A 57,671-nucleotide genomic window follows, 5' to 3' on the forward strand; every position below is an offset into this window, starting at 1 on the left:
CGACGGGTTCGGGCATGTTGCCGATTTTGATCCACTGGCCGTCCTTGAGTTTGTAGATGTCGGAGTAGAAGATTTTTTCACCGCGTTCTTCCGGGGTTTTGGCTCCGGGGGTGGCTTGCGGGAAGTTGGCGCCGCCAAGGGCATAGACGACGGGCGTTTGGTCCGCATCTTCCATGACTCCGGCAGCCATGCCGGCCCGGCCGAGGGAGTCGGGGATGTCGCACACGGCAATGTGCCGCTCATCCTTGTTTTCGGTGTCGATTTGCAGGGAAGCATGGGCGGGAGCCGCGAGGAGGGCCGCTGCGGCGCCCATCAGGAGAAGTGAACGGGAAGCGAGTTTTTTGAGGAGGGAATACATGGTGGAGTTGTGGAGGGGAAAAAGGATGTCAGAGGGATGCAGCCCAGATTTGGTTGGAGCGTTTGCCGGGTTTTTGTTCGCCGTTGACGATGGCGGCCATGCCGTGCCATTCGACGCAGGGGAGGACGGCCCGCGCCGCGCCGATGCTGCCGCCCGGTTGCCATGTGTCGGTGGCGGGATCGTAAACGAGGCTCTGGTTGTGGAAGCCGGGATGGTTTTGCGGGGTGTATCCGGTGACTGTGGCATCATCGCCGCCGAGGAGATGGATGCGGCCCGCGAAGACGGGCGCCGGAGTAGGAGCCGCCGCGACGGTGTAAGGAAGGGGGGCGAGGTTTTTCCAGCCTTCCTGCGGGTTGTAGGACCATGCTTCCGTGAGCATGTCGCGCACCATTTTGCCGTCGCCCTGTTTCAGGCCGATGCCGCCGAGGATGTAGATTCTGCCATTGCAGGAGGCCATCTGGTGGAGGAATCTGCCGCGGCCGGGGATAGCCGGGGCTTCCTGCCAGCCGGAGGAGGGGGAGGCGGAGTCGAGTACCCACATGCGGGCTTCCGCATCCTGTTCGCCGGGGTTGAGGCTGCCGCCCATGACGTACACTTTGCCATCCAGTACGGCTGCTGCATGTCCCGTCAGGGTGACGGGCAGGGAAGGCCATGTTTCGATTTCCGCGCCTGAGCCGTTCCATTTCAGCAGGAGGACGTCGGAGACGGAGCCTTCGGCATTGCTGCCGCCGATGCAGAGGACGCCTTGAGGCAGGCTGGCCGTTGCGCCGTAGCCGAGCGGTTTGGGGAGTATGGCAGGTTCCAGCCAGTCCGCCCCGGGTGCGGGGAGGACGAAGATGCGGTTCGTCCAGCGTTTGGGGCCGCCTTCCCACAGGGGTTTTTCAGGGAAATTGGCTCCTCCGGCGACGAGGAGAGCGCCCTGGTGGGTGCCGGCATAGGAGCCGGCAAAGCCTTCGGCATCCGGGAGGTCCGGCAACTGCCGCCATGCGAGAGAGGGGGAATCCGTATTCATCATTTCCCTTCCAGCATAGCAGAAAGGTACGGTAATGCAATCAAAAACGGGAGGTCCCGTTCTGGTCTTATTGCATGATAAAATGTTGGAATATGCTGTGAGGCCGGGTTATAGAACCTGGCTCCACTGGGGGGCGGGCTGAGGCCGGTTCAGGCCGATGATGCGTTCGATCATGCAGTCCCAGTGTTCACGTCCTTCAAGGATGTCGATTTCGATGCGGAGGAAGTAGATGGGTACGTCCATTTCCCCGGGTTTGAGGAAGCGGACGGCATCTTTTTCCGTGGTGACGATGAGGTCCATCGCACGGTCGGCGCAGCGTTCGACAAAGGCTTCGAGATCGTTCTGGTCGAACCAATAGTGGTCCGGGTAACGGCGGCGGATTTCCACCTTGCCGCCGAGCTGTTCGACGGCGTTTTCGAAGTTTTCCGGGCGGGCGATGCCGCTCATGCAGGCGACCCATTTGTCATGGACGAAGTCGAGGGGCTTGCGTTCTCCGGTGAAGACGTTTTCAAAGTATTTCGGGCCGTGGTTGGTGACGATGATGTCCGCGCTTTTGTTGTAGCGGCGGATGCGCCGGATGAGTTCGTCTTGGGGGGCTCCGTCGCTTTTCGTGAGGATGATGTAGTCGGCGCGTTTGAGGCTGCTGCGCGGTTCGCGCATGGTGCCCCGGGGGAGGAGGGCTCCGGTGCCGAAGGGTGCGCCGCAGTCCACTAGGACGATGTCGAGCTCGTGGGCGAGTTTCAGGTATTGCATGCCGTCGTCGAGGATCAGGGTGTCGGCCCCGAGTTGTTCGATGGCGAAGATGCCGGATTTGACGCGGTCCTTGTCCACGAGGACGGAGACACCATCGAGGTTGCGGGCGAGCATGAAGGGTTCGTCTCCGGCATGAAGGGGGCCGAGGTAGCGGGTGGTGCCGTCGCTGGCGATTTTGGGAAGGTTGTCGACAGGGTGGCCGTTGGCGTCTTTCCACATCTGTGGAGTGTCGAGTTCGGCGCTTTTATAGCCGCGCGTGAGGATGGAGACGGTGCGGCCCCGTTGCGCGAGGGTACGGGAGAGGAGTTCGACGACGGGGGTTTTCCCGGTGCCTCCGGCGGTGATGTTGCCGACGCTGATGACGAGGGTGCCGAGGTTGCGTACGGTTTTGATGCGCCTGCGGAAGAGGAAGAGGCGTACCTTGACGAGGACGAAGAAGAGGAGTGAGGCGAAGCGCAGGAGGCACCGCATCATGAAGGCGCGGAAGCCGTGGGCCCGGCCGAAGACGACTTCGGTGCCCCAGTCCGCGAATTCGTCCATGCGTGTCTGCGTCGGCATTGTCGGGGAGGGGATGCGGGGTCAGCGGAGGATGCGGCCGCAGTTCGGACAGCGTTCGACTTCGAGTTTGATGAGGACTTTGCCACGTACGTCTTCGGTGACCTGCATGTTGCAGCCGGGGCATACGCCATCGTCCGGCAGTTCGATGACGACGGGGAGTCCCCGGCTTTTGCCGATGCTTTCGTAGGTGGCGAGCAGTTCCGGTTCTACTTTGGCGCGGAGTGCTTTGCGTTCTTCAAGGAGCTGTTTGACGAGGGCGCCGTCCCGTTCGCTGGCGGCGTCGAACTTGGCGAGTTGTTCCTTGAGGGAGGTGCGGGCGGCTTCAAAGCGCTGGCGGGCGGCCTGTTCTGCTTCCTGCAGGGCGGGTTGCCGTTCCATGAGTTCGAGCTGCTGCGTTTCGAGGTCGCCGATGAGAGATGCCGTGGTGTCGATCTGGCTGGCAAAGGCAAGGTATTCGTCGTTTTTGCGCGTTTCCATCTGCTGTATCTTGAGCTTGGCGAGGAGGGCTTCCTTGCTTTTGACTTCCAGTTCGATTTGCTTGATGGAGAGTTCGTGTTCCTGTGCGGCTTTTCTGGCGGCGAGGAGGGCTTTTTCGCGATCCTTGGCCCGCTGCATGAGCTGGGTGCGCTGTTCGGGGATGGCTTTCAGGCTGCGCTGGAGCTTGACGATTTGCATGTCCCTTTCCTGCAGGATGAGCAGGTCTGTCAGGTCGCGATGTTCCATGCCGCCTATCATGCCAAGGCTTGCCGTTCAATGCAAGCGTGAAATGGTTGCGAGGCGAAACGGAAGCGGGCCGCTCCGGCTGTGCGGAGCGGCCCGGCGGGGTGGGATGAGGATGCCGGATCAGACGAGTTTGGCGATCCATGCTTCGCGGTCGTCGCCCGGGAGGTAGTCGATGGGGGCGATTTCCGGCATGGTGTAGCAGCCGGGCTGGAGGCGCGTAGCGGCGCGGGCCGAGGAGACCATGACCTGAGCGGTGAGCGCAGGGTTGTTGATGCGCATTTCGAATTTGAACAGCTGGTTTTGCGTGCTGCCCGATACGCCCTTGCGTTCCATGAGGACGCCGTGGCCCATGTCGCGGAGGCTGTCGATGTCGGAGACTTGCAGGACGTGGGTGTCGTCGTGGCAGAAGTAGGAGTCCGATTTGATGGCTTTTTCGACATCGGCATAGGCGGCACCTTCTTCGAGGACGACGTAGACCATGCGGCGGTGGACGCCGGAGCCGGTGGGGATGGTGAGCGAGAGTGCATCCTTGACTCCGGCCTTGGAGCGGGCGACGACGCTGTGGCCCATGCTCATGCCGGGGCCGAAGTTGGTGTAGGTGATGCCCTTGGGAGCCATGGCGAGCATGAGGGTGCGGAGGACGGAGTCGGTACCGGGATCCCAGCCTGCAGAGATGACGGCGACTGCGTTGTGCTTGCGGGCCTGTTCGCCGAGGGAGCGGCGGAGGGCGACGATGCCGTCGTGAATGTCGAAGCTGTCTACCGTATGGATGCCCTGGGCGAGGAGGGGAAGCGCAGTTTCTTCGACGCTGCGGGTGGGTGTGCAGAGCAGGGCGACGTCGACCTTGCCGAGTTCGGCGATGTCGCTCACGGTTTTGATGCCATGGACGGGTTCGCTTCCGGCGCGGCGCACGATGCCCGCCAATTCCATATCGGGAGCAGCCTTGACGGCCTCAACCGAATATTTACCGATGTTTCCGTAACCAACAATAGCGACTCTAATCATGGATGTAATATAATTCAAATGCGGTTTGTTCGCCTCGCAATGAGGGCGCTTTATTTAAGCCGAAATGCGGGCGTCTGGCAAGAGTCGAGCGCGGTATGGGGCTTTGTATGTCTGAAATTGCAATAATCATGGTGTTTTGCGCATGTGGCCGGGCCGATGCGGCAACACGAATAGAGCGATGTATTTTTCAGGAACGTATCATTTGATGCGATTGTCGTTCGTGTGTGACGTTTTTGTCGCAAATGGCAGTTGCTGTTTTTTCGTTCTCCGTGTTATGATGTGCACGGCGGACATTGGGTACAGCATGTTTGCCTGTGTCATTATGTCTTATAAAAACAAATCATGGAATGAACGTTCCCGCCGGCTGATCACCTTGGTATTCGGCCTGTTTCTCGGTTTTGTGCTCATTTTCGGTGAGAGCCGTTGGGAAACGTCGCCGCTGATCGAGGAGAGCCTGATGCTGCTGGGATGTATCGGGGCGAGTATCGGCGCTTTCGGGCGCATCTGGTGTTCGTTGTATATTGCCGGGTACAAGAATGCAAGGCTGGTGATGGACGGCCCTTACGGCATGTGCCGCAATCCGTTGTATTTTTTCAGTTTTATCGGAGGAGTCGGAGTGGCCTGCGCGACGGAGACGATGACGATTCCTTTGATCGTGCTTGTCGCTTTTGCCGTTTATTATCCTCTGATCATCAAAAGAGAGCAGAAGAGGTTGACGGAGTTGTTCGGGGAGGAGTACAGCCGCTATTGCGACGAGGTACCCGCCTTTTTCCCCCGGTGGAGGCGCGTGTCGCAGCCTGAGACCTATACGGTGAATCCCAAGGTTTTTACGCATAATTTTATTGATGCGCTCTGGTTTATCTGGCTGATCGGGATTTTCGAATTCGTCAGCGGGTTGCATGATTCGGGCGTGCTGCCCGTATGGTTCCGGCTTCCCTGAGGCGGAGATGCCATTTCCGCGCAACGAAAAACAGCCGATGGAGTATCGGCTGTTGTGTGTTTTGTGCGGCTGGGTACTTTATGTTGCTGGAACAAGCATCGGCGTGATGTCGAATCGAACCTGAATGATCGATTCTGCCAGTTTATTCAGCGAGTGTTCGGCGATTTTTTTGCGTTCCTGCATGCTCATTGTTTCCAATTGAGACTGTGGAATGGTTTCTTCCGATTTTCTCAATAGTTTTTTGAAGTGCCGGGCGATGTTGCCGTAGGAAGTCAGGCCGTATTTTGCCAACAGTTCATCCTCTTTGATTCCTGCGGCGTCCATGTCGTATGTACGTGCCGTGTTGTACCAATTGGCGAGCATTTCTTTGTAGAATTTGCGGAAATCGTCGGGACAACCATTCAGGATGGTTTCTTCGGCCAGTTTTTTCTCGCAATCGGCTCGTGGAAGGTTCATGACGGTGTGATATTTGACATTTAAAGTCAGAGAATGCAGGATGGCTCTTGCAATGGCCTGCTGCTGCGTGATTTCTTCTGCGGGAGCAGGCGCGACAGTTTGCGGCGTCTGTGCCATGGACGGAACGGTCACGAGAGTGCAGGCCAGCAAGGTGATTGTGCCCAGAGTATGGATGGGTTTCATGGTGTTTTGTCGGTTTGAGGCAGTGTGTAGGCTCCGCTGACGACGGCGACGGGTGCCGGGGCATGGTACCGTTCGGTGTACTGCCATGCGGGGGCGAGCTGTTTCCAGAAGCCGATGTGAGGGGATTCCCGGTGCCGTTGGAGGTTCTCTTCCGTGATCGGGAAGGGGTAGATCTGGATGGGGACGCGGGTTTGACCCTGCTGCAGGGCGGCAGAGACGAGGGTGTAGATTTCTTCAATACCGGGGTCGGTCATGGCAAAGCAGCCGATGGAGACGTCTTTGCCGTGCAGCATGATGAAGCTGCCCGTGTAGCCCTGCGCTGCGTCGTAGGCGTTGGGGTAGCCTATGTTGAAGGAGAGGTGGTAGTTGCTGCGCGGGTTGAGGAGGCCGGAAGCGGTGGCATAGAAGCCTTCGGGGGCCTGCATGTCTCCCTCTTTCTTTTTTGGGCCGAGTTTGCCGGACATTCCGGCGACGTCGTAGGTTTTGAAGAGGGTGTAGCGGTCGTTTTCCTTGGTTTTGATCCAGAGTTCGCAGAGGCGCGGTTCCTTGACGATGCGGATGAAGACGGGATCGCCGATGGCGGCCCCGTGAGGTTTCAGGGCTTCGGTCAAGGTGGGGGTGACACGCCGTGCGGCGGCCTGTGCGCGGTCTTCGCCGGAGGGCGGTGCTGGAACTGCTGCGGCCATGGCGACGAGAGATGCAAGGCTGGCAATCGGCGGCTGAATCATGGGTAGAGGGGCCCGATGGGACGCGTTATTTGGTGCGAAGGTAGATGTGGGTGCGCGTTTTGTTGCCTTCTGCCGTGATGGTGCCGTAGAGTCCGTCGATCTGGGAGGCGATGAAGGAGTACATGGCAGACAGCATTCCGGCGAATTCCTTGTTGTTGCCCATCAAGTAGGCATCGTTGCGGACGATCATGTCCTTGATGGGTTCGGTGCGCAGGGCAAAGGCCGCTCCCTTGAGGCCTGATGGCGGCGTGGCTGCAGCAAGGGCGATATCCTTCACGTAGGTTTCCGGAGTGCCGATGACACAGGCTCGGTCGGTGAGGGCAATGCTGAGATCACGGAAGATTTGCCCGGATGGTCCGAACAGGGTTGTGGATGAACGGCGGGGAGCCGGCCAACCGGAGAGTCGGTAGATGTCGATTCCGTCCCCGGCAGATTTTTCCGTTTGTACGGGTATGGAATACCCTTTTGCCATGGTTCCGATGGATGCCCATACGCTGTCCCATGCGGCTGAGGTTTGTCGGCGATTGTCCACCCCCTTGTATAGCGCGATGCGCGGCATGGCGATGTTGAAGGCTGCAAGTTCCTTGTCCGGATAATCGGCAGGCAGCGTGCCCTTGTTGTCGATCAGGACGGCTGTTTTACCATTCATGCCGGAAAAGGCGGTTTTAGCATTGTTCCATATGTCTGCGGCTTCCTTCGGCAAGCGGATTGGCGAGGTGGATTCCGTGATGGCTTTCACGTCGTCGTCGAGCATTGTGCCAAGCAGCGAAGCGACGAGCGGCGTGGTGGTGCATTCTCCGTACAGCATGGTTTCCGGCCGGTCGGCGTGCGGCAGGAGTTGAAGGGGGCTGTTTAGATCAAGTGCCGGGACGGTTCCCTGCGTGATTTCGAGATGGATACCTTTATCCGCCCATATCGTGCCTTCGATGTTTCCTGCTGAGATGCTTCGGTAAAGTTTTGAAAGGCAATCCATCTGGATGGGGAGAGACTGCATGTGGGCATCGGCATCGAGCTGTCCGGCGAGGGAGGCGATGCCTGCGGCTACGCCTTTGTTCACGCTTTGGTCGATGAGGAACAGGAAGTCGGGGTTGTTGTTCAGGCGTGTATCGGCAAAGGCGATTTTATCCGTAGCAAGGATGGATTCTTTCGGCGAGGCGGCGATCTTGATGTTTTTGGCGGGGTCCGAGCAGATGGTGAAGAAGGCTTTGCCATCCCGTACGGCTACCAGATAGTGGAGTTTGACCAGAGCGAGGGCTTCGAGTCCCTTCCGTTCGTTGGCATCGGGTTCGATGCGGTTGTTTTTGTATTCGTTTTCAAGAAAGAGAGAGAATGCTTTTCCATCGAAGGTGACGCCCTGCCAGTCATAGCCGGAATAGGTCCCTTCATGCCAGCTCAGGGAGTGGTCGGGATATTGGGTGATTTCTTCCTTGAAGCTGTTCAGGGATTGCTTGAGGAGAGAGCCGGTGGAGGGGTGAAGTTCGGCGATGGCCGTGAGGGAGATGTTTTGCATGGAGGGAACCATGCCGGAGAGTAGGGGGGAGGATGAGCGAAGCAGGTTTCGGTTGATTTCGAGCATGCCCTGCCGAAGGCGTGTTTCACGCTGCCGGGCCGCTTCTTCTTTCTGGTTGCCGTCCAGAGTATCCGATCCGTTCAGTTCTTCATACTGCAGGTTGTAGTCGAGAAGGTATTTTTGCGTGTTGTAGGTGTCGAATATGTTGAACAGGGCTGCAATGGGAATGAGGTTGTTGCCCAGAAATTCCGAGGTGCCGGGTCCGGCAGCTATGGCGGCGGAGGTGACCATGCCTGCGGGTCCGAAAAGATTTTGCATCTTGTATGCCGGAACGATTCGCAGGATGCGCTGGGAGAGCAGGTTGCGAACGCTTTGGGCTGCGTGGGGGATGGCGATGAAGCTTTCCGCATCGGCCGGGATGAGGGCGAGGACGCCGAGTGCGGCGGTGCGCTGTTCGAGCGTGGCTGTGGCAGGTTGGGCCGGGGCGGAGATGTTTTGCAGGATGGCGGTGACGGTTTCGGGTGTTTCCGGCTGTGCGTGCAGTGCGGATGTAGCGGATAAGGCTGCCGCAAGGAGGGTGAGGGTGTGGTTGGTTGTCATGTGGGGAACGGGTGGTTCAATGAACGGTTGTCGGTATCGTACAGGCCGGGAAACGGCTTGTCAAGGAGCGAGGTGGTTGTCCATGCGCCGCAGGGAAAAGAAAGATCCCCCGCCCGGCGGTGCGGGCAGGGGATGAGGGATGCGATGGCGCGGCAGGTTATTTTGTGCGCAGGTAGAGGTGGGAGCGCGTTTTGTTGCCTTCGGCGGTGGTGGTGCCGTAGATGCCGTCGATTTGCGAGGCGATGAGGGCTGTGATCGTTTGCACCTGTTCGATGGCGCCGGGCATCATGCCTTTCATCAGAGGTGCGTTTTTATCGACCATGTCTTTGATGGGGGCAAGGCGGAAGGCAAAGGCGGCGCCTTTGAGTTCCGATGTGCCGGTGGCTGCGGCGCGGGCGATGTCATACGTGTAGCCGGACGAGCTACCGATGACCCATGCCTTGTCCGAGATGCTGATGCGGGTGTCGAGCAGGACTACAGGCGTGCCGATGAGGATGCCGTGTTGTTCTGCTGCGGCGGGGAGTTTCGGCATGACGAATCCGTAGGTGGAGATGCCGTTCTTTTCCGCCTGTTTGAGTTCGGGCATGCCTCCGGCCTGTGCATAGAGTTCCTTAGCGGAGGCGTACATTTTGTCCCATGCCATGGAGATGCGCAGGCGGTTGGCGACGCCCTTGTACAGCGCGATGCGCGGTATGGCGATGTTTTTCATGGCAGGGTCGCCGACGGGAGGTGTGACGAGGATTTCGGGCAGTTTGCCTTTGTTGTCTACCAGCAGGGCCGTTTTGCCGTCCATGCCGGAGAGGGCCGTTTTGACGTTCTGCCACATGGAGAGGAGCTGGGGCGGGACGGGCTGGGGCTGTGACGGCTGGTCGCCCATAGAAGTCGAGTGTATCATGTTGTACATGGTATGGGTGGCGGAGGCCGCATTTTCCACCATTTGGACCATGAGTGCGCTGAAGCGGGATGTGTAGTTGCATTCGCCGTACAGGATGGTTTCCGGGCGGTCGGCGTATTTGAGCAGCTGGAGGGGGCTGTTCAGGTCGAGGGCTGCGGTGGCTCCCTGCGTGGTTTCGAAGTGGATGCCTTTGTCTGCCCACAGGAGGCCCGTCATGGCGTCGGGTGTGGAGAGTTTGGCGATGTCCGAGACGCTTTTGAGGAGGGCCGTGATCTGAGGTGTGCGCGCCGGAGCGGGGATGACGCTGCCAAGGCCGAGAAGGCCGCTGGATGCGCCTTCGGCAAAGGCTTTGTCCAAGGAGTACAGGAGGTCGGGGTTTTTGTCGAGGCGCGCATCGGCGAAGGCGACTTTGCTCGTGGAGAGGATGGATTCTTTCGGCGAGGCGGCGATTTTGATGTCTTTGGCGGGGTCCGAGCAGAAGGAGATGATGAGTTTGTTGTCCTGTACCGTGCAGAGGTAGTAGAATTTGGTCGCGGCAAGGGCATTGATTACTTTTTGTTCGGCGGCATCCGGCGTGACGTTGTATTTTTTGTAATCGGGGAGGATGATGTTCTGTACGAGGTTTTTTCCATCGAAGATGCAGCCTTTCCACGGGCGCCCGGCATAGGTGCCTTCATGCCAGGTCATGACTTGATCGGAATTGCTGATGCCTTGTTTTGCCTGCATGAGGAACGGATCGATGGAAGCGATGGCGGAGGGATCCAGTTCGGCGACGGCGAGGGTGGAGCAGTTGTTTGTCGCCTGAAGAAGGGCCGGCATGATGTCCGCAGCTCGGCGCATGCTGTTGCGGCTGGATTCGAAACTGGATTTTTGCATCCGTTCCATCCGGTTTTTCTCTGCTTCTTCCTGTTTTTCGTCGTCGATGTCGCTGTCGTCGTTTTCATCGTCCATGTCGGTGGCCTGTACTTCCATCAGAGGTGAATTCAGAGCGGCCATTGATGGCATGAGGGCGAGCATTCTGCCCATGGCTTCCGAGGAACCGGGGCCTGTGGCGATGGCGATGGATTTGACCATGCCGGTGATTTTGAGGATGTCCTGCTGTTTGCCCTGTGCGGCCATTTGCAGGAGCGGGGCGGACATGAGGTTGGCGATGCTGTCCGCAAAGTGGGGGACGGCGACGAAGCTTTCCGCATCGGAAGGGATGAGGGCGAGGACGCCGAGTTTGGCGGCGCGCTGTTCGGGGGTGAGGGCGGAAGCCTTGGGGGTGGCTGCCAGTTGCTGCAGGACGGCGGACATGGAGTCCGGGGCTGCGGTTTGGGCGTGCAGTCCGGTGGTCGTCGCGAGAGATGCCGCAAGCAGCATCAGGGTATGTTTCGTTTTCATGTTGTCGTATGATGGGTTGAAGGGAGCCATTCCGGCGGAAAACGCGTTACGATAGGCTCGATTCGGCCTTACTGTAACGGATTATCAATCCCTTCTTCTCAATCGTACAAGGTAATAACAAGTGTGTCAAGTCGGCGCGTTGTCTGTTAGTCATCTGTTGTGGCTTTCTTTTTTGGGCTTCCGGGTTTGCTTTGTTGTGTGGCTGTCTGAATGTAAATAATGTTTGACGTTTTTGTTGACACCGGATTGATAATCCGCTTTCTATATTTCGAGGTCGTTTTTTGTTCGGCTATGGGGCGGATTCGGCGTTTTGCCAAGGGGTTGCGCGTTTTCCGGAAAAGGTTTCCCCCTGTCCGGCAGGCCGGGCAGGGGGATGAGTGTCGGTATTCCGCGTGTTGTTACTTCGTTTTGAAGTAGTAGTGGGTGCGGATGGTGTCGCCCTGCCTGTTCATGGTGGCGTAGAGTCCGTCCACCTGCGAGAAGATGAAGGACATGATGCCCTGAGCCTTCAGGGTGTTGATGCCCATCTGCTGGAGGATGGGGAGGTCTTTGTTGAGCATTTCCTGAATGGGTGCAAACCGGAGGGCGAAGACGGAGCCGTTCAGACCGCTGCTGATCGGGTTGTCCGCTGTGGCGACGACTGACGAGGTGTAGTCGGGTGAGCCGCCGATGGCCCATGATTTGTCCGAGATGCTGACGAAGACGTTGGCGAGTCCGGCCGCAAGCGAGTTGATGCCGTCTTCCGCCACGTTTCCTGCTTCGTTCTTGAAGCTGTAGTTGGTGATGCCGCCCGCCTGTTGGACGGTTTGAGCGGGCCACGCGAGGTTCGGTCTGTTGCTTTGGGCGAGGAGCTGTTTGCCTGCCGTTTCGATGGTGGTCCATGCGTTGCCGATGGCGGCGCGATCGGATACTCCCGCATAGAGGGCGAGGCGGGGGAGGGCGAATCCGTCCAAATACGGGCCGTATGCGGGGTGCAGTTTGGCGGCATCGGGCATGGTTCCCTTGTTGTCCATGAGGAGGGCATAGCGGCCGTTCATGCCGGAGATGGCCTGGAGACATCCCTTGACCATCTCAAGGACCTGTTGAGGAGGAGTGAGGTCGATGGTGATGGTGTTGGGATCGGCTGGAGCTTTCTTTTTGCTGGCGTTGACAAGGAGGTCGATGCCAGAGATGGATTGTGCTGCAAGCATTTGCTGCATGGGCGTGGAGAGGGCACCTTCGGTGTACAGGATGGTTTCCGGCTTGTCGGCGAGGCCGATGAGGCGGAGCGGGCTGTCGAGGTCGATGGCGGTGGAGTTGCCGTTGATGGCTTCGAAGTGGACGCCCTTGTCAGCCCAGACGATCATGGAGGAGGCTGCCGGAGTGGCCATTTTTGCGCTTTGCATCATGAAGGCCTGCTGCTGCGGCGTGAGGGCTGCGAGGGTTCCGCTTGAGACGGCATCCAGAATGTTTTTCGTGAAGGCGGCGTCGATGTAGCCGAGCATGTCGGGGTTTTTGTCCATGCGCGCATCGGCGAAGGCGACTTTGTTCGTAGCCAGAATGGATTCTGCCGGAGTGGCTGCGATTTTGATGTCTTTTTCCGGGTTTTCCGTGAAGGAGAGGATGACTTTGTTGTCCTTGACGGTGGCGAGGAGGTAGAAGTCGCGCGTGGCGAGTTTGTCGGCGATGCCGTTGAGCATGGCTGCGTGGGCGTCACCTTGCGCTTTTTCGCGGAGGTTGGCGGCGAGTTCTTTGCCGATGAGTTTGGCTCCCTGCCAGTTGAGGCCGGCGTAGGTGCCTTCATGCCACTGGGCGGTGGGGTCGGAGCTGGCTGCTGCCTTTTGTTTCATTTGCTCGAAGAACATCGGAGCCATGGCAGCCATTTGAGGGTCGATTCCGGCGATGACCGTGACGGACGGCAGGTGGGAGGAGACGAGGCTCTGGACGGAGGAGTCGAGAGTTTCGAGGCTGACTGTTTCCGGCATGTGGGTTTTACTCATGCTGTTGCAGAGGTGCGGCAATGCCTGGAGGAGGGTGATGTAGCTTTTGGCAAGGAGAGCCGAGCTGCCGGGGCCCGTGGCGACGGTGAAGGAGGTGACGGGCAAGGAGTTGAGCTGGATGCCTTTCTGCTGCATGAGCATCATGAGAGGCGCCATGAGCGGGGAGGTCTGGAGGTTGGCGACGGTCTGGTCGATGTGCGGCAGGGAGAGGTACATTTCCGTGTCTGCCGGGAGGAGTGCCATGTCTCCGAGTTTGGCGGCGCGCTGGTCGGCCGTGAGGGCGGGCGACTTCGGTACGGCGGCCAGTTCCTTGAGGATGGGTGTGAGAGGGGCGGTGTCTGCCGTTTGAGCATGCAGAGCCGGGGTGGTGAGGGATGCTGCGAGGAGCATCAGGGTGTGTCTTGTTTTCATGGTTTGATGATGTGTGTTGTGGAGGGGAAAGTGTTATTTTGTTTTGAAGTAGATGTGGGTGTATGTCGTGCCGGGTTGCCGGGTGACGGTGGCATAGAGGCCGTCGATTTGCGCGAAGATGAGGTTGAAGGCTCCCTGTGCCTTCATGGTGTCGGTGCCCCGGGCGCGGAGGACGGCAAAGTTGCGGTTCATGAGTTGTTTGACCGCTTCCATGCGGAAGGCGAAGGCTGCTCCTTTGATGTTGCCGGAGGAGGTTTCGGCGGTGCGGACGATTTCTTCGGTGTATGCCGGAGAAGTGCCGATGGCGAGGGATGTGCCGGTGCGGGAGACGGCTATGTTGTTGAGGACAAATTCCTGAGGGGAGATTTGCGTTTTGCCGGTGACTTTGAAGCCGGCCGGGCGAACGGTGGGCGTGAAGGTGCAGGTGGAGATGCCATTGCGGGTGCTGTGCCGGAGGGAGGGCCACCCCAGAGGGGAGAATTTCGTGGTTGTGAGGCCTTGTTTCAGTACGGGTTCCAGCGTGGCCCATCCTTGTTCGAGGAGGGGGGCGTCTGCGATGGTTTTGTAGAGGGCGGGGCTGGGGAGGTCGAGATCTTTGACCTCGGGGTAGCCGAGAGGTTCGGAGGCGAGGATGTCCGGCATGCGGCCCCGGTTGTTGACGAGGATGGCGGTTCTGCCTCCGAGGCTGGAGAGGATTTGATGCAGGCCGTTCCCTGCGGCGAGAGCTTCCGGAGGGATGGGGAGTTTGCCGGAGAGGCTGTGGCCCAGCGATGCAAGGCAGGAGTAGAAGCCGTTGACGGCGGTTTGCGCCTGGGGCGAGAGTGCGCCTTCGGCATAGAGGATGGTTTCCGGGAGGTTCGCCATGGAGGCGAGTTTCAGCGGGGTGTCGAAGTCGAGGAGTGTGGCGGTGCCGGAGCTGCGTTCCGAGAGTTCGAGGTGGGCGCCGCGGTCTCCCCAGATGATGCCGGAGAGTCCGCAGATTTCTGCAGCCGTTGTGTTGGGCTGGCTGCCGAGGTGGAAGAGGAGGTCAGGCGGTGTGGCGGGGGTGAGTTTGCCGTCGGCGATGTCTACCTTTTGGGTGGCGAGGACGGATTGTGCCGGGGTGGCGGCTAGCCGGATGTCTTTTTCCGGGTTTTCGCAGAGGACGATGAGGAGTTTGCCATCTTTGACGGCGGTGAGGAGGTAGAGTGTTTGGTCTTCGATGCGTTGGGCGAAGGATTGCAGGGTCTGTTGCTCTTGATCCGTTGATTCCGGCGTGCTGAAAAGGCGGTCGAAGTTGTTGTGCAAGTTGGTGTTAGGCAGGATGCGAAGGCCCTGCCATGAGAGGCCCGCATACCGGCCTTCGTGCCATGATGCACCGTTCTCACTGCTGTTCATGAGGGTTTTGATCCTGGAGAGGGATTGCTGCACGGAACGATGCCCTTCGGGGGTAAGTGCGGCGATGCAGGTGATGGTGGGGGGCTGCCGGGTGATGATGTCTGCGATGGTGATGTTCCAGAGGCTGGCGATGCGGTTGAACGTTTGCTGGCCTGCTTCCGGTGAGGTCGTTTCGACGGCGAGGCTGATGGTTTGGGAGAGGGCGGTTTGCAATAGTTCGGCGGTGCGGCCGAGGGCGGCGGCGGTGCCGGGACCGGTGGCGATGGTGAGGGAGCGGAAGGGCGGTGCGGAGAAGGAGATGCCTTCTTCCTGCAGTTCATCGAGGATGAAGGCGACGGGGAGGAAGGTGGTGAGGCGGTTGATGCTTGCCGGGATGTCGGGGATGGTGAGGAATGCTTCCGCATCGGCCGGGATGAGGGCGAGGTCGGGGAAGTATTCGGCTCTCATGTTTGCCACCGTAGCGATGTCGGAGGCAGTGTGTGTTTGCGTGAGAGGGCGTTCCGCCATTTGCCGGAGGAGGTCGGTGGTGGCGGTGTTTTCCTCAGCCGACAGGGGCAGGGCGAGGGTTCCGGCGAGTGCTAGGCAGAGGAGTCCGGCATGCATGGGGGCTGTTTCGGTTGATGGGTGATGGGACAGAAGGGATGAAATAGACCTGCGCGAAAGGGTTAGACCTTCGCTTGCATGTATGATAGCCGCCTTTTTCAGCTGCCGTCAAGCTTTTTGTGCGTTGCCGGGAGGTTGCTGCAAGCGTGCTTCGTAGTCGGTTTTCTGGTCTTCTCCGATGGGGCCTACGCTGAAGTAGGTGCCCTGCGGGTGGGCGAAGACGAGGGCGCAGACGGCGGAGACGGGTTGCATCATGAAGGTGTCGGTGAGTTGCATGCCTGCGTGTTCGGTGGCTCGGAGGAGGTCGAAGATGATGCCTTTTTCGCGGTGGTCGGGCTGGCTGGGGTATCCGGCGGCAGGGCGGACGGTTTCGCTGGCGGAGATGCCCCATACTTCCCCCATGCGGCGGTGGGTGGCTTCGGCGAAGGCTTCGACGAGCATGTCCGCCAGAGAGGCGACGAGGATGGCGCGGTAGGGGTCGTTTTTCTTTTCCCATTCGTCCGCCCATTCCTTGACGCCGTGGATGGAGATGGCGAAGGCTCCGATATGGTCGCGGTGCGGGGCGGGGGCGACGTAGTCCGCGAGGGCGAGGCGAGGTTTGTCGAGTTTGGCCTGCTGGCGCATGGTGTGGAGGACGGCGCCGTTTTCGAGGCGGATGTCGTCGCCTTCGGAGTTGGCCGGGAAGATGCCCATGACTCCCCGGGCCTGGTAGCGGGATTCTTTGATGGCCTGGGCGAGGAGGGTTTTCGCATCCTGATAGAGGGATTGCGCGGCGGCGAGTTTGGCGGGGTCTGCGTTGTCGCGGAAGGTTTTTTTCTTTTCGCTCCAGACGCCGCCGAGTTCCCATGCGTGGAAGAGCATGGACCAGTCTGCAAGGTCGACGAGTTCGTGGAGGTCGATGCCGAAGAGGCGGTTTTCCTGCGGGGAGCAGCAGGAGCAGCGGGAGGTGTCCGAAGAGAGGGTGAAGGTGCCGGTGAGTTTGGGCTGGAGGATGGAGGCGTGTTCCCAGTCTGTTTGGAGGGCGCGGGCGCGGGCTTCGGCGAGGGTGTAGAGTTCGGCGGGGTTTTTGGCGAAGTATTTGTCGCGGATGTGTTCCTGCCGGGTGAAGTGGTCGGAGATGTAGGTTTCCTTTTGCGAGCCGACGAGGGCTGCGGCTGCGGGGACGATCTGGGAGGCGTCGAAGGTGTGGACGACGGGGCCTTCGTAGTTGGGCGCGATTTTGAGGGCGGTGTGGAGGGGGGAGGTGGTGGCTCCGCCGACCATGAGGGGGATGCGGAAGCCCTGCCGCTGCATTTCGGCGGCGACGTGGGCCATTTCGTCGAGGGAGGGGGTGATGAGGCCGGAGAGGGCGACGATGTCCGCGTTTTCTTCGCGGGCGGCGGCGAGGATGTCGTCGCAACTGACCATGACGCCGAGGTCGCGGATGCGGAAGCCGTTGCAGGCGAGGACGACGCCGACGATGTTTTTGCCGATGTCGTGGACGTCTCCCTTGACGGTGGCGATGATGATGTGGCCGGCTTCGGCGGCGTCGGAGGTGGCTTTGGCGGCTTCGAGTTCGGGGGTGAGGACGGCGACGGCCTGTTTCATGACGCGGGCGCTTTTGACGACCTGTGGGAGGAACATTTTGCCGTCTCCGAAGAGTTGGCCTACGGTTTTCATGCCGTCCATGAGGGGGCCTTCGATGACGGCGAGGGGGGAGCCGTATTGTTCGCGGGCTTCGCGGGTGTCTGCCTCGATGTAGTCGGTGATGCCTTTGACGAGGGCGTGGGAGAGGCGTTCGGCAACGGTGCCGCCGCGCCATTCAAGGGCGGGTTTTTTCGCGGCTTCGGGGTCGGCGTTTTTTTCGGCGGCGAGTTTTTCGGCGCAGGCGGTGAGGCGTTCGGTGGCGTCGGGTCTGCGGTTGAGGAGGACGTCTTCGATGAGTTCGAGGCGGTCGGCGGGGATTTCATCGTAAACTTCGAGCATGCCGGCGTTGACGATGCAGACGTCGAGCCCGGCCTTGCCTGCATGGTAGAGGAAGGCGGCGTGCATGGCTTCGCGGATGGGGTTGTTGCCCCGGTAGGCGAAGGAGACGTTGGAGATGCCGCCGGAGATGTGGGAGAGGGGGTGGCGTTCGTGGATGACGGCGGCGGCTTTGAAGAAGTCCAGCGCGTAGTCGGCATGTTCGGCGATGCCAGTGCCGACGGTGAGGACGTTGGGGTCGAAGATGATGTCTTCGGGCGGGAAGCCGACGCGGTTGACTAGGATGTCGTAGGCGCGGTCGGCGATGCGGATGCGGTCGGTGTCGTTGGCTGCCTGTCCTTTTTCATCGAAACCCATGACGACGACGGCGGCTCCGTAACGGCGGATGAGGCGTGCACGGCGGATGAATTCTTCTTCACCTTCCTTGAGGGAGATGGAGTTGACGATGCCTTTGCCCTGGAGGCAGCGGAGCCCGGCTTCGAGGACTTCCCATTTGGAGGAGTCGACCATGAAGGGGACGCGTGCTATGTCCGGTTCGACGCTGACGAGGTTGAGGAAGCGGGTCATGGCTTTCGGGGCGTCGATGAGGCCGTCGTCGAAGCAGAAGTCGAGGACGACGGCTCCGTTTTCGACCTGCTGGCGGGCGATGGCGACGGCTTCTTCGTATTTGCCTTCGCGGATGAGGCGGGCGAATTTGGGGGAGCCGGCGACGTTGCAGCGTTCGCCGATGAACATGGTGTTCATGGCATGGCTGTGGTTGTAGGCTTCGTAGCCGGAGAGGCGCATGGCGGGCATTGCCGCAGGAGGTGCGGGGCGGCGCGGGGCGATGCCCCGGACGGCTTCGGCGATGGCTCCGATGTGTTCGGGGGTGGTGCCGCAGCAGCCGCCGACGATGTTGAGGAGGCCGTTCTGCGCGTAGGAGCGCATGTGGGCGGCCATGTCTTCGGGAGTCTGGTCGTAGCCTGTGGGGCTGAGTGGATTGGGCAGTCCGGCGTTGGAGTAGATGGAGAGGTGGCAGTCGGCGAGCCGGGAGAGTTCTTCGGCGAAGGGGCGCATGAGGTCCGGCCCGAGGGCGCAGTTGATGCCGACGCTGTACGGGGCGGCATGCCGGATGGAGTTCCAGAAGGCTTCGATGGTTTGCCCGGAGAGGGTGCGGCCCGCGCGGTCCGTGATGGTGACGGAGATCATGACGGGGATGCGGCGTTCGGGCTGTTCGTCGAAGATTTCTTCGATGGCGAAGAGGGCGGCTTTGGCGTTGAGGGTGTCGAAGATGGTTTCGACGAGGAGGGTGTCTACGCTGCCGTCGAGGAGGGCGAGGATCTGGTCGCGGTAGGCGATGCGGAGCTGTTCGAAGGTGACGGCGCGGAAGCCGGGGTCGTTGACGTCCGGTGAGAGGGAGCAGGTGACGGGCATGGGGCCGATGGAGCCCGCGACGAGGCGGGGGCGGTCGTCGATGGCTTCGGCGGCGTCGCATGCTTCACGGGCGATGCGGCAGGCGGCGAGGTTGATTTCGCGGACGAGGGTGCGGAGCGGTTCGTTGGTGACTACTTCCTGAAAGTAGGCCTGGTCGTGTTTTTCGCGGCCGGAGGTGTGGAAGAAGTCGTGCTGGCCGATGGTGGTGGCGCTGAAGGTGCAGGTTTCGATGATGTCGGCCTGCCCGGTGGAGAGGAAGCGGTCGTGGACGTCGCGGATGATTTCGGGCCGGGTGAGGGTGAGGACGTCGTTGTTGTTTTTGAGGTCTTTGGGGTAGGCGCTTGTGTCGGCAAAGCGTTCGCCTCGGTAGTCTTTTTCCTGCAGTCCGAAGCGCTGGATGTTGGTGCCCATGGCACCGTCGAGGATGAGGATGCGCCGGGCGGGTTCGTCGCGGAGGAAGGTTTGCCGTGCAAGCGGTGTCGTCATGCGGCGGATTGTAGCGGGAAGGGCTTGTGGAATCAAGGCATGAATGCGTCCGCAGGTGGGCGTTCGCTCAGACGGGGGCCGGTGTGTTTTTGTGGAGGATGCAGGCGCCGATGAGGAAGGTGATGCCGATGTAGCTGCTTACATGAAAATCTTCTGAGGGGAAGTCTTCAAGTGTGCGCGGGATGAGGTTCAGCAGGCCGCTGTGTATACCCAGCAGGAGTATTCCCGTGCTCCAGATGTATTTCCATGGGGTTTGCCGGCCGAGCCATGCACTGCCTTGTGCCAGTGCGTATGCGAGGAGGACGAGGGCAGTGTAGTAGTATTCGCCAACGATGAGTGCAGGCAGGTAGGCCATCAGATACCAGCATAGGGGGAGGAGAGAGCGTTTGGTCATGATGTTGTGTTTCCTAGGGGGCGGGGCGTGGAGGTTAGAATTCCGGGGCGTGTTTGAGGAAGAATTCGTGGAAGAGTCGGACGTTTTTGAGTTCCGTCCATTTTTTTGCCGCGAAGGGCGGGTCGTCCATGTCGTATACTTTGGCTCCTTTGATGGACAGGAGGAAGGGGGAGTGCGTGGAGATGATGAATTGGCAGTTGTAGAATCTGCAGGAGTCTTCGAGGAATTGGGCCAGTTTTTGCTGGTTTTCCGCCGAGAGGCTGTTTTCGGGTTCATCCAGCAGGTAGAGGGCATCCTGCGTGATCATGCCGGTGAAGTAGCGGAGGGCGTTTTCTCCGTTCGATTGTGTGCGGATGTTGTCGTGGTTGTTGCGGCGGATGTATTGGGATTTGCTGATTTTTTTGCAGAGGTTGATGTCTTTCAGCTGTTCGTAGTCTTCCATGGAGTTGAGCCGGAAGCGTGTGGTTCTGTTGTCTTCGTATCGTCGGAAGAGTTTTTCCCGGGCGGAGTCGATTTCGCTGTTGGTTTGCCGGATTCTGAGGATGTGGTCGAAGACGTCGTCGCTGGTGATGATGCGGCTGCCGCCGGGTGGGGGCGTTTTGGTTTCGGCCTGGCAATGTTGCAGATAGGGTTCCAGAAAGTCGGTTTTGTTGAATGGCGATTCGCGCCGGAGGCGGAGTTTTTCGGCGATGATGTTCAGGATGGTTGTTTTGCCGCAGCCGTTGCCGCCGTAGAGGATGGTGAAGGGGGAGAAGCTGATGTGTTCGATGGTTTTTCTGCTGATGGTTTGGAAGGGGTAGCAGGTGTCGTAGCAGGTGAGTTGGAGGCCATGAAGGTAGGTTTCTTCCTGTTCCTGAGTCGGGAATGAGAATGAGGAGAGGTAGAGCATGCCGGGGTGTCGAATGTTCGGGTAAGGGGGCTGTAAGCAACGCGCGGGCGAGGTCACGACGGAGTCAGGGCCATGAGGAGCATGCTGGAAGGTTGATTCTGATCATGAAGGAGTTGTTGGCAAATTAGCCGCAGGCTCAGACGATGATTTCCCCCATGCAGTCGCCCTGGCGGGCGTAGAGTTCGGTGCAGCGGGAGGTTTGTTCGAGGAGGTCGGGGGCGAGGCGGATGCGGCCCGGCTCGAAGAAGGTGATGATGGTGGAGCCTCCGAAGGCGAAGTAGCCTTGTTCATCGCCTTTGGCGACGGGCTGGCCCGGGGTGTATGTCTGGTGGATGGCTCCGACTCCGGTGGCTCCGACGGCGAGGATGGCGACGGTGCCGCAGTCCGGGGTGTCGAGGAGGGTGAGTTCGCGTTTGTTGGTCCAGAGCCATGCGAGTTTTTTGCGGAGGCAGTAGGGGGAGACGCTGGCAAGAGGACCGGGGATGAGGAGGGCTGGGGAGGGGGTGCCGGAGGCGGCGAAGTGGTAGCGGTGGTAGTCCGTGGGGCAGAGGCGGGAGAGGACGATGCTGCCCCGTGCGTAGCGTTCGCCGAGTTCGGCGCTGCCGAGGAGGGCGGGGAGGTCGAATTGCTGGCCTTTGACGAAGACGCTTTCCATGGCCGAGGCATCCTGCCAGCCGCTGTGGCGGGCGTCTGCCGGGAAGGCGACGGTGGTTCCCGTGCAGACGGGGCGTGCGCCGGGTTTGAGGCGGCGGTAGAAGAATTGGTTGAAGGTGGCGTAGTTTTCGGCGGGGAGGAGGGCTTCGTCCATGTCGATGCCGTATTCCCGGATGAAGTCGGCGATGGCCTTTTTGCTGGAGGGGGCATCCATGCGGCGGCCGAGGATGCGGGAGAAGAAGGCGCGTTTGACGAGGGTGTGGAGGGCGAGTTTGCCGAGGGGGTTGCCGTAGATGAAGCGGAGGTAGCCTTCGCCGAGTACTTGTTCGGTGGCGATGGTTTTCCGGTAGCGGTCGTAGTATTGGATGCCCTTCATGGGTGTGGGGTCAGCGCGAGGCGGTGAGTTGCTGGTGGAAGGAGGCCGTTTGTTCGGCGTCGGGCAGGATTTCGGCGAGGACGAGGGTGTCTTCGGGGAGGTCGTCGAGCTGGTCGAAGTCGTCCGCTGTGCGGATGGTGATGTGGCGTGCGCCCCAGAGTTCGGCGAGGGCGTGGAGGGAGATGTCGTGCGGCTGGACGAGGAGGCGTTCCATTTCCGCGGTGAGTTCGCTGCCGTGCGGGAGCTGTCGGAAGATGCCGCCGCCCTGGTTGTTCATGATGGCGACGAGGCGCTGCCCCTGCGGGAGCTGCGGGAGCATGGCGGGTGCGTTGGCATCGTAGAGGGCGGAGAGGTCGCCCATGAAGCACCACGATTGTTCGCTACCGACGGTGTTGCCGAGGTAGGTGGCGGCGAGTCCGTCGATGCCGTTGGCTCCACGGTTGGCACGGACGTAGGTGGTGGGGACGTGCCATTGGGCATAGGCGTTCCAGAGGCGGACGGGGGAGGAGTTGCCGAGAAAGACGGTGTCGCCGAGGCAGGCGCGGAGGGAGAGTGTGCGGGTGAGCGCCGCTTCGCTTTCCGGGTAGGTGAGGAGGAGTTCTTCGATGAGGGCTTCGCGTTTGCGGGAGTGTTTGCGGAGGTTGTTGACGTCTCCTACATGGGGGAGGTCGCCCAGGGCGGGCATGATGTTTTCCATGTGCCCGGTGATGGTGCAGGATTCGCGGGCGAGGCCGGAGAAGCCGGTGCGGGTGATGGAGTATACTTTGCACTGGGGCAGGTCTTCGAGGTCTCTCCAGAAGCGGCCGACGGGTACGTCGCCGACGCGGAGGACGTAGGGGGGCGGGTTTTGGCGGAGGATGGAGTCGCCGTCGTGCAGGGCGTAGTCTTCGAGTTCTTCGCGGAGGCCGGATGTGGCATCGGCGATGACGGGTACCCGGAGGGTTTGTGCAAGCCAGAGGACGGGTTCCTGTTCATCGGGGTCGAGTCCGCCGATGAGGAGGACGAGGCCGTTGTATGCATGGAAGCGGATCATGCGGCAGAGGTCGGCGGTGTTGCCCCGGAAGGGTGGAGGTTCGGGCGGGTCGGCCGGGGTGCAGTCGAAGCCGGGAGGCGCGGCTTTGAGGTCCGGCTCGGGGAGGCGGACGTTGAGGTGGACGGGGAAGCCTTTGGCGAGCATGGCGGCGATGTCGGGCATGTCCGGAAGGCTGAGGGGGGCCGCCAGTTCGATGGTGGGGGCGTAGGTGCCGTAGAGGTTGGTTTGTTCGATGCTTTGCGGGGCTCCGGTGCCGCAGTAGGCGGCGGGTCGGTCTGCGGTGACGATGAGGAGCGGTCTGCGCTGGTAGTAGGCTTCGATGACGGCGGGGAGGAGTTCCGCCGCAGCTGTGCCCGAGGTGGTGGTGACGGCGACGGGGCACCCGGAGGCCTGGATGCGGCCGAGGGCGAAGAAGGCAGCGGAACGTTCATCGAAGTGCGTCCACGTTTTGAGTTCGGTGCATTGGGAGAGGGTTTGCAGGATGGCGGCGTTGCGCGCGCCGGGGCAGCAGACCCATTCGCGGATGCCTGCAAGGCAGCAAGTAGTGATGAGTGGACGCATGGTTTCGACAGTTACAGGTCGATGGTAGCAGGATGCCCGGAGCGGGGCAAGGATAATTCCTGTTGCGGCGATTCACCCGTTTCGAGTAGCCGGCCGGGCGGGAGTCGCTTCGGCCGGCTGTATGCGGAGAGGGGGAATCAGGGGTGTTTTTCCTTGTTTTTGCGTTTGGATTGAATGTATTTGACCAATGAGATGATTTCGGAACGGCGGTAGAAGCAGCGGTTTCTGAGGCCACGTTGCGTCATGATGCGTACGACGGTGACTTGAAGGCGTCCGCTGTGAGTGTAGCGGTAGAGCGCGCTGCGGGCCAGTCCGAGGAGGGCGATGGCTTCTTCGGTGTTGAGCAGTTTGCGCGGCTGGGTTTTGACGATGGGTGCGCTGTTTCGGGCAATGTCTTCGACATGTTTGCGGTTCCAGTATATTTCCGGCGGCCCGTCCGGGCGGCGTACGCGGTGGAATTTGACTTTGCTTGCGCCCAGTTTCCGCCGGACGGCGGGTGCGCTGCAGTGCAGGAGCCGCATGGCTTCTCTGGTGGTGATACCCCATGAAGGTGCTTTGGCATACGCCTTGCCGGTTCGTTTGTCGATGCCCGGAGAGATGTTGAGTATCGATTCCGGGTAAATGACTCCCGGCAGGTTGATGAGTTTGATTCCTCCTTTGCCGATGAGTGTTCTCGGGATGTGGTGCGGGTGTGGCATGATTTTTGTGTCGTGGTTCGGGGTTGAGGCTCCCTGCGTAAAATACAGGAAGCCGTTTTCGTGGTCTTGTTTGATCGGTAGTATCAAACAATGAGTGTTTTATGATGTGCATGAGGTGGATTCGATGCAACAAGAAAAATAGAGTTTTTTGTAATGAATTGATGGAGAGAGTTCTGTATGGAAAAATATGCCTGATATTTTCATGTTAATCATTAATCTAACATAACGGTTAGGTTGTATGTTATTCAATTTTCTAACATGTTATATATTGTTTTCAGTCCTGTTCATGTCCTCTTTGTCTCTTGACATACATGGGTGGGTGTGGCAGATAGAGAAGCAATATGAATAATCAACATATTTCCGCAAGGATGACTCTTGCCCTGTTGTGCCTGAGTCTAGCCCATTATGCCCAGGCCGGGCAGGTTCAGCAGGCTCCTCTTTCACCCGCCAAGGCGGCGGCGTCTGTGCCCGTCCGCGATACGTTGCAGCAGGATCCTTCTCTTGTGGTCGGCAAGCTGGATAACGGTTTGACCTATTACATCCGCCCGACGGCGGAACCCAAGGGTCGTGCCAGTGTGCGGTTGTATGTGAAGACCGGCTCGCTGAATGAAGACGAGTCGAACAAGGGGATTTCCCATTTTATCGAACATCTTGAGTTCAACGGCAGCCGTAATTTCAAGCGTGGAGAGCTGATTCCCAATATGCAGCGCCTCGGTCTCGGCTTCGGCGGAGATGCGAATGCCTATACGGGGTTCCTACAGACGGTTTACATGCTGGATCTTCCGAAGCTTGATGAGGAGACGGTCGATTTTGCCATGAAGGTGATGCGTGATTTCGCGGACGGTGCGACGCTTGAAGCGGATGCCATCGACAAGGAGCGCGGTATTATCATGAGCGAACTGAAGGTGCGGGATTCGACTTCCTACCGCGTGCTCAAGCAGCAGATGGATTTCCTGTTGAACGGTTCCAAGGTGGCTCAGTATATGCCGATCGGGGAAGAGGAGTTCATCATGAACGGCCAGCGCGATAAGTTCCTCGATTATTACGGCAAGCATTATATCCCCGGGCGCATGAGTGTGGTGATTTCCGGCGATATTACCCCGGAGCAGGGCAAGCAGTGGGTCGAGAAGTATTTCGGCTCCATGGAAGCGAAGGAAGACAATTTCAAGCAGGAGCTTGGCGCATTGAAGGATATGGGGCTTGCCGCCCGCGTGTTCAAGGATCCTGAGGGTTCGAATGCCAGCGTGTCCATCCAGATGATATCGCCGTTTGCGGAAAAACCCGATACGGTTGAACAGCGGCTGGAGGATATGCCTCTCGAAATGGCGTTTTCGATGCTGAACAGACGTCTTGAGCGCATGCTTGAGAAAGCGGAATGCCCTTACATCAAAGCCGGTGCAGGGAAGGGCGATATGCTGCGTGTGGCGGATATGGTTTCCATCAGTTCGGCGACGAACCCCGACAAGTGGAAGCCGACGCTTGAAGCGATCGAGCAGGAGATGCGCCGCGCATGCGAATACGGTTTCCAGCCTGAAGAGTTGGAGGAGGCCAAGGCATCGATGCTGAACGGTCTCAATGATGCGGTTCGTTCATGGCCCACCGTGACGTCGTCCCGGATTGCCAAGGGCATCGTGTCCACTCTGGATGACAATACCGTTTTTACGGCTCCGGAAGAAGATTTGCGCGTAGTGAACAAGGGTTTTGCCACATTGACTCCCGAGCTGTGCCATGCCGCTCTCAAGAAGGCATGGGATGCGGACAAGGCCCGTATCGTCGTATCCGGCAAGCTGGGCGATGATGCGACGGATGAAGCAGTGATGAAGGCGTACAAGGATTCTCAGCAGGTTCCCGTTCAGGCATACAAGTCGGAAGGTTCCAAGGCATTTGCCTACGATGATTGCGGAACGCCCGGCAAGGTGGCGGCCCGCCAGGAGATTGCCGATCTGGGCATTACCCAGCTGACGTTGAGCAATGGCGTGAAGGTGAACCTGAAGCCCACGGATTTCTCGAAGAACAGCATTTCCGTGAAGGCCCAGATCGACGGCGGCGTGAAGTCGATGCCGAAGGATAGGGCCGGCCTGTGGGTTCTGGCTCCGGTCATCATGGGTGGCGGCGGTCTGGAGAAACATTCCTCCAACGACTTGCAGCGCCTGCTGGCAGGCCGCACGGTCGGCGTAGGGTTCGATCTGGACGACAAGCATTTCTCTCTGGGCGGTTCGACCAAGATGAACGACCTTGAGCTGCAATTGAAGCTGCTTGTGGCTAATATTCTTCACCCCGGATACCGTCCCGAAGCCGAGGTGCAGTTCCGCCGCATGATCGACCTGCTGTATGCCCAGCTGGCGCATGATCCGGATGGCGTGTTCCAGCAGAAGGTGCCTGCCTATCTGTACCGGAACGATGTGCGTCTCTCCTTCCCGGAAAAGGAACAGTTGAGCGCTCGCACGAGCGACCAGGTGCGCGAGTGGCTGACGCCCTATCTGCAGAATGCCCCGATGGAAGTGACGCTGACAGGCGATTTCAAGGTGGACGATGTGATTCCCCTTCTGGAAAAGACGATCGGCGCGATGCCGCAGCGCAAGACGGAGTTCGCCAAATATTCCGGTGCCGATGTGACGCTGGATATGGCTCCATGGGGCGAAACGAAGACGTTCGAATACCCGTCGTCGATCGACCGTACGATCGTGGCGCAGGTTCGCCCCTGCGGCGACGGCATGGACAAGAAGCGCAACCGCCGCTTGAATGTGCTGAAATCCGTGTTGCGTGAACGTTTGTTCGACGGTATCCGCGCCAAGCTCGGCGAGGCCTATTCGCCGTCCGTCGATCTCGATCTGAATCCGACCTACAAGGATGCCGCCCGCATGATCATCAACTGCCCCGGCGTGAAGCGCAACCATGACAAGGTACGTGCCGCGATCAATATCATCTCGACGGAACTCGGCCGCGGACAGATCACGGAAAAAGAATTCGAATGCGCCATCCGCCCGATCATCACGGCTGCCGAAAAGGCCTTGCGGACGAACGGCTACTGGATGGGAGTCGCGGCGGATTCCCAGTCGGAACCCGAGAATATCGAACTTGCCCGCAATCTGATTAATGACCTTAAGTCCATTACTCTGGATGAACTGAATGTTCTGGCCAAGGAAGTGTTCGGCAACGACAAGGCGACCGGCATCAGCATCATGCCCGATATGGGCGGCACGAAGGAGGTCGCCCCGAAGGCGGGGGAGTCCGGTAAGCCGCAGGCAGCGGACGCAGATACTGCCGCGCCTGCCGCAATGGTTCCCGTAGCCTATTGCAGCATGTCGAAGGCGGATGCCGACTATGTGGTTGCCATCTCCGGGAAAACGGCTCAGGATCCCGCATGGAAGCATGTGGCCGATACGCTGGTCACGAAGCATGGCGGCACTCTCGTCGTGCTGGACGGCGATGTGACATCCGGCTCCGATAAGCTGAAGAAGATGGCTCCCCGCTATCTTGCCATCGTCGGCAAGCCGGAAGAGCTTTCTCGTCCTGTCGTGACCCACTATCACAGGCTGACCCGCGAATTCGATGCCGATCCCTTCGGCGACTGCATCTGGGGCATGGTGACGGGCTATACCGCTGCCGATGCCCAGCGCATTGCCGATGCGAAGGAGCCTCTCATCATCAAGCGCGGTGGCGGTACGACGAATATCGATGCCTCCCGCTTTGAAAAGAGCATGTGCATCACGGACTGGAAGCCGTTCCACGTTCTGGAGCAGGAAGGGTACAAGGAACCGACCGATATCCAGTACGGCGAAAAAGGCCGGCTGGGCGTGCAATCCGACAAGGTGCTTGTCGATACTCCCGAAGGCAGGAAGCTGGTCAAGGAAGGAATGGTTCACAAATTTGTGGAATTTATGGAGAAGGACAAGCCTCAATTGCTGGTGACATCCTCCCATGCGACCCAGTACAATCTGGAAATGCCGTTTGAAGTCGGCTTGATCGTTTCTTCCGATAACAAATTCCATATCCTGAAAAGACAGGATCGCAGTGCTTACGCGAGCCTGCTTTCCGGCGTTCTCTTTGGAGCGGACGAGACGAAGCTGAAGCAATTCCTCGACACCAAGCACTTCGAAACGATCAAACCGGATCAGGAACCGAAGGTTTGGCTTGCCGCCGGAAACTGCCTCTTCGGCGATGTGAAGAATACGAAGAATTCCATGGCTGTGACGGCTCTGAGCGGCTACGGCTGCAATCAGGCGACGGGCTATACCGTCCCGTCGTGGTACGGCAAAAGCGGCTGGGGTACTTTGGGGCTGTTTTTCAACAACCACGATGCCAGCAATCTGGCCGAAGCTTGGTATTTGAACAACCAGTTCATCCTCGACCGTACGATACGCGAATTCCCGAAGCTGATGAATGTGCAGTTCAACGGTGTCGATATCAACACTTCCCTGCGTCAGGATCAGGAATTCATCAAGGGTATTGTCCAAGCAGGCTATGGCATGGGGCAGGATCCATTGGGACTGGTGCATGACCGCGATGTCATGGCGTTCTACGGTGATCCGAAATGGGTCGCTCGCTTGGATGAATCGCATGCCAAATCTCCATGGCATGTGACATGGCAGAAGAACGGGCTCACCGTGACGGCCAACCGCGACCAGAAGGGTGAATTTGCCGTGTGGCTGCCCGCTCGTACCGACTACAAGAGTGCGACGGTGACGGTCAACGGCCAGGAAAAACCCATCGGAGAAATCGGCGTTTTGACGAACGATTTCATCCTGCTTCGTGAGCTTGATCTCAAGAAGGGTGAGAAAGCCGAAATCAGGATGAAAAAGTAGGGATTATCTGCCACGATATCTTTCAACCGCTTCCTCGATGGGGAAGCGGTTTTTTCGTGCCGCATGGAAACGGAATGGAAAATGGCAGCCGTGGCAGCTCTCCCTGAAATAAAAGAAGGCAGCCGGAGGGTTGCCTTGTATGGTGTGTGCTGTGTGTTTGCGTCACCGCTTGCAGGCTTCGTCGAGTACGCGGAGAATGGATTGAGGTGAGGAATAGGGAGCATCCATCGTCAACTCCCAGGTGAACACGCCGCCGTAGCCGTTCTTCTTGGCGAAATCGACTTTCGAACGGATCAGGGGTTGGCCGCTATAATAGTAGGTGGCTCCGTTCTCCGGATTGACCCATGTGTTTTCATTCGGTTTGGCTCCCTTGGAGATCATGAAATTGTAGCCGAGGGCGGTAGGTTTGGCATTCCTGTTTTTCTGCATGTCCACCATGCCGTAGACGGGCAGGCCGATCATCAGTTTACGGCGGGGAACCCCCGCTTTTTCAAAACGGTCGAGCACCTGCTTGGTCTCATTGACCGACATGGCATTGCGCGTGCTGTAATAGAACTGGATATTGATGTGATCCAAATAGGGCTGTACAGCAGCGGATTTGGCAATGTAATGGGGGCCTGTACCTACGGAATTGGCAATGGCGAGCTTGGCCTTCCTGCAAGCGGCGGAAAGAGACTTCAGGACATCGGCATAAACATTGGCCGGAATATCGTCATTGCCTTCCCAGTCGATATCAACGCCAGTGAAACCGTATTTTTTGCAGAGATTCACTGTTTCCTTCGCGAGGGTGTCGGTAGCCTGTTTGTTTTTGGAGACGGCTCTCAGGTCGCCGAGGCCCAGCCAGATTTGGCTTTTCGGCGATTTGGCCTTTTTCAATTTCGCCAGGGCTTCTTCAAACTTCCGATCGACGGTCAATTTACCCTTGGCATCCGGAACGAGAGGAGAGAAAAAAATGAGAACTTCGATATTCTGGATTTGCTCGGCATTGGGGCCACCCTGTTTTTCAAAGCGGTTCCAGACATAGTAATCGCTTCTCAGGAAAGAAGAATGATCTTTTTGTGGAGAAGCCGGTTCCTGTTTCGCCGGAAGGGGTGTCGTCAACGCACAAAACAGGGATGTTGCAAGAGTCAGGCGAAAGATATTGTTCATATGATGGATATGGAAAGAGTCAGAAACGGAATGGCCGGGGTGTATGGATACCATTGCCTGCACAGTGGGATATAATGAAAAAGATCCGGCAAGTCGAGAGAAAACTTCATGGAGGATTGGCCGTTGCTGGAAGGGTGTGCGGCTTGTTGGTTCAAAGCATGCCCTGTTGCGGATACCGAATGGAAAGAATGGGAGGAAACATGAAGAATTGAAAGAAAATTGAAAAATATGGTTGACATTATCGAGAAAACCGATATACTCCCCTCACCGCGAAAGCGGTCGCCGAATCGGTGAAAGCGCCCGTAGCTCAATTGGATAGAGCGTCTGACTACGGATCAGAAGGTTTGGGGTTCGAATCCCTACGGGCGTGCCATCTCCGACAGTGCGTGAGAAAAAAATCTGACCCGCTTTGAACAAAAGTGGGTTCTTTTGTCTCTAAACTATACAAGTGGGGGCGCCTTGGTTTCGACTGGATGCTTGAGGTGCTGGCTGCATGTGATGGTTGATCGGCTGGCCATCTAAAAAGCCGTTCAAAACAATAAATGCAAACTATTCTGAAGAAGAATACGCATTGGCTGCTTAATTAGCCGGCCACGTCAGACACCCGACGCCTACTAGGGTGAAAGACGCCAACTTAGTAGGCTGGTGCGATGCGGGGAGACCGCGCTGACCACGAGACAACCACAGGTCCCTAGCGAGTTGCAAAGCTGTCGTATGGCGAAGCAAACGCAAATGCAGCTACATACGTCTGAACATGGAGATGCCGGCAGTGACGGCGTTCAGGACAGGGGTTCGACTCCCCTCGCCTCCACCACTCAATTTCAATCGCAAGTGCTTCACAGTAAGCGCTTGCGATTTTTGTTTGCCCAAAAGTGTATCATTTTTTGTATCAGTTGTCTTTCAAAGTTGCGTCGCATTCTGATGGATTTGAATGACGCCAATACCCCCTTCCGACAGGGCAAACAGCCTCTAAACACTCTCCATCCGGGCACAAAAGCGCCCTTTCCCGCCTGCAACAGGAAAGGACCGGATACACCCCGGAACACATCGCCGGTCCGAAGGCGGAAGCCCGACGAACCGGTTGTACTCCGCATTCACCTTGCGCTGCCGGGAGTCCTTGTTCGTTCGGCGGAGTTTGGGCTTGATTCCGGCAGGGCGCTTTGCTAGCATGCTGGTGTTATGCGTTTTTCCGTGCCGCTTGCCGCTTTGTTGTCGGCAGTGATGTTTTCTTCCTGTTCGACGGTGCAACCGTCGGCGGATGTTCCGGTTGCCGAGGAGTCGGTGTCGGGTTTCGTGCGTACGCGCTATTGCGCGAAAGCAGGAGAGGATGTACGCAAGGAGGCTGAGAAGGCGAAGGCGGATGCTGCCGTTGCCGATGGAGGCGCATCCGACGGTTCTGAGGCTTTGGCAGGGGGTGCCCCTGATTCGATGGTGCCCGCACCGGAGTTGAGTCCGGCTGCCGTGGCTCCTGCTGAAAGTTCTGCAGCGCCGCCTGCGTCGATGGTGATGCAGAACGACGGGACGGCTTCTTCTTCTTCGATGAGAGCTCCCCGCGATGCGTCGCTTGAGGCGCTGTTGTCCGAGCCGAAGGCCAGTGCTCCCGTGCTGCAGGCTCCACCGCCTCCGGCTGCGGAGTTGAGGGGGCTGCGTTCGCCCCAGTTGCCGACGGGGCTGCCGATGTCTCTCGACGGTAAGATTCTTCAACAACAAGGCGAGTAAAGATGGTTCAGGTTCCCAAGAATTTTGTGTCCGATCCGTTTCCGTATCATCATGTGCTGGAACTGGAGATTGATAATTTGTCCAATATGGGGTACGGGGTCGGCCGTGTGGATGGCTGGGTGGTGTTCGTGCCGTATGCTTTGCCGGGCGAGCTGGTGAAGGCGCGAGTGTACCGCAATGAGAAGAATTGTTCGATGGCGGATCTGGTGGAGGTGCTGAGGCCTTCCGCAGAGCGTGTGGCGCCGCAGTGCCCGATTTTCGGTTTTTGCGGCGGTTGCCAGTACCAGCATGTGGCGTACGGGGCGCAGCTTGAGTGGAAGACGGGGCAGGTGGCGGAGCTGCTGCGCCTGCAGGCCGGGCTTGAGGTTCCGGTGTCGCCGGCGGTGCCTTCGCCGCAGGTGTATCATTACCGTTCCAAGATTACGCCTCATTTCCATAAGCCGAAGGGCGAGAAGGTGGGCAATATCGGTTTTTTGAAGGTGGGTTCCCGCACGGAGGTGGTGGATGTGAAGCAGTGCTGTATTGCGATGGAGGAGATCAATGTGGCTCTTCCGATGGTGCGGCAGATGGTGCATCAGGCCGCCGCGCAGTATAAGCGTGGCGCGACGTTGCTGATGCGCGTGTCCGAGGGTTCCGTGGTGACGAATAATAATGCGGTGGCGACGGAGCATGTGGGCGATTTGACGTTCAATTTCCTCGCGGGGGATTTTTTCCAGAATAATCCGTATATTCTGCCTTTGTTTACGGATTATGTGGCGGAGCAGGCCTGTGCCGGCGGTGCCCGGTTCCTGGTGGACGCCTATTGCGGTTCCGGTTTGTTTGCCCTTTCTCTGGCAAGGCGTTTTGAGCGGGTGCTGGGCGTGGAGGTGAGCGAGAGTTCTGCCGATTGGGCGCGTAGCAATGCCCGGATGAACGGGATTGAGCATGCGGAGTTCATGGCGGCGAGCGCAGAGGCGATTTTCGCTTCGGTGGATTTTCCGGCGCAGGAGACGGCAGTGGTGATCGATCCGCCGCGCAAGGGGTGCGATTTGGCATTTCTGAATCAGTTGTTCGCTTTCGGGCCGCAGCGTGTGGTGTATGTGTCGTGCAATCCCTCGACGCAGATTCGAGATTTGGCCGAGTTCGATAAGGCCGGTTACCGTGTGGAGAGGGTGCAGCCGTTCGATTTGTTTCCGCAGACGAAGCATCTCGAGTGCGTGGTGACTCTGGTGCGCGGGCAGGACTGATGCCGATGGATGTTTGCTGCGAGATTCGGTCGGTGGAGGAGGGGAAGCTGCGGTTTCTGCCGTTGCTGTTGCTGGCGGATCCCTGCGAGCGGATGGTGTCGCGGTATCTGGATGCCGGAGAGGTGTTCGTGATGGAGTGCGGAGGCGAGGCGGTCTGCGTGGCCGTGGTGGTGCGTGGTGAGGACGGGGAGTGCGAGCTGAAGAATCTGGCGGTGGCAGAGCCTTGGCAAGGGCGGGGTTGCGGGTCGCGGATGGTGCGGTTTTTGCTGGATCGGTTTGCTCCTGTGGCGAAGGCGATGCTGGTGGGTACGGCGGATTCCGGAGTGCCGTTTTACGAGAGGTTCGGGTTTGAGTATGCGTTCCGCGTGCCCGGCTTTTTTACGGAGAATTATCCGGAGCCGGTTGTGGAGGAGGATGGCCGCCTCTGCGTGGATATGCTGTATTGCCGGAAGGTGTTCGGCAGTGGGGTCCCGGTTGTTTGAAACGTTTTTTTATTTTTTTATGTCCCAGCCAGTACTTTCCAAGAGCAGTGAAGATTATCTCGAGGCGATCGGCCATTTGGTGCGGTTGCATGGGACGGCGCAGATCAGCGATATTGCGGCGTTTTTGAAGGTGAAGAAGCCGTCGGTGACGTCGGCGGTGCGTTTGCTGGCGGAGCTGAAGCTGGTGGAGTATACGCAGTATGCCCCAGTGCGGTTGACGGCGAAGGGGAAGAAGATGGCCGATCGTATTATTCACGCGCATGAGACGCTGCAGAAGTTTTTGCACGATGTGGCGGGGCTTTCTCTGGAGCGGTCGGATGCTGCCGCGTGTCTGATCGAGCATGTGCTGACGCCCGAGGAGATCGAGCGGATCGGCCGCGTGACTCGATGTCTGGAGGCGCATCCCTGTATGAAGGGCGAGCTGCAGGGGGAAGAGTGAGGAGAGTCGGAGGTCGCGAGGTCAGGCCGGTTTCGGTACGTTGGGGTTGAAGTAGATGCTGATGTCGGCCTGTTTTGTGCCGATGAGCTGCTGGGCGCGGATGAGGGCGTGCCGAGTGGAGAGGTTGGGGTTGTTCGGGGTGTAGAGGTAGATGTTGCGTTCTCCGCGTTTGCAGCCTTCCTGCAGGGTTTCCAGAACTCCTGATTTTTTGAGGACGCGGTAGACGGATTTGCTGGCTCCGGAGATGATGATGTGGCGGTGGTGTTCGCGGGTGAAGCGGATGAGGTCTTCCAGCGCCCAGACGGAGGTGGCATCGAGGTTGCGGGCGTTTTTGAGGCGGAGGATGATGACGGCGAGGGTGGGGTCGTCCGCGATGCGCTGGACCTGGTTGCGGAATAGTTCGGCGGCTCCGAAGAAGAGGTCTCCTTCGACATGGACGATGGAGATTTGCGGGACCCGGTCGGCTTTGCTGCGGATTTCGGTGAGGGCGCCCTGTTCATCCATGGTGTATTCGACGAGTTCGGGTTTGGAGGCTTTGCGCAGGAAGAGGGAGACGGAGAGTGCGACGCCGATGAAGATGGCGGTGTGCAGGGGCATGATGAGGGCGGAGAGGCAGGTGACGATGAGGACGGCACCGTCTCCCGGAGTGGAACGGAAGCAGATGCGAAGCGCTCTTTTGTCGAAGAGGGTGAAGGCATTGGCGAGGACGAGGGCTGCGAGGACGCTGCGCGGTATGCTGGAGATGAGTGGCGCATTCGCCAGGATGAGGATGATGCCGAGGCAGAGGATGCCGCAGTACATGCCCGAGAAGCGGGAGGAGGCTCCGGAGTTGTAGTTGAGCATGGAGCGCGTGAGGGAGGCGGAGCAGGGGAGGGAGGTGGTGAAGGAGGAGGCGATGTTCGCCATTCCGACGGCGAATGTGTCCTGATTGAGGTTGAGGCGTTCTCCGGTTTTCGCGGAGATGGTTTTGCTCATGACGGTTTGTTCGAGCGTGGAGAGGAAGGCGATGCCGAGGATGATAGGGAAGAGGAGGTAGAGCTGGTCGAAGATGGCGTCGGTGAAGATGACCGGGGGCTGGCAGGTGAGGTCGCTCATGTTGAAGTCTCGCAGCCGGGAGACGTCGGAGAAGAGGCGCCCGCACCATTCCATGTCCAGCAGGCTGTTCAGGGTGCTCATGACGATGAGGATGATGGCGAGTGCCGGGAGGGCTCGGCATTTTTTCTTCATGAGGAAGAAGAGGGCGAGAGTGGCGGCTCCCAGTGAGAGAGGTTTCCATGATGCCGAATCGAGGTGCGAGAAGATGCCGTCGCACATGGTGAAGAAGGTGCGGCCTCCCGGTGCGTCGATGCCCATGATGTCGCGCATTTGCGAGGCGATGATGAGGGTGGCGGCTCCGGTGATGTAGCCGACGAGGACGCTGCGGCTGACGTATTGCAGGAGTTCGGTGGCTTTCATGAAGGCTCCGGTGACGCAGAGCAATCCGGCAAAGAAGACGATGATGGGGACGAGGATGGTTTTCTGCTCCGGAGGGATGTCGGGGTGTGCCAGAAAGAAGCTGGCGAGCATGAAGGCGGTGGCGTTCGAGGGTCCGCTGACGGTGAGGCGGCATTTGGTGAAGAGCGGGGCAATGAAGGTGCCGACGGTGGCTGCCATGAGGCCGAAGACGGGGGCGAGGCCCGCCATGGCGGCGAAGGCCATGCCCTGGGGCAGGCCGACGAGGGCGACGTCGAAGGCGGCGCGCATGTCTTTTCCGGCGCGATGGAGGTTGTAGCGCGGGATGGTGTGCCGCGCCGGAAGAGGGTCTATTTTTCCCTGCCGGAAGAAGTGGCGGATGTTTTTGGCGATGAGCGGCAGGAATCTGGATATCTTTCTCATGTCTGTCGATATGCCGAAACGTTCGGGAGGGGGCCCGGAGTGTGGTGTGATGGGAAATGGGGCATGGTGAGAGTTTGCTCCATGATGTTCGATACTATCATGGTTTGACGCGCTGCCACAAGAGAAATCGGCTGTTGAAGAGGGGCTTTGTGCGTGCAGTCAATAATTGTTAGCGGAGTGTGCGAACGAAGCATGCCTGCAGGCGTGTCTCTACCTGCAGGATGAAACGAATGATTTTATTAAGGCACGGGCAGAGCGCGTGGAACCGCGAGAATCGTTTTACGGGCTGGACGGATGTTCCCTTGACGGCTCAGGGGCGGCAGGAAGCGGTGACGGCGGGTGAGCTGCTGATGGAAGGCGGTTTCAAGTTTCGCCGCGCATTTACGTCCTATTTGAGGCGCGCGATCGATACGCTGAATTTCGTGTTGGAGGAGACGGGGCGGGAGTGGATTCCCGTCGATAAGTCATGGCGTTTGAATGAGAAGCACTACGGGATTCTGCAAGGATGGAATAAGGCGGAGACGGTGAAGAAGTACGGCGAGGAGCAGGTGCATATCTGGCGGCGCAGTTATGATGTGGCTCCGCCTGCTCTTTCGGCGGATGATCCCCGGAATCCGCGTTTTGAAAGCAAGTACGACGGGATTCCGACGGAGGAGCTGCCGCTGACGGAGTCGCTGGCCGATACTTTGCGAAGGCTGCTGCCTTATTGGGAGGGTGTTATTTTACCCGCGCTGGTGGAAGAGGGGGAGGTGATTGTGGCGGCGCACGGCAATAGTCTGCGTGGTATTGTGAAGAATATCAAGGGGATGTCCAATGATGAGATTCTCGATTTCAATATTCCGACGGGTGTTCCGTATGTGTTCGAGTTCGACGATTCCATGCATTATCTCCGGGATTATTTTCTCGGAGATCAGGAGGAGCTGAAGCGAAAGATGGTTGCTACGGCGAAGGTTTAGTTCTCCGGAGTGGTGGTTTGCCGTTCGTTTTTTCGGTAAGGCGTTTCATACGCTTTGTCGAGAATGGCGCGTTTCGTTTCGTATTTGTCGCATGGTTTGGTGGGGCACCAGCGCAGGAGTTCTTGTTCGGATTGCCCGGCTCCGGTGTAGAAGATGTATGGAACGACGGAAGGTTTTGCAGGCGGCAGGCTTTGTGTAATGGCTGAGCCGGGGTGATGCAGGTGCCCCTGCAAGGGGTCCTTGATGTTGGTTTGCCGATGTGAGCAGGTGAAGGTTGGGAGGTGGTGGAGGCAGGTGAAGCCGTAGGAGATGGCGATTTTGGCGAAGAGGGCGAGGAGTAAAACGGTTTCGATGAGGGTGCGCTTTTGCTGCCGCAGCTGTGGCATGGTGCGAGTCCATGCGAGGCTGAGGATGAGGAAGGCAGGAAGGATGGCCTTGAAGAGGAGTTCGTTGAATTGGTCTCCTATATAAAAGAGCGGGAGGATGGCAAAGACGGCGAGTGCTATTTTCAAGGGAGTCCAGAATCGTAGATGCCGAAGGGGGATGTAAAACAGGAATACGATGACGAATGCCGTGAGCAGGAGTATGGAGAGGGCCTCGCTCCATGATACCGCCATGAAGAGTGTGATGCCGGTGTCGAGGTTGCTTTCCGCCCGGGTGTAGTACAGGGCGGCGATGAAGAGAAGAGCGCATGATATCCAGAATGGCGAGGAGCGCAGCAGGAATAGGGTTTGCCGTTTGAGGTCGGATCTGTTGGGAAAGACGGCGTAACACAGGAATGGGAAAAGGCCTATTGCGCCCAAGGGCGATAGGAGGGTAAGCAGGGCTCCGGAGAATGTGTAGTGCCATGCGGCGCGTTTGGGGACGAGAATGAGGGCTGTGGCGAGCAGGGTGGCGGGTGCGTGGTTGATTGTGGAAAGCAGCTGGGTAGCCGGGCCGATGAATCTCGGCATGAGGCTGGTGGGATAGATGTAGGAGACGATGGGCGTGAGTGGGCCCAGGATCATGTTATGAAAGGTGCTGTCCAGAGCAAAGAGGAAGAAGACGAAGAGGAGGCTGATGCGGTTCAGGATGCAGTAGGCGACGAGTATCGTCAGGATGACGGCGGCCGTGTTCCACAAGTAAAGAAAGAGGCCGGGCAGGTCGTGGAGCGGAGAGGTGGAATAGCCGCATAGCGCGGCTATTTTGCTGAGAAGGGCGGGTGGCAGCCATGAGGCGATGTAGTAGGTCAGTTCGCGCCCGTCGGGTAGGATGACCGGCCATGCATAATCGACGAGGTTGCCGTAGAAGGCGTTCCTCTGCCAGAAGTCTCCGTGCTGTGTGAAATTCCCCGTATAGCCTGCAAGGAGTTGTTGTGCGCAGGCGATCAGAATGGCCGCGGCGAGTTTCAGGCAATCGTTGCGGGTGAGTGGAAGGGTGTCTTTCGACCGTTTGTTGAAGAGGATGATCAGGGTGTAGATGATGCCGATCGTCAGAGGCAGGGATATCCACATTTCACACCAGCCAATCAGGAAAAGGATGTTGGGCAGGGCCAGGTAGGCGAGAGCCAGCCAGATGACGATGTCCTTGCGGAGTGCGCCGCAGATGCACCGGCCGGGTTCCGGCTGCAATAAGGGTGTGGTTGCCATGTTTGCGCGAGGGGCGGTGGGGGAGAGTGCGGGTGATATGCTATCGAATCGGTAGCATATCGTCAAGAGGATTGCCTTGGCGTTTGTCGGCGCGGATGCCGCATGCGGGTATCCATGGTGCGTGTTTGATGTTGTCTTTTTTGAGTAATTCCAAAATGCCGCCGTTTGAGCTTGCGGTGGATGCGGTTTGCAAGTAATATCCGATGTCACACGCCATGAGACCTTCGTTTGAGAATATCGATTTGAATGAACGCCCGTTTCTTGTTTTTTGGGAGGTGACGCGGGCGTGTGCTCTGGCCTGCAAGCATTGCCGTGCGACGGCCCAGCCGCATGCCGATCCTCAGGAGCTTTCCACGGAGGAGGCGTTGAAGCTGATTGATGCGATTGCCGTTTTGCGGCCTCCGATGCTGGTGCTGACCGGGGGAGATCCGATGATGCGGCGCGATATTTTCGATTTGATTCGCCATGCCGCCGGCAAGGGGTTGCGCGTTGCGCTGAGTCCTGCCGCGACGGCTCGCCTGATTCATACGGACTTCATGAAGCTGAAGGAGGCTGGCGTGCAGAGCATGTCGTTGAGCCTCGACGGTGCGACGCAGGAGACGCACGATGCCTTCCGCGGGGTGCCGGATACGTATGTCCGCACCTTGCAGGCCGCCCGGATGGCGCAGGAGGCGGGGATGCATTTGCAGATCAATACGACGATTACCCGCAGTACGCTCGGGGAGGTGGATGCGTTCCTTGAGCTGATGAAGGAGCTGAAGCCTTCGATGTGGAGCGTGTTTTTGCTGGTGCCGACGGGGCGCGCCTCGCTCGACGAGCTGCCTTCCGCCGAGGAGGTGGAGGCGGTGTGGCACAGGCTTGAGGAGCTGAGCGTGGATGTGGAGTTCGGCGTGAAGACGACGGAGGGGCATCATTATCGCCGCGTGGCTTTGCAGGAAGCGAAGCGCAAGGGGGCGAAGCCCGCCCGCCATGCCGTGCCGACGCGCGACGGGAAGGGGATCGTGTTCATTTCCCATACGGGCGAGATTCAGCCTTCCGGATTCCTCCCGATGACGGCAGGCAATGTGCGGCAGGACGAGTTGGCCGAGGTTTACCGTTCGCATCCTCTGTTCGTGAAGTTGCGTGACGACGATGCGCTGGAAGGCAAGTGCGGCCGTTGCGAGTACCGTCGCATTTGCGGAGGTTCCCGCGCCCGCGCCTACGGGATGACGGGCAATGCGTTCGCCTCTGATCCTCTGTGCTCTTACCAGCCGCGCTGAGTTTTCTTTTTTCTTATTGCTTATGATCAATATCACCAGACTTTGGACAGGTGCGTCGCAACCGGCGGACCATATTCGCTACGGCCACGGCAGCGGCCACGGTTCTGCCAGTACGGCTTCCTGCATGCCGGTTTCTTCGCGCGTGCGCAAGCCGATCGTCGTCTGGAATATTACGCGTACCTGCAATTTGCGCTGCGTGCATTGTTATGCCGATTCCCATGCCGAGAAGTATCCCGGCGAGTTGACGTGGGAGCAGTGCTGCGAGGTGATTGACGATCTGGCTGAATATAAGGTGAATGCTCTGCTGCTGTCCGGCGGAGAGCCTCTGGTGCACCCGCGATTGCTCGATATTCTGGAGCGGGCGACGGGCAAGGGGCTGAAGGTGACGATTTCGACGAACGGTACGCGTATTACGCCGGAGCTGGCGGCGCGTTTCAAGGAGCTGGGTGTGGCCTATGTCGGCATTTCGCTGGACGGTATCGGGGCTGTGCATGACAAGTTCCGAGGCGTGGAGGGTTCGTTCGAGCAGGCTGTGCGCGGGTTCCGCCTGTGCGAGGAGGTGGGGCAGAAGACCGGCCTGCGCCTGACGCTGACGCGCAATAATGTGCAGTGCATGGAGCAGATTCTGGATTTCATCGAGCGGGAGAATATTCAGCGTGTGTGTTTCTACCATCTCGTGCCGACCGGGCGCGGTGTGGATGTGCAGACGCTTCTTCCGGAAGAAGCCCGCGGGGCGATGGATATGCTGATTGCCCGCGTGGAGCGGTGGAAGGCAGCCGGGAGCGCGCGCGAGCTGTTGACGGTGACTCAGCCTGCCGACGGCATTTACCTGCTGCTGCGCCAGCTGCGCGAGGGTAGCCCGCTGGCTGCCGAGACTTTGAAGCTGCTGCAGTGGAACGGCGGCGGGGCGAACAGTTCCGGCCGCGGTATTGCGAATATCGATACGCAGGGCAATATTCATCCCGACCAGTTCTGGCAGTCCGTGACGCTGGGCAATGTGAAGAAGGAACGTTTTTCCGATGTGTGGGAGGCGAAGGCCGGTGCGGCGGTGGATCTGCTGCCCGAGCTGCGCGCCAGCGACGATCCGCTGGAGAGGCAGGCCAATTTGCGGGGGCGTTGCGCCTCGTGCCGCCATTTCGCCCTGTGCGGCGGCGGTTTCAGGACGCGGGCCGCATTTGCCAACGGCGATTGGTACGGTTCCGATCCCGGTTGCTACCTGTCGGATGAGGAAATCGGGACATCGCTTTAATGCCTGTTTCGCCCCTGTTCCGGTTCCGGTGCAGGGGGCTTGCTGAAAGCCGCCATTTTTTTGAAAGAATGTCGATTTTTCGCTTGCGGAACGAATGGGGTTGTGTTAAAAAAAATCTACCATGAAGCGCGCAGTTCTTTCAGCTCTTGTTCTCTTTGGCCTCGCCGGCACCTGCTATGCCGACATCCAGGCTCCGCCCGCCTCCGAGTATACCGCCACTCGCAAGCTTGGTCGCGCCCTCTCCAATCTTATTTACGCCGTAGAAGAAGTTCCGACCTCGATTCTTCGCTGGCAGGATATGGACGGCAACTATGCCGGCTGGTCCGTCGGCGTTGTGGACGGTTTCGCCCGCACGTTCGAACGTATGGGCTACGGTTTCTATGAATTGGTGACTTTCTGGGCTCCGACCTACAAGTGCACGTATCGTCCTCCCTATCAAGGCAGCTGCGGCCGCAACGGTCTCAAGGAATACAATCCCTGGTCGGGCTTCACCGAATTTCCGCAGGAACTCGGCTTCCAAAGCTACTACAACTATTCCCGCCAGCAGCAGTACTGAAGCAGCGGGTACGTTCCCTTTTCCAACCGCGGATGTCTTCGGATATTCGCGGTTTTTTTTGTGCCGTATGGCTGCCTTGTGCAGGATGCGGCAGGATTGGCTGCTGGAGAGGATGCCGGTGCACTTTTCATGGAGAAGTTGCCGTTGCGTGTAAGCGTTTCCGGGCGAGGGCCGTATGCCGTCCGGGAGTTCAGTGCAAACCGACCTGTACCTGACGGTTATTTGCCTGGTCCTGTACCAAGAACCGGAAAAGGCGTTACCGGGTGGGCTGGTCAGGGGAGGGTGCGGGGTCGAGCGGCTCGCGGGAAATGATGGGTGTATCCGGCGGTGCTGGAATGGGGGTGCGCTCGATGAGCCGCCATTGCCCGTCGATCAGGGAGAAGGTGCAGGCCATGTGCTCGCCGTTCGGAGGATTGAGCTGGAGGAGAACGGTGGCCTGTGTGTCCGAATCGTGCCGGATGGAGAGGACGATATATTTCCTGTTTTTGAGTGCGTCATCCCGTTGGAGCAGGAACTGGATTTCCATCTCGCCCGGAGGCCGGGATGCGGCCCATGCCGAGAGGGTCATGCAGGCGCAGGCGAATGTTGTCAGGATGCGCTTCATGGGGGTATCCTGCTTCCATGCCGCGCCCTTGTCAATGATCTTTTGTCTCTATGGCATGGTTCTGTGTTTTCCTGCGTTTGGAGTTGTGGTATCATCTGCACATGAGTAGTACGCCCACCATTGCCATCGTCGGCCGTCCGAATGTCGGCAAGTCCGCCATTTTCAATCGGATGGTCGGTCGCCGCATCGCCATTGTGCACGACCAGCCGGGCGTGACGCGCGATCGTTTGAGTGCGCCGTGCCGTTTGACTGATTATGCCTGCCATGTGATGGATACGGGCGGTATCGGTTCCGATCTGGAGGACGGCTTTACGGAGCAGGTGGCCCGCGAGGCCGATATGGCTCTGGCGAGTGCGGATCTGATCATGTTTGTGGTCGATAGCCGGGATCATCTGACCCCGGTGGATATCAGCATTGCCGAGCGGTTGCGCCGGGCCGAGGTGCCCGTGCTGCTGGTGCTGAACAAGGCGGATCACGAGAAGCAGGATCTGAATCTCGGCGAGTTCGCCGGTCTCGGTTTCAAGGACGAGATTTTCCTTTCCGCCGCCCATGGGCGCGGTTTCCATGATCTGACGCAATATCTGAACGGGTACCTGAAGAAGCTGGGTGCAGCTCCCGTGGACGCCGAGGAGGTGATGGACGCCGACGAGATGCAGGAGGAGGAGGCTCGCGAGGAGGTGAATGCCGATTCTCCTGTGCGCGTGGCCATCGTCGGCAGGCCGAATGCGGGCAAGTCGTCTCTGGTGAATGCCATTCTGCGCGACGACCGCACGATCGTTTCGGATGTGGCGGGTACGACGCGCGATGCCATTGATATTCCCCATGAAGTGAACGGCAAGGAGTATGTATTCATCGATACGGCGGGCATGCGCCCCCGTTCGCGCCGCGACACGTCCGTCGAAGTGTTTTCCGCGATGCGCAGCGAGCGGGCCATCCGCCGTGCGGATATCTGCCTGCTGGTGGTCGATATTGCGGCTGGGGTGACTGCGCAGGATCGCCGCATCGGCAGCCTGATCGCCAAGGAGGGCAAGCCCTGCTTGATCGTAGTGAACAAGTTCGACCTGTTTCACCCGTCTGCGGAATACAAGGATCGCATGGAGGAGGTGAAGGAGCAGATACGTTCCGAGCTGTTTTTCCTGGATTATGCGCCTTTCGTCGCCGTATCGGCGAAGGAAGGGAAGGGGATTGCGGGTATTTTCACGCAGATCGAGGCGATCCGCAAAGGTTCGCTGGATTATCCGTCCACGGGCCAGCTGAACCGCATCATGCAGCGCGCGCTGGAGGCCAATCCTCCCGGCATGCACCGCCAGTTGAGGAAGAGGCTCAAGCTGTTTTATGCGACGTGCGCGGTGAACGAGAAGTATTCGACCATTCCCGTGCCGACCTATGTGCTGTTCGTGAACGACAAGCGGCTGATGCTCGACAGCTATGCGCAGTATCTCCGCAATGCGATCCGGCAGGAAGTGAAGGGTGTGGGTATTCCCATCCTGTTGTCGCCGCGTTCGCGCGTGCGGCAGGATTGATGCATGCGGCATGAACGAGCGTCCTCTGCTTTCCGTCGAACACCTTTCGGTGCGTTTCCATACGCGCGCCGGAGTGGTGCATGCGGTGGAGGATGTGAGTTTCCAGCTGAATGCCGGGGAAACGCTCGGCATTGTCGGCGAGTCCGGCTCCGGCAAGTCGGTGACGTGCTACGCGCTGATGGGGCTGGTGCCGATGCCGCCCGGCCGCCTTGCGCCGGAGAGCCGCGCCCTGCTCGGCGGGGAGGATGTGCTGGCATGCAGCGAGAGGGAATGGAGCCGGATGCGGGGGAAGCGCATTTCGATGATTTTTCAGGATCCGATGACGTCGCTGAATCCGTATATGAGGGTGGGCGATCAGGTGGCCGAGCCTTTGGTGATCCATCAAGGGGTGTCGTGGCGGGAAGCCCGGGCCCTGGCCGTCGAGGAGCTGGCCCGTGTGGGTATTCCCGAGCCGGAGAAGCGCGCGAAGAGCTACCCGCATGAATTTTCCGGCGGCATGCGGCAGCGGGTGATGATCGCGATGGCTTTGATTACGCGGCCGGAGATTCTGATCGCCGACGAGCCGACGACCGCTCTCGATGTGACGGTGCAGAAGCAGGTGCTTGATTTGCTGCGGCAGCGGCAACAGGAACTCGGCACGGCGATAATCCTGATTACGCACGATCTCGGCGTCGTCAAGGCGTATGCGGACAGGATTCAGGTGATGTATGCGGGAAGGATTCTCGAATCCGCCCCGGCGGAGGAGTTGCTTGGCAATCCTCTGCACGCCTATACGCGTGCGCTGATGCGGGCCATTCCCGCGCACCGGGCGAAGGGGGAGAGGTTGGAGGTTATTCCTGGCCTGCCGCCCAGCCTGCGCGACGGGCAGGAAGGATGTTCGTTCCGCGAGCGGAATATGCTGGGCAACAGTTCTCTCTGCCTGCGCCACGGTACGCCCGAGCTGATCGAGGCATCTTCCGGCCATTGGGTGCGCAATTGTCCGGGCTGTTTGGCGAGGCCGTGAAATTTTTCGAAGGTGAGAAAGGCGCGAATAAAAGACGTTTTGGATGCCTTTAAGCGTTTATGATGGCGCAGTATGACACAATAGCCGTTTTTGCTGGTTGATGTTGCTGATTTCTTGCGCCATCATAAGTGCGATTCCTCTATGAGGATTTTTTGAAAATCCGGAAAACTTCACAACATTATGAGAAAAACATTATTCCTGATGGGCATTTTGGCGATGGTCGGTTCACCTGTTGCCATGGCAAACAGCTATATTAGCAATGAGACCGTCACCGTGAGCAATACCCGCTCGTTTTCCGAGAACCTGAGCGTAGGCACCTATCAGGGCGCCGGGACGCTGGTCGTGGCGAACGGTGGACAGGCCAGCACGGAATACAGTCTTTTCATCGGAGGCCGCGGTTACTGGGCTCCCGGCACGGTGCCCGGCGACTGGGCTGCCGGAGCTCCCCACGAAGGTACGGTGACGATCGCTGAAGGCGGCAGTCTGGCGATCGGTACGCGCAGCGGCGGAGCGCCTGGCGCTCAGCAGATCGTGGTCGGCGGAGCAGCCAAAGGCACTCTCAACATTGCCGGTACGCTGACGACTCCCGGCGTGCTGTATGTGCGCGATGGCTCGGTCAATATTTCCAGAACAGGTTTGCTGCAGATGACCGGTCGCAACGCTGAGGGGCTTGTGGTCGGCGAATACAAGGACGGCTATGCTTCCGCCAGCAACGGGCAAGTCGTCATCGACGGCGGCAGAGTCGAAGTGCGCGACAGCATTGTGACGCTGGGCAGCAATGTGTCTTCCAACACATCCTCGGGATTGGCCAAGGGCACGATGGTGATTCAGAACGGAGCGGGGGTCGACTTCGGTACCAGTCTTGTCACGATCGGCAACGGACAGGGTGCAATCGGCACGATGTCCATCGAATCGAATGCCCGTGTCAATAGCGGACTGGTGCAGCTCGGTTTCGGAACGGGATCATACGGTTCTTTGACGGTTTCCGGAGGCGGTTCCCTGAGTGTCGACGGTTATTTGGTGAACGGTATCGGTGCCGGCAACGGTTCGGTGCAAGTTGCCGCCGGCAGTGCGGTGTATGCAGATGCGATTTCTCTCGGTTCCAACAGTACGACCGTGGTTGTTGCCGGAGGTTTGCTGGCTACGGATACCGATTGCTCTTCCGAGATTTATGCGGGTGCCAAGATCGAAGGCACTCTCTCGTTTTTACATGAAGGTAATATGCTCGTTCTGAAGGAAGGCGTGGATGTCGGCCGCAGTACGAACCTGAACGGGCAATTGTCGAATCTGAAGAATGTCGGAGTGGAAGGCGGTACGTTCTACCGCATGCAGGGCTTCGATCACCTGAAGTCGCTGGCTCTGGTGGGCGGCACGCTGTATCTCGGAACGACGACGACTGAGCTTCTGTCAGGAGAAATTGTAACTCCCGGACAGTCTCCTCGCCTCGTTTTCGTGATCGGTCGGGATTCCGTGGAACACGGTTCCGTGGTGAAAGCCGGTCACATTGACGGATTCGGCAAGGGGCAGGACGTGTCGCAAGCATCTATCATGTTCGATATGAGCAGCTACGGCCTCGACCTCATCGGCCGTAAGGTGGAATTCATCGAAGATCAGACGAATCAGAATTATGTGCGTTTCGACGATACGATGTATGTGGACAATACGGCATCGTTGGCCGCGCTCGGCGACAATACCTTCAATGACGGTACGACGAGATTCGATTACGTTTATACCGGTACGGGGATTGAATTCAAGAATCGCCTGACAACGACGATTCCTCCGGATGGTCCTGTCGTGAATAATGATGAAAAGATTGAATCGGAAATCGTTTTGGGCGATACGGTCGTGAATCACGGTACGGTGACGTTTACTCCCGACATGTCGACGGGGATGAGCGGAAATCCCGTGACGATCGCTTCCTTTATTGCGACCGGCAGCAACCTTCTTGAAGCTGCCACTGCGACGTATGCTCGTGTACATACGACCGTGACGAATAATCCCGATGGAAGCAAGCATGTGGTGATCGACCGCGAACCGCTCGATATGCCGGCCGATGTGGCTGTTCTCGTCCGCAGGACGATTGACGTCAATCCCGACGGTGCCGACCGTGGCAAGATCGGCGATGCTACAATGGGGCAGCAGGTCAATTACATGCTCGTTTCCGGCGATGGATCCCTGACGCTGAATCGTACGGATTTGACGGCAGATAAGCGCCTGACGGCGTATTCGGGAAGCCGGATTGCGCTGAATGACAGTACGATCGTGGTCGGTGGTTCTCAGACGCATGTCGATGCTTCTCTTGCCGCCTATGTCGGTGATTCCGAATTGGACGGTACGACGCTGAGCCTGAACAACGGTTCCAGCCTGACGACGAAGAAGGTGGCTCAGGCGGAAACATCGTTCTCCATCAAGAATTCGTCCGTCAATTTCGGAACGACGGGCAATAACGTGATTGCATCCGGCGACGGAGCTCCGATCGATATCACGAATTCGACGATCAACGGCAACGGTACGCTGAATTATGTGACGGTGAATAATTCCGTGGTAACGCCTGCGGTTCTCGCCCCCGGCGCTACCGGCTCCCGTTCGCTCACGTTGAACAATACGAAGGTATCCGACTCCCTGTTCAATTTCGATCTGGGCAATGTTGCGATTCAGTCCGGCGGTATGAACCAGTTTACGCTGTACCTGCTTCAGGGTACGGAACAGTTGAATAACGTGAAGGTGGCCTTGCAGCTGACTCCCGGCCAGGAAGAAGCTCAGCGCGCAAGCCTGACCAACGGCACGACCTTCCAGCTCTTCCAGTATGGCGAGGGCGCTTCCTTCACAGGTACGCTTCTTTCCGATCCCTCCCTGCTTCCCGTGCTTGCCCCGGGTCTCATTTGGGATCTGAACAATCTGTCCGGCGGTGTTCTCAGCGTGGTCTGGGAACCCATCGGCGACGGTCAGCGCATTGCCAATACGCTGCGCAGCGCGGCGATGACTGCTCGTAATTTCGGCCAGACGGCTCTTGCTCATGCTGCCGATTTCCGCCATCCGGAAGGAAAGAACCTGTGGTTCTCCGGCCTCGGCTACTTCGACAATGCCAGCAGCCACAACGGCCGCACCGGTTATGAGTTCAATACGGGCGGCTATGCCGTCGGTATCGACCGCACGTTCGACCGCACGACGATCGGTTTCGCCTTCGGGCAGACCTTCGGCACGAACACGCCGAAGAACAACTCCATGTACTACACCGCCGGCAAGATCAAGCAGGACGGCAAGCTCTACGGCCTCTACGGCCGCCAGATCGTGATGAGCTCGGACAAGGATTCGGTTTATATCGACGGATATGCCATGACCGGCAACTTCGACAATAAAAGCGAGAAGGTTTCTCTGCGCAATGGCCAGTTCAGCACAGCCAAGTGGGAAGATCAAGCATACTCCCTGGGCCTGATCGGCACGTGGCGTCATGAAGTGGCCGCTGCGACGTATCTCAAGCCGTTCATCGGCATTGATTACACGTCGATCGGCATGGATGAGTTCTCGGAATCGAACGGTGCTATTTCCTCCACATACACGGACGGTTCGTACAGCGCGCTGACGGCCGTGGTCGGCGTCGGGCTCGAACGCACGTACGTTCTCGCAAACAACATGGAGCTTTCTCCTGAAGTGAGCGTTTCTTACGTGGGCGATATTTCCCGCAAGGATGGAAAGGTTTCCTACATCAACGATTACTCGACTCCGATGACGGAATACTCCGTTTCCCCGGGTCGTAGCGCCGTGCAGCTGGATGCCGCCGTGAACTGGAAGATCAACGAACGCTGGGGCGCCCGTGCCGGGTACGGTTATTCCTACCGTAGCGGAGCGAACAGCCAGGTGGTCAGCGGTCTTGTCAGCTACGCATTCTGATTCAATCTTCACAGACAGACATTGTATTGACGGGGGGCGGATGAAGATCCGCCCCCTTTTTTTCGTTTGCCGCCGCGCGGCGACTGGCGTATGATGATGCGGCCATGACCGATGCCTACGCTCGCCTTGCCGATTATCTGCGCCGTTTTTACGCGCCGGATGAATTTCCTGCTCTTCTGTATCAGGCGGAATCGTGGGCTTCCTCCCGGCCTCTGAATGGTTTGAGGATTCTGGACGGTACGCCCGTATTCCGCAATACGATGGCCAAGTATATGGCTTTGATCGCTGCCGGGGCGGAACTGTGCGTTCCTCCGCCCTCGGTGATGCCCGGAGATCCCGCCGTGCTGGCCATGCTGCCGGAGTTCGGCATTCGGGTAGCGGATGGGAAGGTCGGAGAGTTCGATATGGTTCTGGATTGCGCGGGAGCCCATGCCGGGTTGAGGCCGCGCTATGGGTTTGCCGAGTTGACGCGTTCGGGCGTTGCGCGGTTTGAAGGATGCAGCAAACCTGTTTTTCTGGCAGATGCCGGGATGATCAAGATGATCGAGACGTGCCTCGGTACGGGGGAAAGTTTTTTCCGTGCGTTGCAATCGCTTGGTTACGGTGATGTGCAAGGGCGGGAGTTGGCGGTGTTCGGCTACGGCAAGGTGGGCCGAGGGCTGGTGTATTATGCCCTGCAGCGGAAGATGAGCGTGACGGTGATCGACCGTGCGGATCGCTCGCAGGAGGTGCCGGATGGCGTTCGGTTCGTGCATGCGGGGAATCCGGAATGCGTGCGGTCTGCGGTGGAGCAGGCATGGTGCGCGGTGACGGCAACGGGCGTGCGGCATGCGCTGGAAGATGTGTTTCGCCCCGGAGTGCCGGATGGTGTGCTGCTGGCCAATATGGGGGTGGAGGACGAGTTCGGCCCTTCCGTGCCGGCCGAGAGGGTTCTCTCAGCCAAGAGGCCGCTGAATTTTATTTTGGAGGAGCCGACGTCGATGTGCTACATCGAGACGACGATGGCTTTGCACAATGCCGGAGCAGTCGAACTTCTGCGCCCGGATTGTCCGGCCGGGGTCTTTGCTCCGGCCGCACAGGTGGAGCAGGAGCTGCTGGATATCGTGCGGAGCAGGGGAAGGCTGGCTGCCGATCTGCAGCTGCTGGGGTGCTGAGGATGCGAAGAAGCGGAGCAACCTGTAGAAGATTGCTCCGCCCGAGGAATTGCCCGGCAAGGCGCGTATGGTACCCTTACGCCGCCCTGCGCCTGCGGCGAAGCAGCAGCGCCGAAAGACCCAGCAGACTCAGCGTCGCCGTCGCCGGCTCCGGAACCATTCTCAGAGTCAGGCTGCCGTCGGACGCATAGTTGTCGTACATCAACACCCAGCCGGAGGCGGTCAGTGCTTCCATATCCAGCGATGAGTAGTCCAGCACAGAGCCAATCCACGTCATATTCAGTCCTTCGCGATTGTCCAGAAGGTGGATCGTCACTTTATCGCCGAATGAGGCTCCCAGCCCGACCAGCGTACTGTAGAAACTCGCATCGAACGTCACCTCGCAGGTGGAGCCTGCCAGCAGCGTGATGTTGCCCGTGCCTTCCGTCGCATAGTGCCGCGTAAGGTCGAAGCTCATCGTATCCGCATTGAAATCGGAAGCGTACACCATGGCCGTCAGCGTCTCGGAAATCGTAATCCGAGCACCGTTCTTGGCCAGCAATTGCGAGGCCGCCATCTGCTGCTCTCCGCCGCCCAGCAGGGAGACGCTCGCCATGCTCAGTACGGCATTTTCCGCCGTCATCGTGCCGTAGTTCGTCACCATACCCGAGAGGGAGGCATTCTGCTTGAAGTGGACGGTGCCGCGGTTCTCGTAGCTGCCGGAGAGCTGGACTGCACCCTGGTAGGTGACGGAGCCCGAGGCGTCCACCGTGGAGGTGCCCGTATAGTTCACGGTGCCGGAGAGGACGAGATCGCCGTCGCCCTTCTTGTGGAAACTTGTACCGTCCCAGCCGCTGGCGTAGGTGATGCCTGTACGGTCGCCGAGATTGTCGGAGATGGTCACGGTACCGTCGGCCTTGTTGACGGTGAAACTGCCGGTGCCGAGGGCTTCGCCGCCGTTGTTCCAGGCAGAAGCCGCCGTCAGCACATAATCGTTTCCGGAAACGGAAGACCGGTAAACCACATGATCGCGGTATCCGGCGACGGTGGACTGGGCGAGATTGGCAAGCCCGGTCTGGGAAGTATTGCGGATGAGGGTGACGGAGCCACCTTCGTTCATCTTGAGCCGGGAGGCGTTGTTGAGGGAAACGGTCACGCCGGAGGCATAGGTTCCGTTGTCGACGGTCAGCATGGTACCGCCTGCCACGGCCTTCGACAGGTCGAAGGAAAGGGACATGCCGGAGGCAAGGCTGAGGGAATCGACGGAAGAACCGGAACCTGCAACGGCGACATTCTGGTAAGTGTAAGCTCCAGCAGCACCCTGAAGGCGGCCGTTATCGCCGAAAGTGATGGTGGTGAAGGAAGCTGTTGCGCCGCCCTGGAAGGAAAGGGAAGTCGTCCTGCCGCCGATGATGAAATCGGAAGCGGAGAAGGAAAGGGCGGCATCGTTCTTGTAAAGCGTGAGGGAGTCGACGTTGGAGATGGAGTCGAAGGAGACGTTGGTCGTGCCTCCTGCTCCGCCGGCACAATCTCCGTTGCTGCCTGCTTTACCATTGAATCCGCTGGCGATGTAGATGTTGTTGTACTGGGTGAGATTACCGCCCGACACAGTCACGGAACCTCCTGCGCCGCCATCATTGGTGCGTGTGGTGTTGAGGCCGCCTCCGCCTTCGCCGTTGCTGCCGTTGGTCGTGGTTACGGTGCCCAATTCACCAAGAGCAGAATAGGAGAATGAACCGCCTGAGCCGCTGCCACCGCAGCCTCCGCCACTTGCACCCCCGCCGCCATTGCCGTTGCCGGTTCCGGTAGCGCCAAGATTGCTGGTGGATACATACGCGGCACTGCCACCGCCGCCGCCGCCGCAATAAAGGCCCCAGCCGCTGCCGCCATTACCGCCTGCATTGGTGATGTTCCCCTGACCACCTTGTCCTGCAGAACCGCCACCGGATGGGGAACTGCCGCCGCCTCCATTCCCGGCCGATATGTAGAGATCGGCGGCCATGGCATGTGTGACCAGCATGCCGAGCAAGACGATGGAGAATCTTGACATCTTGATTTTCATATAAATGTGATATTGGTGTTGAATTTGGGGTAAGAGGCTTGTCCTACCGCTGGCGTTAGTCTATCGGATAAACAATCCGTTATATTATAGTTGTGTTATTGTGCTGAATCAACTGGATGTGAATGGAATATGGTTATAATGGTGTTTGGGTTTCAACGTGAAACATGTTATTTCTCCATGTAATACCTGAATATTCTGGGGATTGCATGGCCTACCGGTTTTGAGGCATGTGAATGGCCGTCGCTCGTTTTACCGCTAACCTTCAATCATATGTCGCCGCATGTCGTCATTTTCTATACATTTTACACGATTTGTCGATTTAGGGCTTGATAACGGATTGTTTATCCGCAATGCATGTATTGTTTTCATAAATTTCTTTTTGTAAATGATTTCAATGATGATTGTATGATTTGTTTTTGTTCTATTTTTGTGTGATTGCCGTTGTTCGTAAATAAAAGAACGGCCTCCTGAAGAGGAGGCCGTTGCGGATGATTGATGGTCGGAAGCCGTTTTATTGGGCTGCTGGTTTTTCAGCAGCGTGGTCATGTTCCGCATGGTCATGATCGGCGTCGGTGTGTTCACCATCCTTGTGGTCATGGCCGCAGTCGCATTTGCCGTCTTTTGGGGCGTTGGTGGCCCATGCCTTGACGATTTCGATTTTTTCGGCGTTCAGGACGGGCGCCGTTTCCGTGGAGTCGGGGGCCATTTTGCCGGAGACGACGACGTAGTCGAGTTCCTTGAGGCCGTTGACTCCCTTGACGCTTTGCTCAATGACCATGCCTTCCTTGTCTGCAAGCTGGATGGTGAGCATGTTGGCGGTTTTGACGTCCTGCGGGGTGCAGCAGGCGGTGTAGGGTTTTTCTTCCTGCATTTCGGCGATGACGAAGGAGGGGTCGCCGATTTTGAAGAAGGCCTGTCCGTTGGCAAAGATGTCTTCGGCTCCGACGAGGCGTCCGCGGACGGTGACGGTTTCACCGGCTGCCGTTTTGCGGGCGTCCTTGATGTCTTTGGCCTGTTCTTTGCCTTCGACGGTGCCGAAGTAGCCTTGCAGGGCTGAGGTGGCGGCGGCGCTGGCTGCCGGGGCGGCGTTTTCCGTAGCGGCCTTGTCCTTGCAGGCGTTGAGGGCGAGCATGGAGAGGGCGGCGATGATGTATGCGGTTGTTTTCATGATTCGATTTTTATGGTTGGTTTATTGTGGCTGGTCAGATGGATCGGAGGGCGGTGGGCAGGGGTACCCGGAGGCAGCTCCATGCGGGCAGGGCTGCGCCGATGAGGCCGAGTCCTACGCCGGTGAGCATGCCGTAGATGAGGGTGGCGGCATCGAAGTGCAGCGTGAGGGTGCCCGCCGAGAGGGAGATGGTAGCATCCGAGAAGACGAAGACGCAGAGGACGCAGGCAAGGAGGGTGCCGAGCATGCAGGAGAGGAGGGCTTCGATGAGCAGGGAACAGAAGATGTTCATGCGGGTGAAGCCCATGGCCTGCAGGGCGGCAAGTTCCCGCGTGCGGGAGCCGAAGGCGGCGTAGAGGGTGTTGAATCCGCCAAAGAGGGCGCCGATCGCCACGAGTAGGGCGCTGAGCCATGTGATGGTGACGATGGGGCCGAAGAATTTGGCGAGGTCTTCGTAGTATTTGGTTTCCGAGACGGCGGCCAGTTCGAGGTCGGAGCGGCGGAAGGCCATGTTTTGCAGGGCTTTGGCTCCTTTGCCTTCGGTGGTGGCGATGACGCAGGAGGGGTTTTCCCGTTTGGTGAGGGCGAGGATGTCGCTTCTGTCTCCCCAGATTTCGGATTCGTAGCGTGTGTTGGGCGCGGCGAAGTGGCCGGATATGCGGAATTTGGCTCCCCCCAGGGTGATGGTTTTGCCGAGGGCTACGTCGGCTTTGTCGACGCCGAGGGCATGGTAGGTGAGTTCGCCGACGAGGATTTCACCGGGTTTGGGCAGGCGTCCGTCGGTGAGGCGGACGGTGTCGTGTACGGTGAAGGCTTCGGGGCCTATGCCGCGGATGTAGGCTCTGCCTTTTTGTCCGCCGGGGAAGATGACGGGCGTCATGCAGTGGACTTCCGTGGAGACTCGGGGGCGGTCGCCTTTGACGACTCCGGGTGTGGCGGCGGCTACGGTGGTGGCCTCGCCCGGGATGGAGGAGCGCTGGAGGCTTTCCGTGGATCCCGTGCTGAGGAGGATGACGTTGTTCGGGTTCCCCGTGGAGCCGAGCATGCGGTTCATGCTGGAGTCGAAGGAGAGCGAGAGCATGACGAGCAGGACGACGGCGAATGCCCCGAGGATGATCTGGACGGTGCGGCCGGGCTCGCGCTGGAGGTTTTTGACTGTGTAGAAGAATGGCAACATGGTGGTGGCAAGGTTAGCGGAGTGAATCTGCAAGCGGTTTGCGCGCGGCAGCCCATGCGGGCCAGAGGGTGGCGATGAGACCGAGGAGTACGGAGACGCCCAGCGAGGAGGCGATGGTTTCCGGGCTGGCCTGGATCATGAGCGATACGCCTTCGTTGCCCATGGTGAGGGGTGAGAGGCCGAGCAGGAGGATGCAGCCTCCCGCGCCGATGATGCCGCCGGCGATGCCGAGGATGATGCCTTCCCAGAGGGTGAGGCAGGCGACGTGGAGGCGAGACCAACCGATGGTCTGGTAGATGGCTGCTTCCTTGATGCGGCCGCGTACGGCGAGCAGGGCGCTGTTCGAGAGGAGGCCCAGTACGGCGATGACGGCGCCGACTCCCAGCCATTTGGAGAAGCCGATGAGTTCGAGCATTTGTCCGGCGGTTTCGGTGAAGAATTCGCTTTTGGCTCTCGTTTTGGTGGAGGTGGTGCCGGTGCGGTAGCGGGCGTCGATTTCGATGGCGAGGGCGTCGAGCCTTCTGGCATCTGCGGCATCGACCTGGAACATGGTGACGTTGCCGAGGCCGATGCGTGAGGTCTGCTGCAGGAAGTCGAGCGGTACGTAGATGCTGGTCGCATCTTCGGGGCGGTCGGATTTCGAGATGGCGACGACATGGGCTTTGACTCCTGCCGCATCGAACATGTCTCCTACGGAGAGGTTTCGGAGTTTGGCGAAGGATTCCGGGACGACGGCGGCATCATTGCGCGTGGGCCATGCCGAGAGGGAGCCGTCGACGATCTTGAGGTGCTTGTCGATGCTTTTCAGGTAGTCGGGCGTGATGCCGCGGAAGGTGATGACGTCGAGGCTGGCTCCGCAGTTGTTGACCCATATCTGGATGGGGTACACGCCTTTGACTCCGTTGATTTTCGAGATTTCCCGGCTGTAGTGTTCGGGCAGGACGGAGGTGGATGGGCAGAAGCGGTCCGCCTGGAAGACGATGAGCGAGGAGTCGGCCGCGGCTTTGGTGAGAGCGCGGTCGAGGGAGTCCTGCAAGGCCGTGACGGCTGTGAACAGGAACATCCCCGCTGCGACGCCGAGCAAGGTCAGCGTGCTGCGCAGTCTGTTGCGGACGAGCGATTTGTACGCTACTTCGCCGAGGCGCAGGATGTTGATGACGGTTTGTTTCATGCGGCGCTGGAGGTTCCGGGTTCGACGAGGACTCCTTTTTCGAGGTGGAGGGTGCGGTCTGCCGCAGCTGCTGCCTTCGGGTCGTGCGTGACCATGACGATGGTTTTGCCGTGGTCGTGGGCGAGGGAGTTGAGCAGTTTCAGCACGGCGTCGGCGGATTCGCGGTCGAGGTCGCCCGTGGGTTCGTCGGCGACGAGGAGTTCGGGGTTCGCGACGAGGGCTCGTGCGATGGCGACGCGCTGTTCCTGCCCGCCGGAGAGTTCGCCGGGGCGATGGTGGTAGCGTTCCTTGAGGCCGACGAGGTCGAGCGCGGCCATGGAGCGTTCGCGGCGTTCCTTGCGGCCCATGGTTTGGAGCATGAGGGGGAGTTCGACGTTTTCCAGCGCGTCGAGCGTGGGGATGAGGTGGTAGAGCTGGAAGATGTAGCCGACGTTGGCGGCGCGCCAGCGGGTGAGGGCTCCGCGGTTCAGCCCCATGAGTTCCTGCCCGCCGATGACGAGGGAGCCGGAGGATGGGGTGTCGATTCCTGCGATGAGGTTGAGCAGGGTGGTTTTGCCGGAGCCAGAGGGGCCCATGAGTGCGAGGAATTGCCCTTTGGGGACTTCGAGGGAAAGGTTGTTCAACGGCCTGATGGTTTGTGCTCCTTTGGCGAATTCCTTGGTCAGGTGTTGGCAGACGATGTGGTTCATGGTTTTGAAGATGGTTTGGTGTTTATTGTGCTTTGACGTTTTGGTCGGCCTTGAAGTCGGCCGAGGGTGCGAGGACGACGGGTTCCCCGGGAAGCAGGCCGCCGGTGACGGCGATGCGGTCTCCCTTGTCGCGGGAGGGATCGCGCGTGATCTGGCGCGATTCGAGTTTGTTGTTGATGGTGACGACCCAGACGCGGTCTTCGCCTGCGAGGGCTTCGCGGGGGATGAGGACGCTGTCCGACGTTTCTCCTCCGGCTGCGGGTGCGGGCGCGCTGGTTGCGGTGTCCATGTCTCCGGGGGAGTAGACTTCGGCGCGGCAGAGCATGCCAGGGCGCAGGAGGTCGTCAGGTTCGGTGACGCTGACCTGGGCGCGCAGGGTGTTGCGCTGCTGGTCGGCTTCGCCGTAGATGCGGGAGACGATTCCTTTGAAGGTGCGGTCCGGGAAGGTTTCGCAGTGGATGCGCGCATTCTGTCCGACGTACATTTTGGTAGCCTGGTCGAGGGGTACGTCCATGCTCAGGGCGACTTTTTCAGGGTCGTAGAGGGAGACGGCCGTGCCGATGTCTTTGCTCGCACCTTCTCCCGTGGTGTTGAGGCGGGAGCCGGGGGAGGTGAAGAGGCGGAGAACGCGGCCCTTGATGGGCGATTTGATTTCACAGCGCGAGAGGTCGAGCTTGGCCTGGTTGCATGCCTGTTCGGCTTTGGCTTCCTGTGCTCTGGCGGATGCCAGCCGGGCTTCGCATTCCGCGATGGCGGCGTTGGATGCAGCCAGTACGGCACCTGCCGCTTCCACTTTTTTGATGTATTCGTTCTTTTCGTGGAGGGCGTCGGTGATGGTTTTGTCGCTCACGAGGTCGCGGCCGAGTTTGGAGTAGCGTTCGTGGTTGATTTCAAGGTTTTTGAGGCGTTCCTTGTCGGCGGCGAGGTTGGCTTGCTGTGCGGCGAGGTTGGCGCGTGCTGTGTCGAGTTCGGCTTTGCGGAGCTGGACGGTGGCCGTGGCGTCCTGATGGTCGGCGTGGGTTTGGTCGACATGGATGCGGAAGTCGTCGTCAATGAAGGTGACGAGCGTTTGGCCTTTTTCGACGAGTTCGCCTTCGGTGACGAGTACATCTTTGACCGTGCCGCTGATGAGGGTGCCGGCGCGCGTTTCGAGCGGGTCGGGGGCGATCCAGCCCGAGGCCTGGAAGAGCATGTGGGCGGGAGCTTTTTTCTGCGCTTCGGCATCAATGGCGGGAGCAGAGTCGGCGATGGCTTCGGCGCGTGCGATGCGTACGGGCGTGGCGGGTTTGAGGTCGTCCCAGAGGACGAGGGCAAAGACTCCGACGAAGCCGAGCAGGATGATGAGCGGGAAGAACCAGGTGGGCAGGGTGCGCTGGGCGCGTTTTTTGCCGGAACCTGGCTCCGGCTGCGAAGATGATGATTGTTTGGTAAGTAATTCGAGTGACATGTGTGGAGGTTGTTTGGATATGCTTGGGAAGTGCAGGCGGGCGCAATGCCGCCAATTCACCGGGAGTCTTCAAGGGACGTGCGTTCCGGTGTGTACGATCCTGTGCCGTTTTTCCGGAGATGGAAAAACGCATATCCTGCCTCCTAGGACAGAAGGGGTGTGGTATGGCCGCAGTAGGGAGCGGCGGTCGATGCCGGGTCGGGCGGGGGCCAAGGTTCCACGGCGGGGATGCCGTCGGGTTGGCAACCGTGAAGTTCAAGCTCCGTGCGTTCGAGGTAGAGTACGGGCACGGCTGGTGCGGAGGCTAGGACAAAAGCGGTGAATTCGTAGGTGTTGTCCGTTGCCAGAAGGATGTTGTGGCATCCATGGCAGTTGGGGCACATGCCGGGAATTTCTTCGGGTTCCGCGCAGTGTTCGCACAAATGCGAGTGTATATGAGCGGCCTTCGCCTGCTGGTTGGAGATGATTTGCTGTTCGACGCCGCATTCGCCGATGAAGAGCTTGTTGTCATGCGGGCATA

The 57,671-nt window shown here is 59.0% G+C and carries 43 protein-coding genes, 1 tRNA gene and 1 other RNA gene (2 of these 45 cut by a window edge); 16 read left to right on the plus strand and 29 right to left on the minus strand.

Annotation, left to right across the window (positions count from 1 at the left end; translation table 11 throughout):
- From AC781_RS13495 to AC781_RS12910, 5 genes are all read right to left on the minus strand, one after another.
- Positions 1-358: the 5' portion of an MFS transporter gene (locus tag AC781_RS13495; RefSeq protein WP_172801804.1), read on the minus strand. The gene continues 2,162 nt to the left of window position 1, outside the view; the window shows 358 of its 2,520 coding nt (coding positions 1-358); its start codon is at positions 356-358; its stop codon lies beyond the left edge, outside the window.
- Positions 359-386: 28 nt separating this feature from the next.
- Positions 387-1,373: a hypothetical protein gene (locus AC781_RS12895; protein WP_067777868.1), complete on the minus strand. Its 987-nt coding sequence runs from the start codon at positions 1,371-1,373 to the stop codon at positions 387-389.
- A gap of 105 nt (positions 1,374-1,478) precedes the next feature.
- Positions 1,479-2,681, minus strand: a complete 1,203-nt coding sequence (lpxK, locus tag AC781_RS12900) for a tetraacyldisaccharide 4'-kinase (RefSeq protein ID WP_067777869.1) — start codon at positions 2,679-2,681, stop codon at positions 1,479-1,481.
- 21 nt (positions 2,682-2,702) lie between these two features.
- Complete coding sequence (locus tag AC781_RS12905) at positions 2,703-3,404, minus strand: zinc ribbon domain-containing protein (RefSeq protein ID WP_067777870.1); 702 nt, start codon at positions 3,402-3,404, stop codon at positions 2,703-2,705.
- Between the two features lie 120 nt (positions 3,405-3,524).
- Positions 3,525-4,409, minus strand: a complete 885-nt coding sequence (locus AC781_RS12910) for a diaminopimelate dehydrogenase (protein ID WP_067777871.1) — start codon at positions 4,407-4,409, stop codon at positions 3,525-3,527.
- Between the two features lie 205 nt (positions 4,410-4,614).
- Between AC781_RS12910 and AC781_RS12915 the strand changes: the two genes are divergently transcribed.
- Positions 4,615-5,349 carry a methyltransferase family protein gene (locus tag AC781_RS12915; RefSeq protein WP_218107279.1) on the plus strand — a complete coding sequence of 245 codons (735 nt, stop codon included), beginning with the start codon at positions 4,615-4,617 and terminating at the stop codon, positions 5,347-5,349.
- Between the two features lie 78 nt (positions 5,350-5,427).
- On the opposite strand, the gene AC781_RS12920 is transcribed toward AC781_RS12915, so the two are convergent.
- From AC781_RS12920 to AC781_RS12975, 12 genes are all read right to left on the minus strand, one after another.
- Positions 5,428-5,922, minus strand: a complete 495-nt coding sequence (locus AC781_RS12920; protein WP_141675923.1) for a hypothetical protein — start codon at positions 5,920-5,922, stop codon at positions 5,428-5,430.
- Between the two features lie 62 nt (positions 5,923-5,984).
- The gene (locus AC781_RS12925; RefSeq protein WP_067777873.1) at positions 5,985-6,716 is read right to left on the minus strand and encodes a L,D-transpeptidase family protein; all 732 of its coding nucleotides are present in this window, start codon (positions 6,714-6,716) and stop codon (positions 5,985-5,987) included.
- Between the two features lie 25 nt (positions 6,717-6,741).
- Complete coding sequence (locus AC781_RS12930; RefSeq protein WP_067777874.1) at positions 6,742-8,826, minus strand: hypothetical protein; 2,085 nt, start codon at positions 8,824-8,826, stop codon at positions 6,742-6,744.
- A gap of 157 nt (positions 8,827-8,983) precedes the next feature.
- Entirely contained in the window at positions 8,984-11,104 is a 2,121-nt protein-coding gene (locus AC781_RS12935) for a hypothetical protein (RefSeq protein WP_141675924.1), read from the minus strand.
- A gap of 398 nt (positions 11,105-11,502) precedes the next feature.
- Entirely contained in the window at positions 11,503-13,494 is a 1,992-nt protein-coding gene (locus tag AC781_RS12940; protein WP_067777876.1) for a hypothetical protein, read from the minus strand.
- A 33-nt stretch (positions 13,495-13,527) separates the two neighbouring features.
- Complete coding sequence (locus AC781_RS12945) at positions 13,528-15,474, minus strand: hypothetical protein (protein ID WP_067777877.1); 1,947 nt, start codon at positions 15,472-15,474, stop codon at positions 13,528-13,530.
- A 108-nt stretch (positions 15,475-15,582) separates the two neighbouring features.
- Positions 15,583-19,335: a methionine synthase gene (gene metH / locus AC781_RS12950; protein WP_067777878.1), complete on the minus strand. Its 3,753-nt coding sequence runs from the start codon at positions 19,333-19,335 to the stop codon at positions 15,583-15,585.
- 67 nt (positions 19,336-19,402) lie between these two features.
- Entirely contained in the window at positions 19,403-19,729 is a 327-nt protein-coding gene (locus AC781_RS12955; protein WP_071133434.1) for a hypothetical protein, read from the minus strand.
- Between the two features lie 34 nt (positions 19,730-19,763).
- A complete protein-coding gene (locus AC781_RS12960; protein WP_067777880.1) occupies positions 19,764-20,618 on the minus strand; it encodes an AAA family ATPase in 855 nt (284 codons plus the stop codon).
- Positions 20,619-20,754: 136 nt separating this feature from the next.
- Positions 20,755-21,648: a phosphatidylserine decarboxylase gene (locus AC781_RS12965; protein ID WP_067777881.1), complete on the minus strand. Its 894-nt coding sequence runs from the start codon at positions 21,646-21,648 to the stop codon at positions 20,755-20,757.
- A 10-nt stretch (positions 21,649-21,658) separates the two neighbouring features.
- Positions 21,659-23,242, minus strand: coding sequence for a 2-succinyl-5-enolpyruvyl-6-hydroxy-3-cyclohexene-1-carboxylic-acid synthase (menD, locus tag AC781_RS12970; protein WP_067777882.1), 1,584 nt, complete (start codon positions 23,240-23,242; stop codon positions 21,659-21,661).
- A gap of 137 nt (positions 23,243-23,379) precedes the next feature.
- A complete protein-coding gene (locus AC781_RS12975) occupies positions 23,380-24,027 on the minus strand; it encodes a helix-turn-helix transcriptional regulator (RefSeq protein WP_067777883.1) in 648 nt (215 codons plus the stop codon).
- Between the two features lie 281 nt (positions 24,028-24,308).
- Here AC781_RS12975 and AC781_RS12980 point away from each other — a divergent pair, with 281 nt between their 5' ends.
- Positions 24,309-28,745 (plus strand): M16 family metallopeptidase, encoded by a 4,437-nt coding sequence (locus AC781_RS12980; protein WP_067777884.1) that lies wholly within the window; start codon positions 24,309-24,311, stop codon positions 28,743-28,745.
- Between the two features lie 162 nt (positions 28,746-28,907).
- Here AC781_RS12980 and AC781_RS12985 read toward each other — a convergent pair whose 3' ends face one another.
- A complete protein-coding gene (locus tag AC781_RS12985; RefSeq protein ID WP_172801806.1) occupies positions 28,908-29,894 on the minus strand; it encodes a glycoside hydrolase family 18 protein in 987 nt (328 codons plus the stop codon).
- 296 nt (positions 29,895-30,190) lie between these two features.
- Here AC781_RS12985 and AC781_RS12990 point away from each other — a divergent pair.
- The 6 genes from AC781_RS12990 (at position 30,191) to AC781_RS13015 (ending at position 33,760) form a co-directional block, all read left to right on the plus strand.
- Positions 30,191-30,267, plus strand: a tRNA-Arg gene (locus tag AC781_RS12990).
- 77 nt (positions 30,268-30,344) lie between these two features.
- Positions 30,345-30,708, plus strand: a transfer-messenger RNA (tmRNA) gene (gene ssrA / locus AC781_RS12995).
- 365 nt (positions 30,709-31,073) lie between these two features.
- The gene (locus AC781_RS13000; RefSeq protein WP_067777886.1) at positions 31,074-31,613 is read left to right on the plus strand and encodes a hypothetical protein; all 540 of its coding nucleotides are present in this window, start codon (positions 31,074-31,076) and stop codon (positions 31,611-31,613) included.
- A 2-nt stretch (positions 31,614-31,615) separates the two neighbouring features.
- Positions 31,616-32,839, plus strand: coding sequence for a class I SAM-dependent RNA methyltransferase (locus tag AC781_RS13005; RefSeq protein WP_067777887.1), 1,224 nt, complete (start codon positions 31,616-31,618; stop codon positions 32,837-32,839).
- Positions 32,840-32,844: 5 nt separating this feature from the next.
- Positions 32,845-33,321, plus strand: a complete 477-nt coding sequence (locus tag AC781_RS13010) for a GNAT family N-acetyltransferase (RefSeq protein ID WP_067777888.1) — start codon at positions 32,845-32,847, stop codon at positions 33,319-33,321.
- A gap of 19 nt (positions 33,322-33,340) precedes the next feature.
- Complete coding sequence (locus tag AC781_RS13015) at positions 33,341-33,760, plus strand: metal-dependent transcriptional regulator (RefSeq protein ID WP_071133436.1); 420 nt, start codon at positions 33,341-33,343, stop codon at positions 33,758-33,760.
- Between the two features lie 21 nt (positions 33,761-33,781).
- Here the strand turns inward: AC781_RS13015 and AC781_RS13020 are convergent, their stop codons facing one another.
- Positions 33,782-35,635 (minus strand): SulP family inorganic anion transporter, encoded by a 1,854-nt coding sequence (locus tag AC781_RS13020; RefSeq protein ID WP_067777890.1) that lies wholly within the window; start codon positions 35,633-35,635, stop codon positions 33,782-33,784.
- A gap of 221 nt (positions 35,636-35,856) precedes the next feature.
- On the opposite strand from AC781_RS13020, the gene gpmA reads away from it, so the two are divergent.
- Positions 35,857-36,591 carry a 2,3-diphosphoglycerate-dependent phosphoglycerate mutase gene (gene gpmA, locus AC781_RS13025; RefSeq protein ID WP_067777891.1) on the plus strand — a complete coding sequence of 245 codons (735 nt, stop codon included), beginning with the start codon at positions 35,857-35,859 and terminating at the stop codon, positions 36,589-36,591.
- On the opposite strand, the gene AC781_RS13030 is transcribed toward gpmA, so the two are convergent.
- A complete protein-coding gene (locus AC781_RS13030; RefSeq protein WP_067777892.1) occupies positions 36,588-38,219 on the minus strand; it encodes a hypothetical protein in 1,632 nt (543 codons plus the stop codon). The two genes, gpmA and AC781_RS13030, sit on opposite strands and share 4 nt — an antisense overlap.
- Before the next feature lie 215 nt (positions 38,220-38,434).
- Here AC781_RS13030 and AC781_RS13035 point away from each other — a divergent pair, with 215 nt between their 5' ends.
- The 3 genes from AC781_RS13035 (at position 38,435) to AC781_RS13045 (ending at position 41,283) form a co-directional block, all read left to right on the plus strand.
- The gene (locus tag AC781_RS13035) at positions 38,435-39,478 is read left to right on the plus strand and encodes a radical SAM protein (protein ID WP_067777893.1); all 1,044 of its coding nucleotides are present in this window, start codon (positions 38,435-38,437) and stop codon (positions 39,476-39,478) included.
- Positions 39,479-39,500: 22 nt separating this feature from the next.
- On the plus strand, positions 39,501-40,727 hold the full coding sequence (locus tag AC781_RS13040) for a radical SAM protein (protein WP_067777894.1): 1,227 nt from the start codon (positions 39,501-39,503) through the stop codon (positions 40,725-40,727).
- Positions 40,728-40,848: 121 nt separating this feature from the next.
- Positions 40,849-41,283, plus strand: coding sequence for an exosortase system-associated protein, TIGR04073 family (locus AC781_RS13045; protein ID WP_067777895.1), 435 nt, complete (start codon positions 40,849-40,851; stop codon positions 41,281-41,283).
- 256 nt (positions 41,284-41,539) lie between these two features.
- Here the strand turns inward: AC781_RS13045 and AC781_RS13050 are convergent, their stop codons facing one another.
- Positions 41,540-41,887: a hypothetical protein gene (locus AC781_RS13050; RefSeq protein ID WP_067777896.1), complete on the minus strand. Its 348-nt coding sequence runs from the start codon at positions 41,885-41,887 to the stop codon at positions 41,540-41,542.
- A gap of 101 nt (positions 41,888-41,988) precedes the next feature.
- On the opposite strand from AC781_RS13050, the gene der reads away from it, so the two are divergent.
- The 4 genes from der to AC781_RS13070 all read left to right on the plus strand — a co-directional run bounded on the left by der (position 41,989) and on the right by AC781_RS13070 (position 49,458).
- The gene (gene der, locus AC781_RS13055; protein WP_067777973.1) at positions 41,989-43,410 is read left to right on the plus strand and encodes a ribosome biogenesis GTPase Der; all 1,422 of its coding nucleotides are present in this window, start codon (positions 41,989-41,991) and stop codon (positions 43,408-43,410) included.
- A gap of 10 nt (positions 43,411-43,420) precedes the next feature.
- Positions 43,421-44,413: an ABC transporter ATP-binding protein gene (locus tag AC781_RS13060; RefSeq protein WP_172801807.1), complete on the plus strand. Its 993-nt coding sequence runs from the start codon at positions 43,421-43,423 to the stop codon at positions 44,411-44,413.
- A gap of 180 nt (positions 44,414-44,593) precedes the next feature.
- Complete coding sequence (locus tag AC781_RS13065; protein WP_083077136.1) at positions 44,594-48,304, plus strand: autotransporter outer membrane beta-barrel domain-containing protein; 3,711 nt, start codon at positions 44,594-44,596, stop codon at positions 48,302-48,304.
- Positions 48,305-48,408: 104 nt separating this feature from the next.
- Positions 48,409-49,458, plus strand: a complete 1,050-nt coding sequence (locus tag AC781_RS13070) for a Rossmann-fold NAD(P)-binding domain-containing protein (RefSeq protein WP_067777899.1) — start codon at positions 48,409-48,411, stop codon at positions 49,456-49,458.
- Positions 49,459-49,534: 76 nt separating this feature from the next.
- On the opposite strand, the gene AC781_RS13075 is transcribed toward AC781_RS13070, so the two are convergent.
- The 8 genes from AC781_RS13075 to AC781_RS13105 all read right to left on the minus strand — a co-directional run.
- Positions 49,535-51,499 (minus strand): PEP-CTERM sorting domain-containing protein, encoded by a 1,965-nt coding sequence (locus tag AC781_RS13075; protein WP_067777901.1) that lies wholly within the window; start codon positions 51,497-51,499, stop codon positions 49,535-49,537.
- 255 nt (positions 51,500-51,754) lie between these two features.
- Complete coding sequence (locus tag AC781_RS13840) at positions 51,755-52,045, minus strand: hypothetical protein (protein WP_141675926.1); 291 nt, start codon at positions 52,043-52,045, stop codon at positions 51,755-51,757.
- Entirely contained in the window at positions 52,011-52,667 is a 657-nt protein-coding gene (locus tag AC781_RS13080) for a hypothetical protein (protein ID WP_067777903.1), read from the minus strand. Before AC781_RS13080 ends, AC781_RS13840 begins: the two co-directional genes overlap by 35 nt.
- A 34-nt stretch (positions 52,668-52,701) precedes the next feature.
- Entirely contained in the window at positions 52,702-53,844 is a 1,143-nt protein-coding gene (locus AC781_RS13085) for an ABC transporter permease (protein ID WP_067777905.1), read from the minus strand.
- Between the two features lie 13 nt (positions 53,845-53,857).
- Positions 53,858-55,015 (minus strand): ABC transporter permease, encoded by a 1,158-nt coding sequence (locus AC781_RS13090; protein ID WP_067777907.1) that lies wholly within the window; start codon positions 55,013-55,015, stop codon positions 53,858-53,860.
- Positions 55,012-55,704, minus strand: coding sequence for an ABC transporter ATP-binding protein (locus tag AC781_RS13095; RefSeq protein ID WP_067777909.1), 693 nt, complete (start codon positions 55,702-55,704; stop codon positions 55,012-55,014). Before AC781_RS13095 ends, AC781_RS13090 begins: the two co-directional genes overlap by 4 nt.
- A 22-nt stretch (positions 55,705-55,726) precedes the next feature.
- Entirely contained in the window at positions 55,727-57,151 is a 1,425-nt protein-coding gene (locus tag AC781_RS13100; RefSeq protein WP_067777911.1) for an efflux RND transporter periplasmic adaptor subunit, read from the minus strand.
- Positions 57,152-57,294: 143 nt separating this feature from the next.
- A protein-coding gene (locus AC781_RS13105; RefSeq protein ID WP_067777913.1) for a hypothetical protein crosses the window boundary here: on the minus strand, positions 57,295-57,671 show its 3' portion. Its footprint extends 76 nt past the window's final position; 377 of the gene's 453 nt are visible here — the last part of the coding sequence; its start codon lies beyond the right edge, outside the window; its stop codon occupies positions 57,295-57,297.

Source organism: Neoakkermansia glycaniphila, assembly GCF_001683795.1.
GTDB classification, from domain to species: Bacteria; Verrucomicrobiota; Verrucomicrobiia; order Verrucomicrobiales; family Akkermansiaceae; genus Akkermansia; species Akkermansia glycaniphila.

Excerpts from the sequence above, each read along its gene's own strand:
- AC781_RS12895 (WP_067777868.1), bottom strand. The coding sequence starts at position 1,373 with ATGATGAATACGGATTCCCCCTCTCTCGCATGGCGGCAGTTGCCGGAC.
- lpxK (WP_067777869.1), bottom strand. The coding sequence starts at position 2,681 with ATGCCGACGCAGACACGCATGGACGAATTCGCGGACTGGGGCACCGAA.
- AC781_RS12905 (WP_067777870.1), bottom strand. The coding sequence starts at position 3,404 with ATGGAACATCGCGACCTGACAGACCTGCTCATCCTGCAGGAAAGGGAC.
- AC781_RS12910 (WP_067777871.1), bottom strand. The coding sequence starts at position 4,409 with ATGATTAGAGTCGCTATTGTTGGTTACGGAAACATCGGTAAATATTCG.
- AC781_RS12915 (WP_218107279.1), top strand. The coding sequence starts at position 4,615 with ATGCGATTGTCGTTCGTGTGTGACGTTTTTGTCGCAAATGGCAGTTGC.
- AC781_RS12920 (WP_141675923.1), bottom strand. The coding sequence starts at position 5,922 with ATGGCACAGACGCCGCAAACTGTCGCGCCTGCTCCCGCAGAAGAAATC.
- AC781_RS12925 (WP_067777873.1), bottom strand. The coding sequence starts at position 6,716 with ATGATTCAGCCGCCGATTGCCAGCCTTGCATCTCTCGTCGCCATGGCC.
- AC781_RS12930 (WP_067777874.1), bottom strand. The coding sequence starts at position 8,826 with ATGACAACCAACCACACCCTCACCCTCCTTGCGGCAGCCTTATCCGCT.
- AC781_RS12935 (WP_141675924.1), bottom strand. The coding sequence starts at position 11,104 with ATGAAAACGAAACATACCCTGATGCTGCTTGCGGCATCTCTCGCGACG.
- AC781_RS12940 (WP_067777876.1), bottom strand. The coding sequence starts at position 13,494 with ATGAAAACAAGACACACCCTGATGCTCCTCGCAGCATCCCTCACCACC.
- AC781_RS12945 (WP_067777877.1), bottom strand. The coding sequence starts at position 15,474 with ATGCATGCCGGACTCCTCTGCCTAGCACTCGCCGGAACCCTCGCCCTG.
- metH (WP_067777878.1), bottom strand. The coding sequence starts at position 19,335 with ATGACGACACCGCTTGCACGGCAAACCTTCCTCCGCGACGAACCCGCC.
- AC781_RS12955 (WP_071133434.1), bottom strand. The coding sequence starts at position 19,729 with ATGACCAAACGCTCTCTCCTCCCCCTATGCTGGTATCTGATGGCCTAC.
- AC781_RS12960 (WP_067777880.1), bottom strand. The coding sequence starts at position 20,618 with ATGCTCTACCTCTCCTCATTCTCATTCCCGACTCAGGAACAGGAAGAA.
- AC781_RS12965 (WP_067777881.1), bottom strand. The coding sequence starts at position 21,648 with ATGAAGGGCATCCAATACTACGACCGCTACCGGAAAACCATCGCCACC.
- menD (WP_067777882.1), bottom strand. The coding sequence starts at position 23,242 with ATGCGTCCACTCATCACTACTTGCTGCCTTGCAGGCATCCGCGAATGG.
- AC781_RS12980 (WP_067777884.1), top strand. The coding sequence starts at position 24,309 with ATGACTCTTGCCCTGTTGTGCCTGAGTCTAGCCCATTATGCCCAGGCC.
- AC781_RS12985 (WP_172801806.1), bottom strand. The coding sequence starts at position 29,894 with ATGAACAATATCTTTCGCCTGACTCTTGCAACATCCCTGTTTTGTGCG.
- AC781_RS13000 (WP_067777886.1), top strand. The coding sequence starts at position 31,074 with ATGCGTTTTTCCGTGCCGCTTGCCGCTTTGTTGTCGGCAGTGATGTTT.
- AC781_RS13005 (WP_067777887.1), top strand. The coding sequence starts at position 31,616 with ATGGTTCAGGTTCCCAAGAATTTTGTGTCCGATCCGTTTCCGTATCAT.
- AC781_RS13010 (WP_067777888.1), top strand. The coding sequence starts at position 32,845 with ATGGATGTTTGCTGCGAGATTCGGTCGGTGGAGGAGGGGAAGCTGCGG.
- AC781_RS13015 (WP_071133436.1), top strand. The coding sequence starts at position 33,341 with ATGTCCCAGCCAGTACTTTCCAAGAGCAGTGAAGATTATCTCGAGGCG.
- AC781_RS13020 (WP_067777890.1), bottom strand. The coding sequence starts at position 35,635 with ATGAGAAAGATATCCAGATTCCTGCCGCTCATCGCCAAAAACATCCGC.
- gpmA (WP_067777891.1), top strand. The coding sequence starts at position 35,857 with ATGAAACGAATGATTTTATTAAGGCACGGGCAGAGCGCGTGGAACCGC.
- AC781_RS13030 (WP_067777892.1), bottom strand. The coding sequence starts at position 38,219 with ATGGCAACCACACCCTTATTGCAGCCGGAACCCGGCCGGTGCATCTGC.
- AC781_RS13035 (WP_067777893.1), top strand. The coding sequence starts at position 38,435 with ATGAGACCTTCGTTTGAGAATATCGATTTGAATGAACGCCCGTTTCTT.
- AC781_RS13040 (WP_067777894.1), top strand. The coding sequence starts at position 39,501 with ATGATCAATATCACCAGACTTTGGACAGGTGCGTCGCAACCGGCGGAC.
- AC781_RS13045 (WP_067777895.1), top strand. The coding sequence starts at position 40,849 with ATGAAGCGCGCAGTTCTTTCAGCTCTTGTTCTCTTTGGCCTCGCCGGC.
- AC781_RS13050 (WP_067777896.1), bottom strand. The coding sequence starts at position 41,887 with ATGAAGCGCATCCTGACAACATTCGCCTGCGCCTGCATGACCCTCTCG.
- der (WP_067777973.1), top strand. The coding sequence starts at position 41,989 with ATGAGTAGTACGCCCACCATTGCCATCGTCGGCCGTCCGAATGTCGGC.
- AC781_RS13060 (WP_172801807.1), top strand. The coding sequence starts at position 43,421 with ATGAACGAGCGTCCTCTGCTTTCCGTCGAACACCTTTCGGTGCGTTTC.
- AC781_RS13065 (WP_083077136.1), top strand. The coding sequence starts at position 44,594 with ATGAGAAAAACATTATTCCTGATGGGCATTTTGGCGATGGTCGGTTCA.
- AC781_RS13070 (WP_067777899.1), top strand. The coding sequence starts at position 48,409 with ATGACCGATGCCTACGCTCGCCTTGCCGATTATCTGCGCCGTTTTTAC.
- AC781_RS13075 (WP_067777901.1), bottom strand. The coding sequence starts at position 51,499 with ATGAAAATCAAGATGTCAAGATTCTCCATCGTCTTGCTCGGCATGCTG.
- AC781_RS13840 (WP_141675926.1), bottom strand. The coding sequence starts at position 52,045 with ATGACCACGCTGCTGAAAAACCAGCAGCCCAATAAAACGGCTTCCGAC.
- AC781_RS13080 (WP_067777903.1), bottom strand. The coding sequence starts at position 52,667 with ATGAAAACAACCGCATACATCATCGCCGCCCTCTCCATGCTCGCCCTC.
- AC781_RS13085 (WP_067777905.1), bottom strand. The coding sequence starts at position 53,844 with ATGTTGCCATTCTTCTACACAGTCAAAAACCTCCAGCGCGAGCCCGGC.
- AC781_RS13090 (WP_067777907.1), bottom strand. The coding sequence starts at position 55,015 with ATGAAACAAACCGTCATCAACATCCTGCGCCTCGGCGAAGTAGCGTAC.
- AC781_RS13095 (WP_067777909.1), bottom strand. The coding sequence starts at position 55,704 with ATGAACCACATCGTCTGCCAACACCTGACCAAGGAATTCGCCAAAGGA.
- AC781_RS13100 (WP_067777911.1), bottom strand. The coding sequence starts at position 57,151 with ATGTCACTCGAATTACTTACCAAACAATCATCATCTTCGCAGCCGGAG.